The following is a 57,671-nucleotide window of genomic DNA, read 5'->3' on the forward strand; positions in this document are numbered from 1 at the left end:
GTTTGAGCATCGGTTAGCGTTACGTGGTAAGTAACGGTTAAAGAGGCGTTGTTGTTGGTAATTTGTGGTGTAGCATTGCTTAGCGTAAAACAAGCAACACCGTCGTTATTGTCATCACAAACCTGAAGGGCAACGGGTGTGTTAAAGGCTGGAGCCGATAAAATGGTAACCGTGGCCAGAGCCGTGTCGTCCACACAAGGAGCTACACCTGCAACGGTGTAAGTAAAACTGCTCGAAGCCCCTGGAGCTGGCACAAATGTACCGGCAGCAGCATTGAATGTGCCACCTGTGCCAGAGGTTCTTGTCCAAACCCCGCCTGATTGTTCGCCCAACAAAATGTCTGCCAAGTTGATGGTAGTGGTGCTGGTTTCGCAAATGGTTAGTATACCGTCTGTACCGGCATTGGGCACTTCGTTGATGTTGATGGTGGCCATACTAAAATCGTCTAAACAAGGAGCGCTACCGGCCACTGTATATTTGAATTGGCTTGTTGTAGCCCCCAAACTAGAGGTAAAAGTACCCGTTGTGGCATTGAAAGTACCACCAACCCCGCTGGTTCTGGTCCAAACCCCGCCTGTTTGCTCGCCTGTAATCAAACTGAATAAATTAACAGCAGCAGTAGCATCAACACAAATGGTGGTGTTGCCATCGGTACCTGCATTGGCCACCGCATTAACATTTACAGTAGCCAAACTGGAATCGTCTGGACACGGAGAAGTACCCGTAATGGTATAAGTAAAGGTGCTATTGGTAGCATTAGTAGGCACAAAAGTTGCCGATGCAGCCGTAAAAGTACCACCCGTACCGCTGGTTCTGCTCCAAACGCCACCCGATTGTTCGCCTGTAATCAAATCAAATAAATTGATAGCAGTGGTACTGTTTTCGCAAACCGTAGTGCTGCCATCGGTGCCGGCATTGGATGCTGGACTGATGTTTACAGTAACTTGACTTGAATCATCAACACAAGGTGAAGCGGCAGTTAATGTATAAACAAAGGTGCTATTGGTAGCATTGGTAGGAACAAAAGTACCCGATGCAGCCGTAAAAGTACCGCCCGTGCCGCTGGTTCTGGTCCAAACGCCGCCTGTTTGTTCGCCTGTAATCAAGCTGAACAAATTGATGCTGGTGGTATCTGTAATACAAACTGTGGTAGTACCATCGGTACCTGCGTTTACAGGGTTGTTTACTGTAATGGTGGCCGTTCCAGATTGGGTTTGACTTTGAGATGGACTTCCAGAATCGGCAACAGATACCAAATTGTAAGCAAAAGTTCCTGCTGAAGTTGTAGGTGCAGCCACTGTTACAGAATTGCCCGTAGTGGTGCTAACGGTTTGATTGGCACCTCCATTAATATTGTATGTAAAAGTGTAAGGAGCTACGCCATTGGCACCTGTAAAAGTAATATTAGGTGATGCGTCGTTCAAACAAGTGGCTGTTGTGCCAGCAATAGTAGCTGTTGGCAACGATAAAACAGTAACTGTAGCCGTTTGACTCACCGCTTTAGGGCAGTTATTGGCACTGGTAACACTTGTTATGTTGTAATTGAAAACCCCTAAAGTATTGGTAGGCACAGTTATGGACACGCTATTGCCAGTAGTAGTGGTTATTTGTTGGCTTGTGCCTCCATTAATATTATAGGTAAACGTATAAGGAGCTACGCCACCACTCCCCGTAAAAGTAACCGACGGACTGCTGCTGTTTAAGTTTACAGTAGCCGTACCGCTTACAACGGCATCGGAAAGGGGGTTGATGTGTAATTGAAATTGTCGGTATTCCGTACAATTTGAACCTATAAGATCGGTTACAGATACATAAATTGTTTGATTGTCTGTTCCCGGATAAGCATTCAAATTGGTAATGTGATTGGTACCCGCTTGAGCATTGGCACTACTAGTATAGAAAAATACTTCATAATCAGCCGCTGACAATCCATTGAGGATGATTGGTACAAACTGATTCAAATTAAATGTACTACTAGACTGACATATAGTTGATTGTGTTGCTGTGGGGGTGGTAAGATCTAGTTCAGAATTGTATTCTACCACACATTCATCACTTTGGATACAGGTAGGACTAAAAATTAAATTGGCTTTATAAGTACCTTCTGTTGTAACCGTTAAATTGTAGCTGGTTTCGCCAGGCAAAACAACGTTGTTTTTTTCCCATGTATAGGTAATATTGGGAATGGGTGTAGCACTTGCTTTTAACTGTAAGGTTTTATTAGGACATACAGCATTGCCCTCTGCAATTAAAAAACTATGGGTATTTGAATATATGCCCGTTCCAGAAATATCTGCAGTACCTACATTGAAACTACCGCCGCCTAAAAATACCGCTGAATCGTATTGACTGTCATTTCTGTCGGCTATTACCAATTTGATATGGTAATTATTGAAAGGTACCACCGCAGATTGTGCTGTCATTTTTACCGTTTGTCCATTAAAATTGTTTGAGGCAGTTGTTGCAGCAGTTCCACCATTGAACAAACCAAAATATTGCGAATTTGCCGACGGACAAGCGTTATTATTTGCATTATTTCTAATAGTGGTTACTGCAATAGGTGTATTGGTATTAGGAACGAGTGCTAAATTTATAGGAGCAGTTCCCGCAGTTACATCTGTAAGAAAAAAAGCAAAAGCGTCAGAAAAATCACATTGAAAAGTACCGTACTCTTCTGAAGCAAATAAAAAGTCGAAACTCATTGATGAAGAGAAAGGGACAAAATCAAACTCCAATACAGTAGCATTATTGTAACTATTTAAATCTGCATCAATTCCAAGACCGTCAATGTAATTGAATAATTGAGTATCGCCAGGCCAATTACCAGAACCGTTAGATTGTGTGCCAGAATTTGGACCCGCAGCCGAAAGCACATTGCCTGTACTTAAAATAACACCATTTGCTAATGGAAAATTAGGGTTGGTATTTTGGAAATAACCAATTCCATTTGTTGAATTAAAATTTGACCCTGTGGACCAAGTGATATTGGTTACACCTCCCGCACAACTATTTTGAGCCGTGGCACCAAATAATACATTTTGAACCAATTGTGGAACTGTATATGTTGTTGTGTTAACCGTTATTGATTGCCCGTAAAAAGATACAAAACTCATCAAAAACATGTGTAATATGATTTTTTTTAACATATTTCTATCTATTATTATTCAATTTAAATATTTTCAAATTTTTGCTTTAAAAATTAAAAATTCAAATATAAATAAAAAAACATAAATACTTTATTAAATTTGCAAAAAAATAATCCAAATGATAAAAATTACTATAAAACCAACTCAAAACCCCAACATCTTGAAGTTTGAGTTTCCTGATTTTATTACGCACCATGAACATTTTGAGTTTAAAAATATTGATGAAACCAAAAATGCTCCTTTGGCTCAAAAATTGTTTTATTTACCATTTGTAAAAACCGTTTACATTTCGGGAAATTTTGTAGCGATAGAAAAATTTAGTATTGTAGAATGGCCCGATGTGCAGGAAGCTGTGGCTCTTGAAATTGAAACCTTTGTAAACGAGGGTGGCGTTGTTGTGTTGCCCACTACTCATGCTACCAAAAAAACACCGATTACGGTATATGGCGAGACAACTCCAAATCCTTCTTCACTCAAATTTGTGGTGAATAAAATATTGGTTAAAAACGCTGTAGAATACAAGAATATCGACGAAACATTGTCATCTCCATTGGCACGAGCCCTTTTTGAATTTTCGTATGTGAAAGAAGTTTTTATTGACGAAAATTATATTTCTGTAACTAAATTTGAAATGGCCGACTGGAACACCGTGTCATTAGAATTGAGAACTTTTATTAAAAATTTTATTGAAAACGGCGGCATAGTGGTTGATGAATCATTATTAATAAATAATCCAAAACAAGAAAAACAACAACTACAGGATTTTGACAAATTAGACGTAACCTCTCAACAAATTATCAATATTTTAGAAGAATATGTAAAACCCGCCGTGGCGGCAGATGGTGGAAATATATTGTTTGACTCTTATAATGAAGCCGAGAAAAGAGTCAAAGTTGTTTTGCAAGGTGCTTGTAATGGCTGTCCTTCATCTACCTTTACCTTGAAAAATGGGATTGAAAACATGCTCAAAGACATGCTCAATGAACCCAATATTATTGTAGAAGCAGTTTAGATTTTTTTCTTTTTTTTTTTAAAGCATGACTATTTTGATGGCCATCAAATAAGATTGAATTGTTGGTATGAGGTCGAATGTACATAATACCTTAATAAATATTAAATAAAAAAATCAAGATACATTAAATTAATTTTGTTATTAGCAAAAAAATAATTATTAAATGAAAGCATATATTTTTCCTGGTCAAGGAGCACAATTTACGGGTATGGGCAAAGATTTGTACGAATCTTCTAGTATTGCCAAAGAAATGTTTGAAAAAGCCAATACTATATTAGGTTTTAGAATTACCGACATCATGTTTGAAGGATCGGCTGAAGATTTAAAACAGACAAAGGTTACACAACCTGCTGTTTTTTTACATTCTGTAATTTTGGCTAAAACAATGGGAACTCAATTTTGTCCAGAAATGGTAGCGGGTCATTCGTTGGGAGAGTTTTCGGCCTTGGTTGCTAATGGGGTATTATCATTTGAAGATGGCTTGCAATTGGTTTTTAAGCGTGCGATGGCCATGCAAAAAGCCTGCGAAATGGAGCCATCGACAATGGCTGCCGTATTGAATTTGGACGACAAAATAGTTGAGGAAATTTGTGCCACTATAGACGGGGTTGTTGTAGCTGCAAACTATAACTGCCCAGGACAATTGGTAATTTCGGGAGCCTATTCGGCAGTAGAAAAAGCATGTGTTGCTATGAAAGAAGCGGGTGCCAAACGGGCTTTGATTTTGCCAGTTGGTGGTGCCTTTCATTCGCCATTGATGGAGCCAGCCCGAGAAGAGCTTGCGGCAGCAATAGAAGCTACCCATTTTTCTGAACCTATTTGTCCAGTGTATCAAAATGTTACAGCAAATGCCGTAGCGGATGCTGCGTCTATCAAAAAAAACTTAATCATTCAACTTACAGCACCTGTCAAATGGACGCAATCTGTACAGCAAATGATTGCAGACGGTGCAACTTCTTTTACAGAAGTTGGTCCTGGAAAAGTATTGGTTGGCTTGGTCAATAAAATTAACAAAGACGTTCAAACAATTTCGGCATAAAAAAAATTAAAAAAATAAAACATGTCAAGCTTGCAACATTTGTGGGCTTGACATGTTTGATAGTATTACCCAAAAATGAGTTTAGAACACCAAATCATATTATCATTAGGAAGTAATCAAGGCCATCGATTGGAGCATTTAATAGGCGCTGTACAATCGATTCATGCCCAAATTGCTACTGTGATAAAAGTATCAAAGGTATATGAATCGCCTGCTTGGGGTTTTGACAGCGATCCGTTTTTTAATATTGCCATTTTATTGCATACAGACAAAGACTGTATGACTATTGCAAAACAATTGTGGCATTTGGAACAAAGTATGGGCAGAAAACCTAAAACAAAGTCCGAATATGAGGCCCGCATTATTGATATTGATTTGATTAGTTTTGACCAAGACATTATCGAAAACGACCACCTGCAAATTCCACATAAGGAAATGCACCGTAGGCAATTTGTGTTATGTCCGATGATGGATTTGGAAATAGTTTGGGAACATCCTATTTTAAAAAAAAATATCCTAACCTTGCTTGCCCATTGTTCAGACAAAAGTTCTTGTATTCCAGTAGCAACCATGGAAGCTCCTTTGTCAAAATTTCAATTTCAAAATAACAATCATATTGTCATTGAAGGCAACATTGGTGCTGGAAAAACTACGCTAACCAATAAAATTGCTGCCGACTTTAATGGAAAAACAGTTTTAGAGCAGTTTTCGGACAATCCGTTTTTGCCTCTTTTTTATCAAGACGCTTCACGATATGCTTTTCCGTTGGAAATGTCATTTTTGGCAGAAAGATACCAACAACTGGCAGATGATTTGAAACAATATGATTTGTTTAAAGACTTTTTAATTGCGGATTATCATATATTCAAATCGTTGATTTTTGCAAAAGTAACCCTTAGTGATGCAGAATTTCGATTGTATAAAACTTTATTTGACATCATTTATAAGGAAATTCCAAAACCCGATTTGTATATTTATTTATATCAAAAAACTCCGAAATTGATACAAAACATACAAAAAAGAGCCAGATTGTATGAACAAAGCATATCTGAAACGTATTTGATGCAAATTAATAATGGGTATTTGGACTATATCAAATCAGACAAACAGCTTAGGGTTTTGATTATAGATGTTTCGGAATTGGATTTTGTAGAAAATCACAAAGACTATTTATATATTTTGGAGCAAATCGATGATTTTTGTAAAAAAAAGAAATAAAAAACATCTATTAAAAAAAATAATATTTTATATTAAACTAAATATTTATATAAATACCAATAAAAATGATCCATTTTCTTCCTATTGTTTTACCTTTTTTGCCTTTTGCTTTTCAATTGATTGTTGGGAGTATTGCGATGAAAAGCAGTTTTAAATTCAAGTTTAGCCATGTTTGTATTGTAAGTTTACTATTTCAAATAATATTTTCAGTAGTATCGTTTATTATATTTAATTATCGATTTAATCAAAGCATCGATGGCAATTCGCCAGGCTGCGGCATGTGGATTATTGGTGTTATGAGCATGTTATTAATAGCTGGAATGGCAACAGTAATAACTATCTTGATACAGTATTTGATACAAAGATTTAAAAAAAGAAATTAAAAGATGTAGGTTTTTAAATTTTTCCTTTTTTTTTAAATTAAACAACATACTTCACTTGTTTGCTATTGCTCGGGTAGTATCTTTGGACTATTTTATAAAAATATTTGGTATTATAAATACATTGGGTAAGATGGGGATCAAATTGTTGTAAATTGGTGTGCTTTCAAATGACATTTTTTGAAAACAAAATTCACTTGTTTTAGATTAATTATTTTTTTTAACTAATTTTGCTAAAAAAATAATTAATAACCCATACGTACTATGCACATTGCCATCGCTGGAAATATTGGAGCTGGAAAAACCTCTTTAACCAAATTATTATCTAAACATTTTAAGTGGACTGCTCATTATGAAGAAGTGGTGGACAATCCATATTTGGACGATTTTTACCATCAAATGGAGAGATGGTCGTTTAATTTGCAAATATTTTTCTTAAATAGTCGTTTTCGTCAAATATTAGATATTCGAGAAAGTGGTAAAAAAACCATTCAGGATCGTACTATTTATGAGGATGCTCATATTTTTGCTCCCAATTTGCATGCCATGGGATTGATGACCAATAGGGATTTTCAAAATTACTCATCGTTGTTTGAATTGATGGAATCATTAGTGCAACCCCCAGATTTATTGATTTATTTGCGGAGTTCTATTCCAAATTTAGTAGGACAAATCCATAAAAGAGGAAGAGAATATGAAAATAGTATTTCTATTGATTATTTGAGCAGGCTCAACGAGCGATATGAAGCATGGGTTCAAACGTATCATAAAGGTAAGTTACTTATTATTGATGTAGATGAAATAGATTTTGTAAATAACCCAGAGGATTTGGGTACTATTATTAGCAAAATTGATGCTGAAATTAATGGGCTTTTCTAATATTGCACTTGTGTAAACAAATAATTTCGCTGTATTTTTTGCTATTTTATAATTATTATGCTAATGTATTATAAAATAGTCATGATAGTGTTGCCAAAAAAAATATAGCTTACAAAAAATACTACTTTGTTTGATTATTAGTACAATATTGCACCAAACGTCCTATGGGTACCGATGCCCCTAGCCCTGATGGTAGCGACATCCTTTTGTGGCGGGGTTCGCCACAAAAGATATAGCGAACAGCAGGAATAGCTCCTGATAATAAATTATTTTTTTAGTATATTTTGAATTTCATGTTGCAGTAAAGGTTGCATTACTTGGTATCCTTTTAGATTGGGGTGCACACCATCTGGAGAAAGTGTTTTTTGTAGTCCTTTTTGATTATCTACCATATATTTATAGTAATCTACAAAGCTAATTTTATTTTTTTCGGCATAATTTTTCAACATTTTATTGAGGTCTATAACTTGGTTTGCAGGGTTTTTATTGGGGTTCCAATAGAAGTCGTTTGCGGGCAATACGGCACATAAAATGACTTTGATGTGATTTGCTTTGGCAATTTCGATCATTGATTGGATGTTGTTTGTAATTGTTTCGAGCGTTGTTTCGCCAGTATTGCCCGCTATATCGTTGATACCCGCTAGAATGACCACGATTTTTGGTTTTAGAGCCACAACATCTTGCCGAAAACGAAGGAGCATTTGTGGAGTGGTTTGACCGCTAATGCCTCTGTTGATGTAGTTATTGGACGAAAAAAAATCGGGTTGTTGGGCAAGCCAAAATTCGGTGATAGAATCTCCCATAAACACGGCTTTTATGGGTTTAGCTTCTTGAATGATACGGATGTTGTCTGATTGGTATTTGGATAAATTGGCCCAATCTTGAGCATAAATATTTGATTTCATTGTATTTATGAAAAATATTAAAAGTATGAAGGATATGTTTTTTGGCATCATTTTGGTTTCTTTTGAAAGGTTCAAGCGGTTTGTAAAAGGCTATGGTGGTGGCGTTTTTTGATACAAATATACTTTTTTTGACATGACAATCCAACCCTTTTGATATATTTACACTCTATAAAGAAAAAAAAGCACCATGGCGGTATCTGAAACATTACTATTGAATTGCAAGAAAAAACAAAGGGCTGCCCAGCGGCAATTGTATGACTACATGTCGCCCAAGTTGTATGCTACATGCAAACGGTATTTGAAAAAAGAGGAAGAAGTAGAAGAAGCATTGGGCGATGCTTTTTATCAGATATTTACAAAATTGGACCAACTTAAAGAATGGGGTGCTTTTGAAGCTTGGGCCCGTCGGATAACGGTAAATTGTTGTTTGGCGAGCATCAAAAAAAACACCAATTTCAATATGTATTTAGAAGATGCACAAGCCAATTGGCAACCCAAAGCAGACGAACAGACACCGCTAGAAGAAGCAGATTTGCTGGCATTGGTTCAAAAAATTCCAGATGGATGTAGGACTATTTTTAATTTATTTGTTATAGAAGGATTTGGACACAAAGAAATTGCGGCCATGCTTCAAATATCTGAAGGCACTTCCAAGTCGCAATTGAATGTAGCCAAAACCAAGTTGAAAGATTTAGTAAATACTTTTTATTACCAAAAAGCAAAATAAAACATGGACAATTCCAATCAATTATTTGATCAAATTAAAAAAGCTGTTGAAAAAAACGAAGCACAAACATTTTCTAATGCTGAAAAAGTGTGGCAAAATGTAGCCTCAAAATTAGACCAAGAGCAATTACAAACAGATAAAAAAATGTGGCAAAAATGGGCCGTTGCAGCATCGTTTTTGTTGCTTATAACTATTGGATATCAATCGTTTATAGTAGATAATACAACCACTATAAGTCCTACAAACGATGTGGTGTTGAAAGACAGTTTGCCATTTGAAACCCAAGATACGACACAAGAACCCTCTTTTTTGAAAACGGAAGAAGCGGTGGTTTTGCAAATGCCAAAAAGAAATCCTTTGATTCAAGCAGATGCTGTGCCAGAAGTTGACATGCAACCTGACGAAACCACTCTTGCCATGGCTGCTCCTGATGCAGAAATTGCGGAAGAAAGTAACATATTGAGCAAATCAACGAATCAAAAACTGAAAGTGAACCCTATGTTTTTGAATGGTATTGAAGCTAAAGTTGTAGATGGTGCTGTAAGCGCACAAGACAAAAAAACGCCCCCTTTGGTGGTTATGGACGGCTATCTTCAAAGTGATAGCTTGGAAACAGCAGCAGCAGTAAAGGCTTTTGCCGCATCAAAATCGATAGATTTAGAGGATATTACCATTTTGAATAACCCATTATATATTATAGACGGACATTATTATGACGAAGAATCCCTTTTTGGTACACATCCTACAAGCCCTTATTATCCGTTGAAAAAGCAATTGATAGAAAGTATTTTGATCTTGCAAGATGAAAAAGCAATGGCTAATTATGGCGAAATGGGCAAAAATGGTGTGGTAATTATCAAAACCAAATATGGCAAACCAGTGCATCATTAAATTTATTATTTTTATTATTTTTACCAAAACCTTTTTAGCACAAATAGTAGCTGAAAAGGTTTTTTTTATGGACTTTATTTTATGAAGTTTGATTCATATTTCTTTGCTGTGTGGTGTCTTTGCGAGTTTCATTTCTAGCAAAGTAAACACTTCAACCATTTGGAATGAATTACGTACAGTCATGTAAATGTTTGTATAAAATATAGTCAAAACCCTTATGCAAAACTTAACTTGTGAAAACGGATTAAAAAAACTAGGAAACTTATTTGGTTTTTAAAGTTTCCTTTTGTAATTTTGCCAGCGTAAAATCATATTTTTTTCGATAAAGGTATTAAAATGAAAGACAAAATCATAAAAAATGCAACGGAAATGTTTTTGAAATTAGGTTTCAAAAGTGTAACTATGGATGATATTGCCTCACAAATGTGTATTTCAAAAAAAAACGATTTACAAATATTTTTGTAACAAGGAGTTGCTGATAGAAGAAACAACAAGTACCGTACATACGGAAATCCATCAGAAAATTGCAGACATTGTGGCCCAAAACCACAATGCCATTTCAGAGAATTTTGAAATACTGAAAATGTTTAAAGAAATGTTTCAATCCACAGACAGTTCGCCAGCGTATCAATTAAAAAAGCATTATCCAGACATTTATGAAAACGTAATAAATAAAGAAAAAGATGAATGTAAAACATTGTTTAGAAAAAACATCGAAAAAGGAATTCAAGAAGACTTGTATAGAGCTGAAATTCCAATAGATGCAGCCGTTTTTTTTTATTATTCCTTAATATTTGTGATTAATGAAAATATAAGTTCAGAAAAAGAAGCCAAAAAATTAGAATTGTCAGCACTGGAATACCACATTCGAGCCATTGCAAGTGCCAAAGGAATAGAAGAATTAGAAAAACATATAACCCAGAAATAGAAACAGTATATCCAATGAAAAAAATAATATTCATTACAACAATAAGCTTGTCGTTATGGGGCAATGCACAAGAAACGAGCGCCAATAAGTACCGATTTTCCTTGTCGGAGGCGGTAAATTTTGGTGTGGAACACAATTATTCGATATTGAATGCAAATAAAGATATTGCGGCAGCAAAAGAAAAAAAAGCGTGAAACAACAACTATTGGTTTGCCACAAATAAATGCAGCAATTGGTTATCAAAACAATATTGTTTTGCAAAAATCGTTGATTCCTGCCGAAATTTTTGGAGGACAACCAGGCGAGTTTGCAGAAGTAGCTTTTGGAACCAAACAAAATATGGCTGCTAGTGCAACTTTAAGCCAGTTGTTGTTTAATGGTTCTTATTTGGTAGGACTAGAATCGGCAAAAGTATATTTAAAAATTTCAGAAAATGCAAAAATCAAAACCAATAACGAAATCAAGGAGCTCATTATTGCTTCATATTGCAATGTGTTATTGGCAGAAGAAACGATAGTAATCATCGAAAAAAATAAAATTTCGTTAGAAAAGTTGCTTTTTCAAACAACCGAAACCTATAAAAATGGCCTGATAGAAGAAGAGAATGTAGAGCAGCTTCAAATCACGTTATCATCTGTAAATAACGCTTTAGAAAACATCAAAAGGCAAAAACATATAGCCTTAAATATGCTCAAATTAGTAATGGGCATGTCTATGAATGACGAATTAGCACTTACAGAAAAATTAGAAAAATTAGCCGTTAGTAGTGTCAATTTAGACATTATTAAATCCAATTTTGAGGTAACTAATCATATAGATTACAAGATTCAAGACAATGTAATTAATAGTAACAAATTGTTGGTTAAATTAGAAAAAAGCAAAGCATTGCCTACATTGGCCGCTGCCTACAACATTGGATACAATGCTTTTGGTAATCAATTTAAGTTTTTCTCGGCAGAACAACGCTGGCTAAACTATTCTAATGTTGGGGTTAGTTTGAATATTCCCATATTTAGCAGTTTTGCTAGAAGTTCCAGAACACAACAAGCCAAAATTGCATTGGAACAAGCTCAAACCAAGATGATTCAAACCGAGCAAACCTTAAAACTTCAATTTGAAAAAGCCAAAAGCGACTACGAATACAGTTTGCAACAATTGGTGTTTTCAAAAAACAGTTTGTCATTGTCTGAACGAATTGAACAAAAACAAGAGGTCAAGTTTAAAGAAGGACTTTCGTCGAGTTTTATATTGAACGAAGCCCAAAGACAATTGTATAGCAACCAACAAAATTATTTGCAAGCCTTATTAGATGTCATTGTGAAAAAAGCATCATTAGAAAAAATGTTAAACTAAACTAATCAAAATAAAATAATCAAGTATGAAAAAAATAGTATTACTTACAACCGTTGGATTGGTAATGTTGTCTTGTAACCCATCTGGGAAACCAACAACAGACGACTTATTGAAAACTAAAGATGTAACAGCCATAAAAGCCAAACGAGCTGAAATTCAGGCAGAGTTGAGCAAAATAGACGAGGTTTTAACTAAAATAGAAACCAAAAAAGAGATTGCATTAGTAGCGGTGGCCGCCGTTAGCGATACTGTTTTTCAGCATTATTTAGAAATACAAGGCAATGTAAATACCAAGGAAAACATTCTGATTCAACCCGAAATACCAGGAACTCTTGCAAGTTTAAATGTGAAAGCCGGACAACATGTGGCCAAAGGTCAGGTTTTGGCTCGTGTGGACGACGGAGGAATGAGTCAGCAAGTGGCCAGTTTACAAACACAATATGATTTGGCCAAAACAACTTATGAAAGACAAAAGAATCTTTGGGACCAAAAAATCGGATCTGAAATCCAATATTTACAAGCCAAAACACAAATGATTAGCTTACAAAAATCGGTTGCTCAAGCCAAAGCTGGGTTAAGCAAAACACTTATCAAAGCCCCTTTTTCTGGAACTATCGACGAAGTGTTTGTAGAAAGAGGTCAGGTAGTGGCAGCAAGCATGCAAGGTTTGATGCGAATTGTTAATTTGTCTAACATGTATCTATCCACTTCAGTACCAGAAAGTTATATAGGTAAAATCAAAGTTGGGACAACCGTTGATGTTTTTTTAACATCGCTCAACAAAACTTACAAAGGAAAAGTGCGACAAATTGGCAATTTTATCAATCCAAATAACCGTAGTTTTGGAATAGAGGTAAGTGTGCCAAACACCGATAACTTATTGAGACCCAATCAGGTGGCTAAACTCAAAATTATTGATTATGTAAACCCAAAAGCTATTGTAGTGCCAACAAACATTATTCAAGAAGATGCTCAAAAAAACAAATTTGTATATGTAGTGGCCAATAGCAAAGGTAAAACAGGATTGGCCAAAAAAGTAATGGTACAAACGGGACAATCCTCAGACAATGTAACAGAAATTATAAACGGACTTTCTACCGAAGATTTATTGGTTACAGAAGGTGCCAACACCATTTCTGAAGGGATGCAATTAAATTTTTAGCACTCTGAATTAGAGTAATTGTGTAAAAAAATTTACGGTATAGAATATTTTATTTATTATTAACATCATTTCCTATTGACCCCTAGTAGGAAGTTCCCCTTTTTGGGGTTAGGGGGCTACTATGTCACATCAAAATAAAGAATTCGGCATTTCAAGTTGGGCTGTGGACAATCGAGTAACGGTCTATATTCTTACATTTATAATAGTTGTTGCGGGTTTGATGGCTTATGTCAATATGCCACGGGAAGATTTTCCTGAAATCATCGAAAATAAAATATACATTTCGTCTGTTTTTCCTGGAAATTCTGCCGAAGATGTCGAAAAATTAGTAATCAAACCATTAGAAAAACAAGTCAAAAATATTAGCGGCGTTGCAAAAGTAACATCGAGTTCATTTCAAGATTATGGAATGATTATAGCCGAATTTTCGGACGATGTTTCTATAGAACAAGCCAAGCAAAAAGTAAAGGACAAAGTGGACAATGCCAAAGCCAGCACCGACTGGCCCAATATGGACAACGGCAGCAAGGTAGAGCCTAATGTTTTTGAGCTTAATATTTCTGAAGAAGTACCTATTTTGAACATCAATTTACAAGGAAATTATACGACGCAACAGTTGAAAAAATATGGCGAATTATTGCAAGACGACATCGAAGAGATTTCCGAAGTAAAAAAAGTGGATATCCTTGGCGTAGATGACAAAGAAGTAGAAATAGCTATCGATTTGTTTAAAATGACCGCCGCTCAAGTAACTTTTGACGAAATTCAAAATGCAGTCAAATACGAAAACATGACCCTTTCTGGCGGTAATTTAGCATCGCAAGGTTCTCGAAACAATATTAGAATTATTGGCGAAATCAAAGATCCAAAAGAACTAGAAAATATTGTTGTAAAATCTTTTGGAGGAAGTGTTTATTTAAAAGACATTGCCCAAGTATCGTTCAAAGAAAAAGAAAAAACTACTTATGCTCGAGAAAAAGGTACCGAAGTTGTGATGCTCAACGTCAAAAAACGATCTGGACAAAACATGATTTCTGCCATCGATCAAGTTAAAGAAAAAATCAAAATAGCTCAAGAAAGTTATTTACCCAAAAATTTAAAAATCGAACTCACAAACGACCAATCCTCCAGAGTCGAACACCAAGTAGATGAATTGTCAAACCACATTATATTTGGTATTGTGCTGGTTATGCTTGTTTTAATGTTTACCATGGGATTGCGAAATTCCTTGTTTGTAGGAGCTGCCATTCCTTTGTCTATGATGATTGCCTTTGCCTTTCTTTCAATGTTTGGACTCACGCTCAACACCATGGTGCTTTTCGGATTGGTTATGGGGCTGGGTATGCTTGTAGATGACGGTATCGTAGTAGTGGACAACGTATATGCCAACATGCAAAAAGGCATGACCAAAATTCAGGCCTCCAAAATTGGTATTGGCGAAATTGCTTGGCCGGTTATCTCATCTACAGCAACCACTTTAATGGCCTTTTTGCCTTTTGCACTTTGGCCAGGCACTATGGGAAAATTCATGAGATATTTCCCTATTACATTAACCATTACCCTAACAGCTTCTTTATTTGTAGCCATGGTCATCAATGCCGCCATGACGGGAGGTTCGATGGCTTTAGAAGACAAAAACATTTCTCGCAAGAAACTTAAACAATATTCTATTCTTTTTTTAATAGTCGGATTGTTATTTGCAATTCCAGGTTATACCACATCAAGTAATGTTTTAAAAGGACTTGGACATTTGTTTTTATTTACCATCATTTTCATGTGGGTGTACCACCTCAAAGTGTTTCAATGGACACAAGATTTTCAACATAGTTTTTTTCCAAGAATGGAAGAAAAATACAAAATCTTTTTAGCCAAAATTCTAACTGGTCAAAAAGCCTGGTTGGCCTTAATTGGCATTATTGGTATGTTAGTATTTTCGTTTGTTTTACTAGGGATTTTTCCAAGAAAAATATTATTTTTTCCAGAAAACATACCAAACCAAGTCATTACATACATCGAATTTCCTCAAGGTACAGATATTGAAAAAACCAATAAAGCTACTTATTTTGTCGAAAAACAAGTCATTCAAATACTGTCAAAATACGTAGATCCTAGCACCAACAAAAACTTTTTGGCAGAATCTATCGTATCGCAAGTAGGGGTAGGGGCAGGAAACCCAAATGTAGATGCAGGATCTGCGTCTGAAACACCTTTCAAAGGTAAGGTAACGGTTAATTTTTCTGAATTCAAATTCAGACAAGGTATCGATACCAATACCATTTTAGAAGAAATTCGAGACAAAGTAAAAGGTATAGCAGGGGCAACGGTTACCGTAGAAAAAGATGCCAATGGCCCGCCAGCAGGGTACCCTATTAGCGTGCAACTTACAGGATTAGACTATGACGACATGCTACAAGAAGCCGATAAAATGATTGCCTTTTTAGAGTCGAGAAACATTCCAGGTATCGAAAAATTAAGTGTCGATGTCAATAAAGAAAGTCCCGAACTTGAAGTAAAAGTAGATAGAATAAATGCTGGAAGTATGGGCGTTTCCACGGGGCAGTTAGGATTTAATTTACGTCGATCGGTATATGGACAAGAAATCTCTACCTACAAAGAAGGTGACGATGACTACAACATCGTGATGAGAATGCAAGCCGATCAACGCAAAAACGAAAATGTGCTCTTCAATGAATCTCTGACTTTCAGAAACATGAACAACGGACAAATCATGCAAGTACCCATTTCGGCTATTTCACAAACCCAAAAAACAACTACATACAATCAAATAAAGCGTAAAAATTACAAACGCATCATGACCATTTACTCCAACGTGCTAACTGGGTACAATGGAGACGAAATAACCAAGCAAATCAAAGCCGAACTTCAAAACTACAAAATGCCAAAGAGTATCACCTATTCTTTCTCAGGAGTGCAAGAAGAACAAGGCAAAAATCAAAGCTTCCTAATGTACGCGTTGTTTTTAGCATTAGCGGGTATAACCATCATTATTGTATTACAATTTAATTCGGTGTCCAAAACCGTAGTCATTATGTTTACCGTTTTACTAAGTTTTAGCGGCGTGTTTTATGGCTATGTAATTGCCAATATGGACTTTGTAATCCTCATGACCATGATGGGCATCATATCTTTAGCAGGAGTAGTCGTAAAAAATGGAATTGTATTAATGGACTTTTTCGTCCTTTTGTTAGACAAAAAAGTAGCTGAACAAAAACTAGAAAGCCACGACGATTTGACCCTCGATGAAATAAAAGAAGTCATCATCGAATCTGGAAAGTCCCGTTTGCGACCAGTTTTGCTCACCGCACTAACCGCCATTTTAGGGCTAATACCCCTAGCAATTGGTTTAAATTTCGACTTTTTCACACTCATTTCCGAGCTAAACCCTCACTTTTTTATGGGGGGCGACAACGTCATGTTTTGGGGGCCACTTGCCTGGACTATTATCTTCGGACTTACCTACGCCACCGTACTTACCCTCATCATGGTACCCGTAATGTTCTACCTCGTCAAACGAACCAAGTACAAACTCCGAGACCGAAAAAAGGCCAAAATATAACCCAACTTTTTCAAAAAAATCCGCTTTCAACAAAGCGGATTTTTTTATTGTGTTTCAATCAGCAACACGACACACTTTTTAGTGCATTACCTTTTTTTCAGCCCTTAAAGGACTTTCAATTCACAACAAATCTCAAGGGATACAAAAACCCAGCCCTCTTGTCCTGCAAGGTCTTTTTTTTTAGACCTTGTAGGTCTTACATATTACAACAAATCTCAAAGATAAAAAAGCCAAACACTTGTCCTGCAAGGTCTTTTTTTCAGCCCTTCTAGGACTTTCAATTCATAACAAATTACAAAGGAATCAAAAACCCAACCCTCTTGTCCTGCAAGGTCTTTTTTTTTGGACCTTGTAGGTCTTACATATTACAACAAATCTCAAAGAAAAAAAAGCCAAATATATGTCCTGTAAAGTCTTTTTTTTTAGCCCTTGTAGGACTTACATTTTGCAAAAAATCTTAAATGATTTAAAAAAATTACTAAAATATGTACTACATTTTTTTTATTTATCTCTATTGTAATATTTAAAACAAGAATAGGAGTCAATTTTTCATTTAATTATCATATTTAATTATTCATATTCGCAATTTGAAATCATAAACGACTGTGATGGATTCCTAAATTTAAGAAATAATCCATAATAAGAAACAATTATTCAGACATATTAGATAATGATTTTGTTGTTTATCATTTTTAACTATAAGAAAATGGATTTAAAATTGAAAATAAATAATGGAAAATACTTGAATGGTTCTGATTATAAAAACAAATTCAAGTGAATGTCAGACTTTGAAGCCATTCCTATAACGTCAAACGGTAATCAAAAAGTAATTTTAAAAAATACTCACTTTCAAATTCAAATTTGTGAGCTATATTTTATAAATATATTTGGTATAAATTAAATTTCAATTAAAAATGATAATAAAATGTTGTAAAAAAAAAATAACAATTTGAAAGTATATACTTTAAAAAATTGTATTGTAAAAAAATATGAATCTATTTGAATTAAAGTAAATTAATATAAAAATAAAATTATGAAAAATGGCTTTAGCTAACGGTTTTGAACCCAATGTAAGTTATTCAAAACCTCATTTTGAAAAAAAAGATGTTTTATATAGTTTCGTCAAATGGTGATGGTGGCAAAAAAAATCTAAATTATGAAAAACAGTCGTCGTTTTTTTTAAATTTGTAAAACCAAAAGATACATTTGTTTGTTGAATCTAGCAATTTAAACTTAGTGCTTTTAAATAATAACTTACAAAAATGAAATGCGTTTATTGTTAAATAATTAAAATTTTATGAAAAAATACACAAACGACCTAAAAACTATGGTTGAGGTTGTAATTTTTGCATTATTATGGTTTATAGGCACAACATTGGATAGCCCAATTGTTACCATTATTAGTTTTTTATTTTTTATTTGTTATATCAACTTTATGAGCAGTATTGTTACAGAAAGGGGAGGGTGTATTATGTCCTTTATCCTACTAAAAATGATTGCTATTCAAAAATAACTTTATTGATATTAGGAAGCATACTTTTGGTATCATCTATTGTTATTGTTGTAACAAAAAATAGCCATCAATATGCAATAATTAGTTTTGTATTTGGCTTGCTTTTATTTTTGAATGGTCTATTTGATTTACCAAAAGGGAAGCTGATAATCTGCGACAGCACATTGATAATATCTGGGATAAATGAAAAAATAAACCTTCAAAACCTTAAAGAAATTAACATTTTCAAGGATAGAATCCTTCTTTCTGATGACAATGACAGTGTCAAACGGGTAGATAATGTAGCCTTAGATTTTGTATCGTCAAAGGTAATGGAAAAGTATATTTTAGAAAATACTCAGAATTTTGATTTAAAGGTTATTAACAATCTTCTGTAGTAGCATTTTGATTATTTAAAGTAAAGTCGTTTATTTATGGGATGATTTGTTGTCTAAAAATTACTACTTTGACCAAGATTTGATACAAGTGAGTCTGTTTTTCGTTTATTGAAAATGTTATTGCAATGATAATTTATAAAAAAAACACAGTGATTACTGTGTTTTTTAATATCGATTTTTTAAAATAATTACTTTTATATTTATAAAAAATATAATTTTATCAAAATGGTATGTAATAATGATAAAAGTTAAGTAAGGTAAATATGGTACAACTGTTTTATATCAACTTCCTTTTTTGGCTTTGATCATGGCTTCGAGCATGTCCCACATTTCAGCAGGAATTTGTTCCAAAATATTAAACTGACCTGCTCCTTGTAGCCATTCGCCTCCATCAATAACTACAACTTCGCCATTAATATAAGCTGAAAAATCAGATACCAAGTAAGCTGCAAGGTTGGCTAACTCTTGATGGTCGCCCACCCTACGGAGAGGAACTTTTTTCGACATGTCAAATTTTTCTGCCAAATCACCTGGAAGCAATCTGTCCCAAGCCCCTTTTGTTGGAAATGGGCCTGGTGCTATGGCATTGGATCGAATACCATATTTGGCCCACTCTACGGCCAAACTTTTTGTCATGGCTAATACACCTGCTTTTGCGGTAGCACTCGGCACTACATAGCCCGATCCAGTAAAAGCATAGGTAGTAACGATATTTAGGATGCTCACATTGGTTTGTTTGGCTTGTATCCAATGTTTGCCAAAAGCAAGCGTACAATTTTTGGAGCCTTTCAACACGATGTCTATAATGGTATCAAAGGCATTGGCCGAAAGCCTTTCGGTAGGCGATATAAAATTTCCTGCAGCATTATTTAAAAGCACATCTACTTTGCCAAAGGTTTTTAGTACTTCTTGCAACATGTTTTCTACTTGGTCATAGTGGCGTACGTCGCAAGCAATAGCCAAACATTTGCCAGCAGTTTTACTTTCAAGTTCTTGAGCTGTTTTTTGAAGTTTTTCAATATCTCTGGAAGTAATGGCTACAGCAGCACCAAGTTCTAAAAAATATTGTGTCATGGCTTTGCCAAGTCCGCTGCCTCCACCCGTAACTACTATAACTTTGCCTGATAACGCATCGTCTCTAAGCATTTTTGCTGAATAATTAATCATCTTATTGGATTTAGTATTTCAACAAAATTAGGTCTTTTTTTTTAAATATTATTAAATTAAGGCATTATTTCTTCAGCATCTGAAATCACAAAGTGTTTTTTAAAATAAGCATCAAAACAATCTAGGTTTGCAAAATTTTTGGGTGTGTTTATAAATGAGGTGTTTTTACCCCTTTTCAAAACAAAATCTTCCAAATGGTTATTGGTGTTGTTATCGCCTTCGCTTTCAAATACAATATCACTTACTTCAACGGTATAGCTGCCGTTTTGGGTTGTTACTTTAAAATTAAAATCAAAATATTGTTCCATATAAAAACTACTGCCTTTGCAAGTACAATTTACTTTGTTTGATTTGCCTGCATTTTCGTTTTTACGAATAAAATACCGAGGATTGTTTTTGGCAATGGCCGTTAGCACTTGCTGTTCTGCTGTTTTAAAGGTTGTTTTCCAAGTTAATCGGCCTTCGTTTACAGTAAAATGTTTGTTTTGAGCCTGACTATTTTCAATGACAAATAGTGAAATTACAAGTATAAAGTATTTCATTTTCAATTATTTAGCGGATTGCGTTAGTTGTTTTGCAATGGCAGTTGTAGCCTCGTCAAGTAGTTGGAATACCTTTTCAAAACCGTGCATTCCATCATAATAAGGGTCTGGCACTTCGTGGTTTTGATTGGGGTAAATGGCATTCAAAATCAACGAAACCTTTTGTTGATAGGTTTTGTTTGTAGTAAGGCTTAAAATGTTTGTCAAATTGGTTTTGTCCATTACAAAAATATGGTCAAATGTTTCAAAATCGGCCTCTTGAAATTGTCTTGCGCTTTGTTGGCTAATGTCTATGTTGTATTTTGCTGCCACTTCTATAGATCGTTTGTCGGGTTTTTGTCCTGTATGCCAATGTCCAGTACCAGCCGAATCTACTTCAAATACTTCGGATGGTAACTTGGATTTTAATAGGCCTTCTGCCAATGGCGACCGGCAAATATTGCCTAAACAGATCATCAATACGTTGGTTTTCATAGTGTTAATTATGCTATTTTAATACATAATGGATAAAATAGGTATTGGAACATTTTTATAAAGACAATTTTTTATTGATTTCATCTACATATTTTTTAAACTCTTTGTCTGTAGAGAGCAAGTTGTCCACCGTTTTGCAAGCATGTAACACTGTTGCGTGATCCCTATCGCCAATTTGTGAACCAATATTGGCTAACGATGACTTGGTATATTTTTTTGCAAAAAACATGGCCAATTGTCTTGCTTGTACAACATGACGTTTTCTGGTTTTGGATTGTAATGTAGGTAAATCGATTTGGAAATATTCTGTAATGGTTTTTTGAATAAAATCAATTGAAATTTCTTTTTTTACATTTTTAACAAATTTTTCAACCACATTTTTAGCCAAATCTAAATTGACTTCTTTCTTGTTGAGTGTAGATTGTGCTATCAATTGAATTAATGCACCTTCTAGTTCTCTTACGTTTACTTTGATGTTTTTTGCTAAAAATTCAATAATATCTTTTGGAATTTCTACGCCATCTCGGTATAATAAATAGTTTAAAATGGCTACTCTGGTTTCAAAATCGGGTTGGTGAATTTCTGCAGACAAACCCCATTTGAATCGAGAGAGCAATCGTTGTTCAATGTCTTGTAAATCAACGGGTGCTTTGTCTGATGTTAAAATGACTTGCTTGTGGTTTTGATGCAAATAATTAAAAATATGGAAAAACACATCTTGTGTACCAGATTTTCCCGAAAAATACTGTACATCGTCAATAATCAATACATCTATCAATTGGTAAAAATGTATAAAATCATTACGATTATTTTTACGAACTGCATCAATATATTGTTGCGTAAAAATTTCGGCTGAAATGTACAATACGGTTTTTTCTGGAAATTTTTCTTTGATTTCAACCCCAATTGCATGAGCCAAATGCGTTTTTCCTAAACCATTTCCGCCAAAAAACAACAACGGATTGAATGAAGTACCGCCAGGTTTATTGGCAACTGCCAATCCTGCGGAGCGAGCCAAGCGGTTGGATTCTCCTTCCATAAAATTATCAAAAGTATAATTGATATTGAGTTGCGACTCTATTTTAAGGTTTCTAATACCTGGAATTACAAATGGGTTTTTAAGTTCGGGATTCAAACTTTTTGTTGGGGTGTCCACTTCTTGAGCCTTGAGGGCTGCCCTGTTCATACTTGGCAATTGTTCCGTAAATGGTTTTTTGTTTCCCAAAGTTTGCTCCATCTTGATTTTATAGAGTAACTTTGCGTTTTTTCCGAGTTCTTTGGTAAGGGCAACTTTTAACAATTCAACATAATGTCCTTCTAGCCATTCGTAAAAAAATTTACTTGGCACTTGAATGTACAATGCGTTGTCAGTTAATTCTACTGCGTTAATTGGTTCAAACCAAGTTTTAAATGCTTGATCTGGAATGTTGTCTTTTATAAATACCAGACAATTTTCCCATACCGATTGAGCAGTTTTGTTCATAATAGATAGATTGAATTATTATTTTATTTTTTTTAAAATCGTTAATAAATAGGCTAATTTTTTGGTTATTTTTGGGGTAACAAATATGTGAACAATTTTCTGTTTAAAAAAATAAATAGGGATTGTTTTTTTAAAAAAAATGTTGTAAAGAATCATTAAAATTAATGTTGAATTTAAAAATAAATTTATGCCAGTACACGAAGTACAAGTTAGAGTTAGATACTCCGAAACCGACCAAATGGGGGTTGTTTATCACGGTAATTATATACCATATTTTGAAATTGGAAGAGTAGAATGGCTTAGAAATCAGGGAGTTTCGTATAAAAGTCTAGAAGAAAGCGGTATTGCATTGCCAATTGTATCCATGACACTCAATTATAAAAAACCTGCCCGATATGACGACTTGCTAACCATCAAAACCAAGTTCAAAAGTCAGTCGTCTGTTAAGATAGAATTTGATTGTGAAATTTGGAGCGAAGCCCATGAGTTATTAACAACGGCACAGTTTATTTTGGTATTTGTCGATCTAAAAACTGGTCGTCCAACGACTCCTCCCGATGCTATTGCTCTTATTTTAGCCCAATATAACAACCTTTAATTCGGGTCTGTTGAACGAATGTCTATTTCAAACAGTTGATTAAAAATGTCGAATATTGCTTCGGCATTTTTTTTTCGGGTAGCTATTTCTATCTCACAACTCATGTCCATTTTTTGAGCTATTACATCTAAGTTTTTTTCTTTGATTATCCGCATTACCCGATTCATGTTTTTGTAATCAAACGAAATGATATAATGAATATTTATGGTTTTTTCAACTATTTCAGCCGCTTCAAGGCTCATTTGTGCCGCTGTTTTATATGCAGCCATAAGCCCCCCAACGCCTAATTTTATTCCGCCAAAAATACGTACTATCACTATCAATATATTGGTTAATTGGTGCGATTGTATTTGTCCATATATAGGCAAACCCGCACTATTACTAGGCTCGCCATCATCATGAGCCCTAAAATAGGGCACTGCTGTTCCTATTTGAAAAGCATAACAAAAATGAACCGCATGAGGGTGTTTTTTTCGCAATGGTGCAATGTGTTTTTTTACATCGTCTTCATTTTGTATGGGAAAAGCATAGCCGTAAAACTTACTGTTTTTTTCCTTAAACAATACCTCTTGCGATGGATTTGTAATTGTTTTATAGGTATCTGAAGTCATTATTGTAATTTTTTTTCAAATAATGATACCACATCTTCTTGCCCTACTTGCAAGTTCCAAACGCTAATACCCAACTGGGCTGCTGCATCGGTATTGGCTTTTTTGTCATCTATAAATAACGTTTTTTTGGGATTCAAACCATTGTCCTGTAATACATGTTGGTATATTTCCAAATCGGGTTTTCTCATTTTAAGATCAAAAGAAAAATATATTTTTTTAAAACATTGGTAAAATTCTTTTACAAATGTTGCGGGTGTTTGGCTTTCAAAATAGGCAATATGTATGGCATCGGTATTGGATAATAAGTACAAATCATAGTTTTGACTTAATTTTTTTAAAAAATCCAATCGATAAGTTGGGAAATCGCCCAAAATGGTATTCCATGCTGCTTTAATATCGGATAAACTTGCATTTGGAATGTGTTTTTGAAATGTTTCTAAAAATGTTAGCTCGTCTATAGTGCCTTTTTCAAAAGCATCGTTGGCCGATGCTATGATGATTTCATAATTTTGTAAACCTAATTTTTCAAAGGCAAGTTGGGTTTGTCTTCTATTCAAATTGATGAGTACATCGCCAAAATCAAAAATGATTGCTGTCATGATTATAACCTATTAAAAGTTCGTCTTCTAAAATATATTGTTTTTCAAAATGAATAGTGTTCAAATAAGGTGCTTTTGTGCCTTTGCCAAAAATTGTAGTCCCTTTAAAAATTCGGGCTTCGTCCCACAAATTGGCTTCAATAAAGGTGTTCAACGTTTGTAATCCGCCTTCTATAATTACGGATTGGATGTTTTTTTGATATAAAAATTGGGCCAACTGCGGGGCAATTGATTGACTAAAATCCAAGTCGTTTGCTGTAATTACTATTGTTGGTGCGGCTCCATCCATAATGTTTGAAGTAGCTGGAATACGCTGTTTTTGGTCTAATGCAATTCTAATAGGTTGATTTCCAGTCCAGTTTCGTGCCGTAAGTTGCGGATTGTCTATCAACACTGTTTGAGTTCCCACTAATATACTTTGCTCCTCGGTTCGCCATTTATGCACCCATTGTCGGGACATTTCATTGGTTATCCACACGGGTTGCCCCAACTCTTGGTGTGCGGGTGCTAAAAAACCGTCTCGACTCTCGGCCCATTTCAATATAATGTATGGTCGATGCCGTTTGTGAAACAAAAAAAAACGTTTGTTGAGGGTATTGCAAGCTTTTTCTAATACACCAACTGTTACATTTCTACCTGCTTCAACCAATTTTTTTATGCCATTGCCCGACACTTTTGCAAATGGATCTACGGTGCCAATAACAATATTAGGAATGTTTTTTGCAATAATCAAATCAGCACAAGGAGGTGTTTTTCCAAAATGACTACAAGGCTCCAAACTAACATAAATAGTAGCTTTTGATAATAATTCAGTGTTTTTTACAGATTGGATAGCCATCACTTCTGCATGTGCTTCGCCCGCTTTTTGATGCCAACCTTCGCCAATTATCCGATCTTCAAAAACAATGACACTACCAACCAATGGATTAGGATATGTTGTACCTAAACCCCTTTGGGCTAGTTGAACGCACCTATTCATATATTTTTCGTGTGTTTTCATTCGTATAAAATGTATTGTTTTGCAACCATCAATAAGTAATCGTTTTTTAATAAAATGGTGTTTGCTTGTGCAAACTTGTTGCTGATGGCGTTTTCTTTTGGCAAAATTAGTTATTTTTGTCAAAAAATGGAAGCTAATTTTAAGAATTAAAAAACATGATACAGCTTAGAGCTATTTTGCCAAAAGACAATCCAGAAGTTAAAGCCATTGTTCAACAGGTACTCATGGAAATGGGAGCACCCAAAGTGGGAACTGCTTATGCCGACCCCTTTTTAGGATCGATGTATGAAAACTACAACAAACCCCGCCATGCTTATTTTGTGATAGAAAGCAACAGTCAAATTATTGGTTGTGCGGGTGTTGGCCAGCTAGAAGGGGCTATTGAAACAGTATGTGAATTGCAAAAAATGTACTTTTTGCCACAAGCCAGAGGCAAAGGTTTGGGTACTCAAATGATGCAACTTTGTTTGGAAAAAGCAAAAGCTTTTGGATACGAAAAATGTTATTTGGAAACCATGCCCTATATGCAAGATGCTCAAAAATTGTATTTAAAATCGGGATTTACCTATTTGGACCAACCGATGGGCTGCACGGGACACACCTCTTGCCCCGTTTGGATGATCAAAGCGTTATAATTTTTTTGAACAATATGAAAATAAAGGAATATCAATCGTTTTTTCATGAGTCGTTAAAAGGGCTATATGATGCAATGGAAATAGCGCATTTTTTTTACTTGATTTTAGAACAAAAACGACAGCTCCGCAGGGTCGATTTGGCACTAGAACCACATTTGACTTTTTCTGCTATTGAAATCAAGGAGTGGCATATCATTTTGGACCAACTCTTACAACAAAAACCCATTCAATATATTTTGGGAACTACTTCCTTTTATGGCATGGATTTTTTGGTTAATGAAAATGTTTTGATTCCAAGGCCAGAAACGGAAGAATTGGTAGATTTAATTTTGAAAAAAAACCCATCAAAAAAACCCATCAAAATATTAGATGTTGGTACAGGATCGGGGTGTATTGCTATTGCACTTGCAAAGAATGGAATTCATTATCAGGTTACAGCCCTTGATGTTTCAGAAAAAGCTTTGGCTATAGCACAACAAAATGCGACTTCAAATGGGGTGTCCATTCAGTTTTGGCATCAAAATATTTTAGATTGTGATGATTTGGGGCAAAATTTTGACATCATTGTATCAAATCCCCCTTATGTAAGACAACTTGAAAAAGCCGAAATGCACCAAAATGTTTTAGGATACGAACCCGCTTTAGCCTTATTTGTTTCAGACGAAAAACCATTAGTATTTTATGAAAAAATAACACAACTGGCACAAAAAAATCTTACGCCTGAAGGCCAGTTGTTTTTTGAAATTAACCAATATTTAGGGCCTGAAATGGTGGTTTTATTGGAACAACATCATTTTCAGAACGTAACGCTCTTAAAAGATATTTATGAAAATGACAGAATCATTTATGGCACTAAATAATATGTAACTATGTATATACCAGAAATTTACAAAAACGAAAATCAACAAGAAATTGCCCAGTTTATAGCCGACAACGGATTTGCAATTTTAATTAATCAAACCAATGGCAAACCATGGGCAACGCACGTTCCGCTTTTGCAAACCGAAAATGAACAAGGGGAACCGGTATTGGTAGGGCACTTGTCTAAAGGGAACCCTCAAGCCAAACAATTTAAAGAGGATGAATTGGTTTTGGCTGTTTTTTCAGGGCCTCACTGTTATATTTCCTCTTCGTGGTACGACCACGAAAATGTGCCAACATGGAATTATGAAGCCGTGCATGTATATGGAAAAGTTAGGGTTTTGGACGATAAAAAAGGATTGGAAATTCTGAAAAAACTAGTTGATAAATATGAAAAAAACAGCGAAAATCCTGTACGAGTTGAAAATTTATCTCCAAGAACCATGATGGAAGCTCGGGGCATAACCAGTTTTGAAATAGCCATTACGGCAATAGAAGCAGTTCATAAAATGTCGCAAAACCGGGATGCAGCAAATAAAAAACGAATTATTCAAGAATTAGAAAAAACCAACGATCCACAAGCCCATTTGGTGGCACAAAAAATAAAGCAATGCCCTTTTTAATTTTTTAAAAAAAACAGCTTAAATGAAGCCTAATAATAAGGAATTTTGTATTTTTGCCCTGCTTTTTCAAAAGTTTATAAAACTATTATGGATGTAATTTTTTTCTTGTTTATAGCGGTTATTGTAATTCAGTTTTCATATTATGTTATCGTATTTGGAAAATTTGTATTTGCCAAAAAAACAACACTTTCGCCCAAAAAAGTTGCCGTTTCGGTGCTTGTATGTGCCAAAAATGAAGCTGAAAATGTCAAAAAATTCATTCCTTTATTAATCAATCAGGATTACCCTGATTACGAAATTGTATTGATAGACGATGATTCAAATGACGATACCCTCGATATTTTTGAAGGTTTTGAAAAGGAAAATCCTAAAATTAAACTCGTAAAAGTTGCCAATGTAGAAGCCTTTTGGGGCAACAAAAAATATGCCCTAACCCTAGGCATCAAAGCAGCCAAGAATGATTATTTGTTATTTACAGATGCCGATTGCTACCCAAAAACAACCCATTGGATTACTGAAATGACAGCACATTTTGAGCCTGAAAAAACTATAGTTTTAGGCTATGGAGGTTATGAAACAATGGAAGGATCGTTTTTAAATAAAATCATCCGATTGGAAACTGTATTAACAGCCACCCAATATTTTTCGTGGGCCAAATGGGGCAAACCCTATATGGGAGTGGGGCGGAATATGGCCTACCATCGGTCGGAATTTTTCAATCAAAATGGGTTTATTAATCATATCAAATTGCGTTCGGGCGATGATGATTTGTTTATAAACGAAGCAGCTACTGCCAACAACACTGCAATATGTTGTACAGAAGGCAGTTTTACATATTCAAAACCCAAAACCACCTTTGCATCGTGGATTTTTCAAAAACGAAGACATTTGACCACCGCTTCCTATTACAAACCGTTTGACAAATTGCAGTTGGGCTTATTTTATTGCTCGCAATTGCTGTTTTTTATTTTGTCGATCATTTTGTTAGCTGTATCATTTCAATGGCAAATAGTATTAGGATTGATCGCTTTTAGGTATTTATCAGCTTGGTTATCAATAGGTTATGCTACAAAAAAACTCAAAGAAAAAGAAATAATATTATGGTTTCCCATACTTGAAGTGGTATTGATAGTAGCACAATTGCATATTTTTTTATCAAATTTAATTTCAAAACCCATCCGTTGGAAATAAAAACCCACATCGAAAAAGCTCAAAATGGCGATCAAGTAAGTTTTACTTTTTTGCTAGATCATTATTGGAACGAAGTATATGGTTTTATGCTAAAACGTACAGAAAATGAAACCGATGCCGAAGACATAGCCATTGAAACATTTTCAAAAGCATTTGATAAAATAGCGACATATAATTCAGAATATCAATTTAATACATGGTTAATTGCCATTGCAAAAAATGTGCATATTGATATGCTTCGCAAAAAAAAATCAGCCCATTTTATCGAAATTTCAGAACACGAAAACCAACAAGCTTACAATGTGGCCGACACCACACCCTCTGCCGAAGATGAATTGATTATGGAACAAAATTTATCGAGATTGTTACGGTTTATTAAAGAATTGAAACCTCATTATCAGGAGGTGATTCAATTACGGTATTTTCAAGAAATGAGTTATCAAGAAATTGCAGATCAACTCAATGAACCCCTTAATAATGTGAAAATCAAAATTTTGAGAGCAAAAAAATTATTATTGGAAGTAATTGAAAATAAAAAATAGATTTTTAATGTCGAAATAACAAAAATGTTAATAGAAGTGTCATGATACCTTGAATGATTTTGTCATTACAGGTTTCATACAAAGGGGCATTACAACATCAACTACTGATTTTATAACTAAAAAAAAATGCTATGAATTGGGAACAATTACTTTCTTTAAAACGCTTTGGCGATACTACCAAACGCTTGAGGATAGAACAAGACGATACACGAAATGGATTTGAAGTGGACTATGACCGCATCATTTTTTCGGCTGCCTTTAGAAGTTTGCAAGACAAAACACAAGTAATACCACTATCTAAAACAGATTTTGTTCATACACGACTTACACATAGTTTAGAAGTATCTGTTGTTGGAAGGTCGATTGGTCGATTGGTAGGTAAAAAAATTATTGAAAAACATCCTTATTTACAAAAAGTTTATGGCTATCAACCAGACGATTTTGGAGCCATAGTTGCTGCTGCCTCATTAGCACATGATATTGGAAATCCTCCATTTGGACATTCGGGAGAAAAAGCCATAGGCGAATATTTTTCTATTGGCAATGGGCAACAATTTAAAAAACAGTTGGATGACAAACAATGGCAAGATTTGATTGATTTTGAAGGAAATGCCAACGGTTTTTCGGTGCTTACGGCTAGTAGGCCTGGAATTTCGGGTAGTTTACGACTTACGTATGCCGTTTTGGGGGCTTTTATGAAATATCCAAAAGAGAGTTTACCCAAAAAACCTACACCACATATTGCCGACAAAAAATATGGTTTTTTTCAAAATGATAAAGCATTTTTTAAAGAAATAGCTCAGGAGTTAGGCCTTATGGCTAATAAAACAGGTCGAGATATTGGATTTGAGCGGCATCCGTTGGCTTATTTGGTAGAAGCTGCAGACGATATTTGCTATACCATTATTGACTTTGAAGACGGTATCAATTTAGGTGTTATATCTGAAGATTATGCTTTAGAATATTTAATTAAATTAGTTAAAAACACAATTGATGTGCCAAAATACAATACATTATCTACAAAAGAAGATCGAATTAGCTATTTGAGAGCATTGGCCATTGGCAATTTAATTTCAGATGCTGTTCGGGTGTTTATAGACCATGAAGCGGCTATTTTAGAAGGTAAATTTCCGTTTTCGCTTATGGACAAAAGCCTTTATAAAGCCCAAATGAATGATATCATTCAATTGAGTGTCAAAAATATTTATCAAAGTAGAGAAGTTGTAGAAAAAGAAATTGTAGGTTATAAAATTATTCAAACACTTTTAGATAAGTTTATAGTAGCATTTAATAATCAATACGAAGGAAAAAGCTCTAGTTATGACGAACTTGTATTTCAACTTTTACCAGAAAAATACCATTTAGAAAAACATTCTCTATATGAAAGATTATTACATATTTGTCATTTTATATCTCTTTTGACAGATGGAAATGCTTTGAAAATATTTGAAAAAATAAATGGAAAAATGTAAATAGTAGTTATTGTTTGTTTAAAATAATTCTTATTTTTGAAATTATTTTAAGTCTATAACCATGAAATTTCTTGATTTTCCGTTAGCTAGAATTACATTGTTTTTTGTATTTGGAGTTTTTTGTTCACAATTTTTTCAACTTTCTCTGCCTTCTATTGGAGTTTTGTTGCTTTGTTGTTTTGTTTTATTGTGCATAACATTTTATTTATCAAATAAAGATGTGTTTCAGAAAATGTATTTTGGCCTTAGTGTTGTGTGGATGGCATTTTGGATAGGATTTGGCACGGTTATGTTGCATAACGAAAATAATTACAAAAGACATTTTACACACAATGTTATTTCTGCAGAAAAAGACCATTTTTTAGAATTTAAAATTGCCGAAAAAATAAAATCCTCAACAAATTACAACCGATATGTTGGTCAGATGCAGCAAATAAATGGTCAATCGTGTTTTGGAAAATTCATTGTCAATATCAGTAAAGACAGCGTTTCGGATATAGAATTTCAAGTAGGTACGACAATCAAAGTGCATGCAGCCATTTCGAATGTTCAAAAAACAAAAAATCCCAGCACGTTTGATTATGCTCAATATTTGAAAAACAAACAAATTTATGGTCAAATATTTATTTCGTTACCTATAATACAATACCAGTCAAAACCTACAAAAAGTATAACTTACTATGCTCAATCTATCCGAGATCATATTGAAAAAAACCTATACACCAATGGGTTGAGAGGTAATGATTTGGCTGTTGTAATGGCATTAATATTAGGACAGCAACAAGACATTTCGCAAGAGTTGGTTCAGGATTATCAAGCGGCAGGTGCCGTACATATCTTGTCGGTTTCGGGTTTACACGTAGGGCTTATCATGTGGTTTATCACGTTTATTTTGAGTCCCATCTCAAACACACCCAAAGGCCGATTTACAAAACTAATTATCTTGCTTTTGATGCTGTGGGCTTATGGTTTTTTAGCTGGTTTTGCCCCCTCCATTTTGCGGTCGGTGGTAATGTTTTCATTTGTTGCCGTAGGAAAATATTTGGGCAGATGCGTTAATTTTTATCATACATTATTGGTGTCTATGTTACTCATTTTATTGTATGACCCATTTTTTTTGTTTGATATTGGCTTTCAATTAAGTTATATTTCGTTGTTTTTTATTGTATGGATGCAACCCTTGTGGGATTCTGTTTGGGAACCTCAAAATCCATACCTCAAAAAATATTTCTGGGACGTTTTTACTGTTTCTACCTCGGCTCAGTTGGGCACTTTTCCATTAAGTTTGTATTATTTTCATCAATTTCCAGCGCTTTTTTTGGTTACAAACTTGTTGGTTTTGCCATTAATTGCTATTTGTATGGCTATTGGTGTCCCTGTTTTGATAATGGCCGCATGTAATTTTGTGTCGCATTTTTGGCTCATGATTTTGAAATTTTTCATAGCATTACTCAACCAAATCATCAGTTGGGTTGCCTCATTTGAAACGTTTGTGTTTTCTAATATCCCTTTGCATAAATGGGTGATGCTTTCCTTGTATTTGATGCTTGTAACTTGGATAATTTGTTTCAAAAAAAGGCACTTCAAAACTATAAGAGCAGGGTTGATCAGTATTTTAATTTTTCAATTGACTTTGTTTTATACCAAATACCATTTGACTTCAAATGCAGAAATGGTTGTATTTGATACCTGGAAACAAAGTATAGTTGTATGCAAGTACCAGCACGATTTGAAGTGTTATATGTCTGATACTATTAATAAAAAAAGCTTTAATCTTGTACAAAATTATGCAATGGATCATTATTGTAATATACAAAACAAAAATACACTTCCTGATGTGTTAAGTTTTAATAACAAAAAAATATTTATACTACAAAATGATAAGTATTATCCTGAAATAGCACCAGATATTTTGTTGTTAGTACATTCGCCCAAAGTCAATTTAGAAAGATACTTGTTGTATTGTAAGCCCAAAATGGTGGTTGCAGATGGGTCTAACTATAAGTCGGCAATTCAATTATGGAAGCAAACCTGCCAAAAAGCCAAAATCCCTTTTCATGCCACTGCCGAAAAGGGATATTTTAAACTTTAGTTTGAAATCAGCTTTATTTTTTCTTATTTTTCTTTGCTTGTTTTTGGTCTTTTTTGGTGGCTTTTTGAACTTTTTTAGTGTTATTTTTCAAAATCTCTTCAGCTCCTTTCAACCATTCTGAAGGGCCGCCTGCTACGTAACCTGTTTTGCCAATTTGTTCAAAATTAATTTTCCCTTCTTTCAAAGAGGCATTGGCAAAACAAATGGTAGGATAACCTTGTATGCCAAAAACTTGTTGCAGTTGTTGGTTTTGAGCTTTTATTTGATCTGCTTGTGGTGTTCGTTTTGGGTAATCCAATTCTACCAAAACTACATTTTCTTTTGCCCAAATGGCAAATTCAGGGGTTTTCAAAACCTCTTTTTGCAATCGGATGCACCACCCACACCAGTCGCTACCGGTAAAAAACATCAACATAGGTTTGTTGGTTTTATTGGACACTTCAATGGCTTTATCGATACTGGTTTCCCAAAATAATTCTTGAGACTGTCCGATAATTGTTGTTAAAAATAAGATTAAGGATAAAATTTGTTTCTTCATGTTTGTTTTTATTTGAGTTCAAGTTCCTATGCAAAGTTCAAAAGTACAAAAAAAAATGTTTTTAAAACAATTCATGTCGTTTTTTATTTGTTGAATAAACATTGCCAAAAATAGGGATATAAGCAACAAATAGACCTTTTCAATTATTGGTTTGAATACTATAATGAACAAAAATAGTGAATATGCAAAATGGATAGATTAAAATAGAAAAAATACAAGAAAAATTTGGTTTTGAAATTAAAATTGACATCAAAGTACCGTTGTCTCAAAACAAAGTACCATTGTCTCAAAACATTTTTTAACAGCAAGTAACTGTAATAGTTTTGGTGAAAATTTATAACGGGAAGCCGAAAACGAACAGAGTAGGCAACATTAAAAAAATATTTTATTATGAAAATAATTAAATTAAAACAAATTTTCTTAGGCTTGGTACTTCTGCTAAGTTTAGGGATGTGGGGTCAAAAAAATGCTAGTAAAGATTCCATTATTTTAAAATCGGCATCAGAATTCAAAAATGCCATTAAAAAAATTAAAGCGCCTGATTACCCTAATGGGAATTGTTTTTCAGTAACCATCAGCAGAAGTGGCGGTCGATTACCAAATGGTGGTTATTGGGTGAGTATGTTTAGAAAAGAAATTAAACTTACTATACAAAATGGTTGGAATTTAAGACCAACTAACTGGCCTTCAAACATTAGGGTAATTAGTTCAACAAGTGTTGGGAACATCCATACTTATGTGTTAGAATCAACTGTTACTGGAACGTTTAATTTACCAATAATGTTACAAAACGGTTCAGATTATCCTTGTTATGGGAATATTGAAATTTACTTGCAAGCCGAAGCACAATTACTAAAGAAAACAATGGATACAAGCCCGAGAACTCCATAACAAATATAATAACAATTAGTTAAAACATATAAAATAACATTAAAAAATATAATTTATTATGAAAATAATTAAAATAAAACAAATTTTACTAGGCTTGTTCATGTTATTGAGTCTTGGGATGTGGGGGCAAAATGTTTCGGTTAATGAAGCAGAAAAAGTAGCTTCCAATTTTTTAAAATTAATAAATCCAAAATCAACATTTGTAATTTCAAACGCCGAGGAAATTAAAGATGATGAAGGTAGTTTGATGTACTTTTTTAAGGTTAATGATGGATTTGTTATTGTTGCAAATGATAAAAAAGCATTTCCAATTTTGGCATATAATGATAATAAAAATTTTGCAACACTTGCAAGTACAAACAATGAATTTCAATTTTGGCTATCTGAATTAAAAAAACAGATTAGAGTTTTAAAACAAGGCATTTCTGCACCAACATTAAACAAGCCAGCTGAAATATGGAATGATTTATTATTAAATTCAACTAAAATCAAGTTGATTTCAAACATAAAAGGCTGTCCTTTATCTTTAAATACAGAAACATATAATCAAAAGCAACCTTACAATTCGTTATGTCCACAAAGCGCTCAAGGGGTAAGGGCTGTAACAGGTTGTGTTGCTACAGCAATGTCTGAAATTATGGATTATTATAATTATCCAGCAAAAGGCAATGGACAAGTTACTTGGAATGATACTTCAACAGATGTTGTGGGTAATTTAACATTTAATTTATCTGATCAAAATTATAATTGGAATAATATGTCAGATATGGATAAAGCAAAGATAAGTTATCATGCTGGCTTGGCAGTCAATATGAATTATGGGACAATCTCCTCGGGTGCTACTCTTGGGAATTTAAGAAATGCTTTAGTTAATAATTTTAGATTTAGCAGCGCAACTATAGTTCCTCGTAGTACAAATGGGATTTCAAATTGGTATAGTATTTTAAAAGCTGAAATATGTAACAATAGACCTGTAATATATACGGGTGTAGGCAATGTTGGTGGACATGCTTGGGTTGCTGATGGTGTAGTTAGTTTTACAATTAGATTTTGGACTTTTAATACTACAATAGACACGCCTTTTGCGTATATGAATTGGGGATGGGGAGGCGCTTTTAATGGTTATTATTATTTAGACAATATTGTAGCTAATAATGTGTATAACTTCAATACAAATCAATCTATTGTAAAAATAGTAAAGTAATTTTAAAAATCACTAATTTTAATAGTTGCTTATTATTAAATATATATAATAATATTTTTATTAATATTTGTTTATTAATATAAATTTTATTCAACAAGTGTGTAGATTTTGTAATTTTTTATCACAATTCAATCATTATTTAAAAATTTTAAGAAAAAAAGAATATCGGGAAGCCGAAAACGAACAGAGTAGGCAACATTAAAAAAATTTTATTATGAAAACAATTAAAATAAAACAAATTTTCCTGAGCATGTTCATGTTATTGAGCCTTGGGACGTGGGGGCAGAATCAATGGTTTTTTGGAAGTGGCGCAGGTTTAGATTTTACAAACGCAAGTTCTTCAAATCCACCTGTATTTTTAAGTGGTAATTTGATGCAAGCTATGGAAGGTTGTGCAATGGGTTTTGATATAAACAAAAAAATTGTGATATACACAGACGGTAGAGATGTTTGGTGGATTAATAATGGAGTACATACTTTGATAACAAATTCTACTAATCAATTGAAAAGCTCAACTTCATCAACAAATGCGGCTACGATTGTTCCTATTAATTGTAATACGTATGTTATTTTTACAGTCAATATGAGGGATCAAAACGACACATTAATTGCAAAAAACAGTTTGTATTATAGCATCGTTACTTTAAATGGGAATTTGATGCCTACAATTTCAAATCCACAATATTTATATGGTGATGCTAGTACTAATATCATATTTTCAGAGAAATTAGCTGTTTATAAAATGTCAAATAAAAATGAATATTGGATCGTTGTGCATAACTTTTCGGATAAATCTAACGTAGATGCAAAAACTTTTATTTCATTTAAAGTAGATTCAAATATTATAAATACTAGACCTACTGCTATTTTGAGTAATGTCGGACAACATCATCGAACTGATTTTTTTGATGGAGTCGGTCAAATGAAAATCTCTCAAAAAGGAAATTTTATTGCTTATGCAAATAAGAATTATGTAGAAATTTTCAAATTTAATGTACAAAATGGAAAAGTTGAGGCACGAAGTGAACCTAGTATGGTGTTTAGAGCTGGTAATAATTATGGAGTTGAATTTTCAAAGGATGAAAGTTTACTCTACTATTCCAATTTAGATTCTCAAGCTAATGGAGGTATTTATAAAGTCCCATTAAACAATGTCTCAGGACAAACAAGGCTCAATGTAAATTCAACAGGTTCAGTATATAATTATGGTGCCCTTCAATTTGGACCTGACGATGCTTTATATTGTGGGAAAGGTGCAGCAGGTAATGAAAAAAACGAATATATTTTACGAATTGTTAATCCGGCCGATGCAAATCCTTCATACAATCTTATTAAAGTGATTAATGGAACACCTTCTTCAACCAACAGGGTATTGATTGGTCTGCCAACAATAATTGTCAATCAAGACGTTTGTAATGGTTCAGACACGACTACTCCAGTTGGTGCAGACTGTAACTGTTGGAAGCCTATTGGAACAAAATACAATGGTTTGGATTTAGATAAACTAGGTGTGATCACCCCTTTCTTAATAGATAAAAACAATTCTGTGTCGATAGCAGACAAGCAAGTTTTAGATGTCGCTTTAAATCATGTATATCCAGAATATGTTAGAGATAGCAATAATAACCTAAATATCAGATTTGTTTTTGCCATGAGACCTGATTTAAAATCTTATTTAGAAAGTTATCTACGTTATTTAAATGGTACTTTTAAATGTGTCAATATGATAAGGGTGCCTTATTCTATTAACGATGTTACAGGGGTTACAGGATTGCCGAACGGAACAGAAATTACACCACCTTATAATTTGGAAATGTATATCGATAATAATGGAATTATATCTTACAACAATGTTGCTGCCTGGAATTCATATACCTTTACGTCTTACAAACTTAACAATGTTACCGTAAGTTCGCTGCCTCAAATTGGCAAGGAATACAAAACAGGCATTACTATTGTTGCTCTATCTAGAGGAGGTACAAACGATTTTGAAGATACCAAAAAATGTGGATTCAACTGGGAGTGTTCAACTGTTCAGGCCTTTTATTCTTGGGTGCCAAGCTCCAAAAAAATGAGTATCAGTACAATAGAAAATTCTAATTCGTCTTTTTATGAAGTTTTAGATAAAAACAATAAAGTACTAAAAACTTTTGCTCCAAAAAAATAAATTTGATTTGTTAAATAACTAGTTCACTGTATATTAAACGAAAAAGCGGCCCTATTTTGGAGCCGCTTTTTATATTTACACATCATATTTTTTTAAATTCATTTTAATAAGGAATTATAAAATATTTAAAAAAGTTGGAATAGGTTAGTTTATTGTTTTTTTTTATTTATTTGACTCAATAGTTTATTAATTAATTTATCTTTTTCTTCTAAAACTTTATCTTTTTCTTCTAAAACTTTATCTTTTTCTTCTAAAACTTTATCTTTTTCTTCTAAAACTTTATCTTTTTCTTCTAAAATTTTATCTTTTTCTTCTAAAATTTTTTCTTTGTCTTTTATTCTTTGAAGCAACTCTCTTTCTTTATCTTCAAACATTGCATTGACAGTTCGCCAAGCTTCTTGTTCTATTTCAATTCTTTTTCGATCTTCAGGATTTATGCCTGTATAATGTAAAATATCGGTCATTATTTTCACGTCTTCCGAGACTGTTGGGTGTTGAAATTGCTTGGTTATTTTATTATCATCCAAAAAATTGTTTTGTTCAAAAACACTTAGCAATTGATCTAATTTGGTTTGATAGCGGTTTGTAATTCGATTTACTTGGACTATAAAACTATCGTGAGTTAATTTTTCTACAAAATCTGATTTTTTATCAATAATTTTACTATTAACTAAATCTTTGTAATTTCGTTCTACTTTGATACAAGCAGTTTGTATTTCAGGCAAATTAAAGCCCAATATATAAATAGTAGTTATAGGTAAAGCATTGTTTTCGTGATTAACTTTATCTTCTTTTTTATATTGTTCGCCTAAATATCGTCTAAATCGCATCAAATCAATTTGGTTTTTTGCCTTTTGAATTTCAATCAACACTTTTTTATATTCGCCAGTTGCTGTTTTTATAGTGGCAATAAAATCCAACCGATACACCCATATATTGTATCTTTTTTGAATCCGCTCTGCTATTATTTCGTTTGCTTTGGGGTCGTTTTCTTCAAATTCTCCCTTATAGGTGTATTCTTGTGGTTTAACTTCTACTTTTGTTATCTGTTCATCAAGTAAAGTTCCAATGAAAAACTTTGCTACTCGCTCATTTTCCATCATTCGTTTAAAAACGGTGTCGTAAATTGGATTGGCAATTATCATATTTTATCATTTGAGTAGCAAAAATAATAAAATTATTATCAAAAAATGCTCTAAAATTAGAATTTTAAAAAAATGAAATAAAAAAAAGCTTCTAAATCAACAGAAATAGAAGCTTTTTAAAGTACCCGGAGCCGGAGTCGAACCGGCACGGTTTCCCACAGGTGTTTGAGACCAGCGCGTCTACCAATTCCGCCATCCGGGCTTAGCAGACAAACATAACAAAAGTTATGCTAAACGCAATAAAAGAAATATTTAAAATAAAATATTTTTTCCTTTAACACGGTGCAAATGTATAAAATAAAATATATAAAACAAGAAAAAAAATGAATTTTTTTTAGTCTGTACTCAAAATTTATTGCTAAATTTGCACCGCATTAAAACACATCAACACTAACTCACTACAAAACAACACATTAATGTTACATCAAGAACCAGAAGCAAAAATATTTGCTTGCTCGCAAAGTGTACATCTAGCCGAACAAATTGCCCAACATTATGGAGCAACATTGGGCAAAGTTACATTTTCGGTTTATAGCGATGGCGAATTTCAGCCATCTTACGAAGAATCCATAAGAGGTTTGAGGGTTTTTATCGTATGTTCAACTTTTCCAAATGCCGATAATTTGATGGAATTGTTATTGATGATAGATGCCGCAAAAAGAGCCTCAGCCCGACATATAACTGCGGTTATTCCTTATTTTGGTTGGGCCAGACAAGACCGTAAAGACAAACCTCGGGTACCCATTGGTGCAAAACTAACAGCTAAATTGTTAGAAGCAGCAGGAGCAACTAGAATCATGACCATGGATTTACATGCCGATCAGATTCAAGGTTTTTTTGAAAAACCTGTGGATCATTTGTATGCTTCAACTATCTTTTTGCCTTATGTAGAAAGTTTAAATTTGAGCGATCTTACTATTGCTTCGCCAGATATGGGAGGTTCTAAAAGAGCTTACGCTTATTCTAAATTTTTGAAATCAGATGTGGTGATTTGTTACAAACAACGTAAAATTGCCAATGTAATTGACTCGATGGAATTGATAGGAGAGGTAAAGGGCAAAAATGTAATTTTGGTGGACGACATGATTGATACAGGTGGCACACTAGCAAAGGCAGCCGACCTGATGATTGCAAAAGGGGCATTGAGCGTTAGGGCTATATGTACACATGCTATCTTATCGGGTGATGCTTATGAAAAAATAGAAAACTCGCAATTGAGTGAATTGATTGTTACAGATTCTATTCCGCTAAAAAAAGCGTCAAATAAAATTAAAGTGGTGAGTTGTGCACCATTATTTGCAGAGGTTATGCAAATGGTTCAAAACAACAACTCAATTAGCAACAAATTTTTGATGTAAAATCAAGAATATTATTTCGAGATATTGAAATAAAAAACAAGTAATTATTAACTATTTATATATTTTACAATGAAATCGATTACAATTAAAGGATCAGAAAGAGAAAGCGTGGGCAAAGTTGCTACAAAAGCCTTACGTAATGCTGGAGCGGTTCCTTGCGTGTTATACGGAGGAAATCAAGCAGTTCATTTCTCGGCAGAAGAAAAAGCTTTTAAAAACTTGGTTTATACTCCAAACGCACACACTGTTGTGATTGAATTGGAAGGTAAATCGTACAATGCTATTCTTCAAGATATTCAAGTGCATCCTGTATCAGACAAAATTTTACACATTGACTTTTTTCAATTGTTTGACGACAAAGAAATTACAATGGAAGTACCAGTAAAAATTGTAGGTACATCAAAAGGTGTTTTGGCTGGAGGTGTTTTGCGTTTAAACACTCGTAAACTGAAAGTGAAGGCATTGCCAGCACATCTTCCTGATTTTGTTGAAGCAGATATTACGCCACTTGAAATGGGTAATAAATTGTATGTTACAAAATTGGCAACAAACAATTATAAATTGATGCACCCAGATAATACGGTTGTATGTCAGGTAAGAATTTCTCGTGCGGCAATGAAAGCAGCTCAAGAAGCAGCAAAAGCAGCAAAAGCTCCTGCAAAAGGAAAGAAAAAATAATAGCAATATCCCATTTTTTCAAAAGTCAAAGGGCAACAAATTTTTTGTTGCCCTTTTGTTTTGGTATTATAATTTTCGAATGATTTGGGCAGGATTTCCTGCTGCTAAAACTCCGTCGGGAATATTTTTTGTAACGACGCTTCCAGCTCCAATGGTGCAACCGTTGCCAATGGTAACTCCTGGTACTATGGTGGTGTTGCCTCCAATCCAGCAATCGTTGCCAATGGTTACAGGCTTTGAAAATTCTACTGTAAGTCTTTCTATGGGGTCGAGTGGGTGTGTGGCGGTATAGATTTGCACATTGGGTCCAAAGAAAACATTGTGGCCAATGGTAACTTTCATGGTGTCTAGCACAACACAATTGACGTTGAAATATACGTTTTCGCCCGTGTGGATGTTGTAGCCATAATCGCAATGAAAGGGTGGTTCTATATACAGTTTTTTGTGTGCGTTGGGCAATAAGCTGTTTAGGATGTTTCGGGCACTGCCGTTCATGATGTATTCGGTTACGTTTAGGCGGTGTAGGAGTTTTTTTGCTCGTAATCTTTCGTTTACGAGTGTGGTATCATTGGCTAAATAGTTTTCGCCATCTAGCATTTTTTGTTTTTCGGTTTTCATTTTTTGGTTTTTTTATTGTTGTTCAAAAATAGTTGTTTTTTTGAATTGTTTTGGTTTTTTAGAAAAAAGTTGCTTTTGAAAACGGGATTGCGTTAGGGATTGTAGTGGAAATCCTTTTTTGTTTTTTCTTTAAAAACAAAAAAGATTGTAACGAAAAGGTACTATCTTAAAATCCAAATTTTTTTTCCATAATTTTCATAAAAAATTGACTTTTTTTTATTTTCATTTAATTCGTTTTTAATATTGTTTTTTTGATGGATGGTGCAAAAATGAATGTCATTAATTGAATCATTTCAGGTCATACTTTCTATTTTTTTGTACTTTTGCCATGCAAAAATGAAATTCATTTTACTGCTCCTTTAATTTATTAATTGGGCAGTTTTTTTTATAAGAGTTTAAAAAAGAATTAGACATTTCTTGTTGTTGGTTTGTTATTTTTTGTATAATTGCCAATCTGCATTCCTTTGTTTTCTTCTTTATTTGAATATAAATTAAACCACTTCCACTCTGACCAATTTGTGTCTAAAAATAGTGTGAATTTTATTAAATCTTCGAACCTGTATTTTAGACATTTTGCTGTTCCATCAGCGTTGTTACGCAACTTCACAATGGCTATGTATTTTTTCTTTTTTTTTATCTTTTGTTTCATTATCTTCTTTTTTTTCATAATTTTGCACCTCTGAGAAACCGCTTTTTAAGCTGTTATCTTGTATAGCCTCGGAATTCATTTCGGGGCTATCTTTTTTATAATCAGGATTATAGGGTTCATTTTTCTTCCAAATATGATATATTAAAACCAATAGTTTTTTTTGAACTGCTACATAGCTTTTCATCTTTATGCCATGTTTTGCAAATGTCCTTTCATATAAACTCACCAATGGTTTTTCTTTATATTTTATAGCTACAAATGCTGGCATAAACAAAGCCCTACGAATACGACTATTTCCTTTTTTAGAAATTTTTGTCTTTCCAACACTCATCCCAGATTCTCTTTCAACAACATCAAATCCAGCATACGACACTAATTGCTTGTAATTTTTGAACAATTCAAAGCCATTTGTCTCAGCTATAATGGTTGATACACTAAGCAATGCAATCCCTTTTATTTTGCAAATGTTGTCCACTTTTTGTTTTAGAACCTGGTCTGAATTAATCAAATTTTTCATTAATTTTTCAAGCTCTTTAAGCTGTTCGTTGAACAATTCAATGATTGCCTTTTGTTGGTTTATCATCATTTCACTCATATACATGCTGTTTTCTAAAGCATGGAGTTGATTGTTAATGACTGTTTTTTGATCTTGTAAATTTTGATACTGTCTTGTGTATTGTCGCAATTCATAATACAACTTACCCATGGGTTGCCAAAGTTCCAAACATTGTTCTGCTCCCATTTTTGACAATCCTTTGGCATCAATGCTGTCGTTTTTTGATTTTAATCCTAAAGAAATTAAATAATGCTTTGCCTTATTTGGCAAAATAATGGAAACGGCATACTTTTTTTCTGAAAAATAAAGGGCACAATTTTCGTGATAAACACCTGTAGCCTCCATGCACATAACCAAGGGAACTTCTTGCAACTTTTTCTTTTTGACAATCCATTCGTCCATGCTCTGAAATCCTTTCAAAGTATTTGGAAATGAAGTACTTGCTACTACAGTTACCTTTTGATTACAATCAATTACAGACATGCAAATATCAATTTTTTTACTTGCAACATCCAATCCTACTGAATACTTAATGCTCATAATTATTTCTTTTTAGGATAACAAAATATTACATTTACCTTTGCTCATTTTTTATACAACATCTAAACTAAATAGTATAGTGCTTAAGTACTAATTGTGGTTATTTTGTAATAAAAACAAAGTTGATTTTCCTTTTACGTCAATATCATTAAAATGTATCTAGCCGGACCACAATTATGCAACTTTGTTTTGTTATCTATTATCAATTTTTAATTTTCAAAAATACATTTTTTTCGTAAATTATTATCGGATGCAAAGATATGAGCCCGACCCCTTGTGGGTAACGCCCTTATGTTTTTTATTTTATTACTTTATATTAATAGAATTGAGAATAGTATTATATTTTGTTGTAAAAAAAATCGACTTTGGTATTAAGTGGTTTTTGAAATGGTTCCAAATACTTATGTGGCATAATTTTTTTTCCAAATAAATCCGTCTAAAATGTAATGAGTAAGTTGAGGTACTGTAAGCAAAGGCACTGTTATGAAGTGTAAGGCATTGGCGTTGAATGAGATGGAAAGGTGTTCTTGCCAAACGAGTATGTCCCACAAAAACTCTTCGGAAAAGGCTAAAAAGAGTAGGAAGGTGATGAACCAAATGAATTTGCTTTGCAAAAGGGCAGGATTGTTTTTTGGGGACAAGGTTTTTGAAGCGATTTCGTTGATGTAAATTAAGGATATATAGGGTATTCCGTGGGATATGACGTTTAGAACGGTAAAAATAAAGTCGTTGTTGAAATGTACAATGGCCAAATACCACGAAAGAATGGTGCTATAAATAAGGATATTTTTTGGGAGATTGAAATGGTTTTTTGTGATATAATTGTAAATAATATACAAGGTATAGTAAGTAATAATGATGTAATAACTTATTTTTAATATTTGAGCAAGTACTGGGTTTTGGTAATGAATAAATTCGTTTGCAACAAACCAGTTGAAATTTCGGTTGTTGGACATCATCCAAAAAGACATTGGGTATAGTGTTGCGACATAGATTATTATTTTGTCTGATACAACAGCCAATGGGGTTTTGATTTCGTGTCGAGCATAGAGTCTCATAAAACCATATTGTTGTTTAACAAAGTGAAAAACAGCAATATAAGCCATTATAGACCAAAAATATCGACTTGCAAAAACAAATAAAAGGACACTAATTAATAGACTAAACAAGGGTGTTAGGGTAAGTAATTTTTTGTTTTTTTTGAAATTATTTGAATGACAATAGGTTTTGAAAAGGGTGGCATACACGTGGGCAACATCTATACCGATGATGATAACAATCCAGGTTAGCATATTGTAATGATTGCCCCATTTGATACATTGATTTTGAAATAACAGTGTTAAGATACTGACAACTATTGGTGGCAATAATATAAAGAGGCTGTCTGTTTTAGGGTTTTTTATCCAATGCTGTGTCATGAATGATGCGGTTTACGATATTGATGCCTTGATGAAAAGCTTCTTCGAATATAGAAATACCCGAAAGGTCTGAATGTGCAAAATAGATGGTTTTTTGAATAGGTTGAGCTGCTTTTTGAATGTTTTTTCCTAAAATAAACCCAGGAATGGGACTTATCATTCCGTGGCCAATGAGGTGTATGTCAATACTTTTGGTAATGGCTTCGATGTGTGTGTGGGCAATTTTAAGATCGTCAAAAACCATTTGAGTCCAATATTCTTTGCTGTTTTGGTATAATTTTTTACGTGAATTTTTGGTATTTGAGTCGGAAAAACTGTAATAGTATGTAATTACTTTATATTTTTCGGTTTGATTGAGGTTTTGGTGTTGGTCGTACACATAACCTAACCCATTTGCACCATGAATGACGTTGTCCCAAGCGAGTGGAAAACCCGTTGTGTCTAAATCGTTGTCTATTACCAATGTGGCTAGGAGCCATGGGGCATAAACAAAATTTTGTGCTAAGCTTTTTCTGTCGTCTATAAGGTATTGGTTTACAAACTGTGGTGTAGCCATAATAATTTTGTCGGCTATGATGGTTTTTGAAATGTTTTTTGCATCATCATACACTTTTGCAATACCTTGTCCGTTTTGGATGCTAACGTGGTACACTACATGTTGTTTTAGGCTTTTTTGAGTGGTATATTTTTGTAATAATTGGGCGAGTTTGGCATTGCCCTCTGGCCATGTTAATACAGCATCGTATTTTTGATTGTATTGGTCTGTTTTTCGTGCTGCAAAATAATGAATACCAGCCCATGCAGACACAGACTCGATGCCTAATCCAAAATCGTCTCTACAACAATAATCTATGTAAACTAATAATGTATTGGCATTTAAATTTTGACTGAGTAGCCAATTTTTCATTGTTAAACGATCCAAATAATCATATTTTGTATCGCTACTTTTATCGGATATCGGAATGTAAAAATGGTATTTTTGATCATGCCCTTTTGCGTCACGAAAGGTTTTCATTAGATCAAAAAATCGATCAAATGCTGCTTTTTCATAAACTGTTAAACCAAATTTTGGTATCAAATCTTCTTGCCACTCATTTTTAAAAAACAATCGTTCTTGTGGTGCTAAACAAAGTTGTGTTTCGTCAAAAATGGGTATATTTTCTGCATCAAAACCTGTAATAATTTGTTCTTCATGAAGAAAATCAATAAGTTTTTTGTCGTCTAAATTGGGCAATGGCAAATAATGTGCCCCAAGCGGATATTTGGAATAGTCATTTTGTCCAGAGGCAGCGTTGCCTCCTAAATGTTTTTCTAGTTCAATAATCAAAAAATCATTTTCGCCTTTTTGAGTTAAATGTCTAGCGGCACTTAGCCCCGTGATGCCACCACCCACTATGAGGTATTTTGTTTTGATTGTAGCTGTTGGATTTGGAAAATTTTGTGTCCACAATCGATGCCCCAATAGGTGATTGGTTTTTGTTAAGTTTAGCAAAAGTTGTACAACCTTGTTTTTGCAAGCGTTCCAAAAAGGAACTAGCAATAATGTGGTACCGATGCTTTTTATAAAATGTCTTCTCGAATTATTGTATTTTTCCCCACTCTTCATCAAAATACCGTACTAAAATTTGATTGTCTAACTTGTTGATCATAATGTCTTTTGCCAGCATATCGTTTGTAAATGTATTCCATTTTTCAAACTCAAAGTCATAAAACCGAAGACCATTGAGGCGTCTTTTTGGAAAGTAAAAATTACTTTTAAATCCATGAATGCCAATGCTATAACCCCATTCGCCAAACGATGGCACATACGCATGGTAAGCCTCTATTTGATGAAATATTTTTGACATAGTTTTGTTGATACACCAAAATGATTTTGGTGCAAAATAGGGCGAAGTGGTTTGTACTACAATGACAGCTTCTTTTTGTAATATTTTTTCTAGCGATTGATAAAAATTCAATGTATATAATTTGCCTAAACTATAATTTGATGGATCGGGAAAATCGATGATGACAACATCAAATGTTTGCTTGCAATTTTTAATAAACAAAAAGGCATCTTGGTTGCGTACCGTAATTTTGTTGTTGTTTAACGAATTATGATTGAATTGGGTTAATATACTATTGGTTTTAAACATATTAGTCATACCTTGATCCAAATCGACTAAAGTAATTTTTTGTACTTCTTTGTATTTCAAAACTTCTCTTGCAGCTAGCCCGTCGCCACCGCCTAAAATTAACACATTATGAACAGATTGTGCTATCGACATTGCAGGATGCACTAAGGCTTCGTGGTAACGGTATTCGTCTAAGGAACTAAATTGCAGGTTGTTGTTCAAATACAACCTATAATCGTTTTTATCATGTGTCAATACAATTCTTTGATAAGATGTTGTGTGGCTATAAATGATGTTTTCGCCATACAATTTGCTTTCTGAAAATGATAAAATATAATCCGAAAAAATGAAAACGAAAAGCAAAATGGCAAATGTTGTAAGGGCTTTAAATTTTAATAGCACACTTTTTTGAAGCTCTTTTGTTAAAACAAAACACAATACAATGGCTATGCTTACATTTACCATACCAAAAAACAAAGAGGTACCCACAATGCCCAACTTGGGCACAAGCCATATTGGGAATAATATAGATGCTAATAATGCTCCAATGTAATCAAACGTAAAAACATTGGAAACCAAGTCTTTAAAAGCCACTTTGTTTTGTAAAATATTCATCAACAATGGTATTTCTAGTCCAACTAAAATACCTGTAATGGTAATTAATACATATAAAATAAGTTGAAATGACAGTACACTCTCAAAAAATAAAAATAATATAACGGAACTTAAACCACCAATAAAGCCCAGCAAAATTTCTATTTCTATAAAAGTTTGCAATAAATTATTTTTGAAAAATTTAGCAAAATAAGAACCCAATCCCATAGAAAACAAATAAACGCCAATGATAAACGAAAATTGTTTTACAGAATCGCCCAGCAGGTAACTGGCCAAAGCACCAGCAACCAATTCGTATATTAAGCCGCAAGTAGCAATTGTAAATACCGCAAAAAGCAGTAAATATTCAAATACTTTGGGTTTTTTATCCATGTATTGCCGCACTAATGATCATCGAAATTCCTATTATAAATGCTCCAACAATGATGGCTAATGCCGTGTTTTTATTTTGTGAAATTTCTTTCCAAGTGTTTTCGGGTGTTATTTTTTCTATAATAAAATAGGTGCATAATAAGATGAGTATCCCAACTATCGAAAAGACAATGGAATTCAAAACGAGTTTAATGGTAATAGTGTCCATATTGATTTATATTTATATTATTTATGATAAAAATGATTTCTAGCTCCATGGCTTCTATTGGTAGCATCATTGTATTTTTCGGTTTTTTCACAATCGCATATTCGCTTTCCTGTAATGGTATTATATAGATAAAAACCATATACAAGAAGTCCTAATGCAATTGGTATTTTGTTTTTTTTTATAAACTGTATCATTTTTTATACCTTTATTCGTTGTCATTATAGGGTGAATAATCGCTGTTGCTCCATCTATTTATTTCGTAAAAACTTGAAAATAAAAAGAGTATTAACAGTAAAATCAACATCACAATAACGGTTATTTTTATATTATAATACGAATGTTTGTTCAAAATGGTTTGAACCATTATTTGCTCTGTTTTTATATCGGCACTGTCTTTTAAAGGTGTCATTACTAAATGGTATTTTCCTTTTGGTATTGCACAAAGCGTAAATTTTTCTGTTTGACTACCTTCACTCCAACTTTCGCCATCTGTATAACCACTATAATATTCCATATCTTTATTAGCATATACCTCTTCGTTTGTAAGCTCATTAATCAATCCCACCGAAATATTGGCCCAGTTATTATCAATGTCGCTACTTACTTCAAAAGTCAATTCAGATCCGTTTTCTTTGATCTCAAATGACTGACTTGAAACAGCATTGTCTTTTGTTTTTGTAAAATTCAAAACCGTATTTGTAATAGGTACCTCATTTTTAGATTGGTTCCAATACAAGTGCGTTAATAGCATCATGATGGTTATAAAACAAAAAACCAATACCGTTGATTTGAAATGAATCAAAAAGGGTTGTACCATGCCAATCCCACTTTTACTTGGCAGTTCCATTGTTCCAAATGCTTTTTTGATAGCCGATTGGCTAATGTGTTTACCAAAATAAACGGTTTGTTCATTAGGTAATTTTTCGACAGACAACATGAAAGGCGGATTTATATATTCTATCAATTGAAATTCTTTTGAAATGTCAAAGTCAAATATCCCTTGTGCTGCTACTACATTTGGTCGTGATTTTTCAAATATTTGGTATTTACTATTTTGATATGTTATATGTACAGGATTTCGAACTACTTTTATAGGATAGTCTATTTCTTCCAACAATATCCAATGTCCATCACATTCGGATAAATAAATAATACTTCCGTCCACGCTTCGCAACACATATTCTGTCCAATAAAAGTTGCCAGCTGTTTTTTTAACAATTGAACCATTTACATAAAATTTTTTATCAAAAAAATTACCTTCCTGAGCTAATTTCAATGTCAAACGATCTTTCAAATTTTGATATTGAATTGTTGTCTCCCAATTGCCATTTCTATTTTTGTATCCCATTTGACAATTTGGACAAACAAACGAAACAGCCTCATAAATTTGGTATTGAGGGGTAGATGTTTGGCACGATTTACAATGTATTGGTATCATAGCTATCGGTTTATTTCAATATCTTTTATAATGGTTGCTTCAAAATATTCGGTATATTTTTGAGCTATCGATTGTACTAAATGGCTGTTGTCCTTTTGATAATTGCACAGATAAATATCCAATGTAAGTTGGTTAAATTCTGGCCATGTGTGCATACAAATATGCGATTCTTTCAAACAAACAGCAATTGTAAAACTCTCATTTTCAAAATGATGCAATACTATTCCCACTTGATGCAAATTGTTTTCTAACAAAATGGCATCTGTAAATAATTGAAATGCCGCACTATTGATAAGCTTTTCAGTATTTTTTACATGTAACGTGAGCAATTTGTGCAATCCTGGCGAATAGTCTATGGTGTTCATTCAAAAATAAATAAATTTCTTTTTTTGTACGTCATTTAATAAAATTTTGTTACAAAAATATATTTTATTTTTTAAAAATGTATATTTATTAAAAAAAAATTCGATTATTATTATTTATGAAATACTATTTGACTATCAAATTTTGATTTACTTTTTCAACCTTCTAATATTCACATACTGTTAACATAAGTTTATTAAAAAATATTTGGGATAGCATCTACTAAACTACAAAAAAATAGTATAATAATCAAACGGTGTTTTTTATTAATTGTTTCAATAGTATTTTATTTAAATTAAATAATTTTAATTAAGTTAAGTTGTGTAATATTTATAATTTTATATGTTAAAGTTATGTTTAAAATAATGAATAATTGGTACAGATTAAATGTTGTTTTTTATATAATAATAGCGGCAAGTGGTTTTAATTGTACGTTTAATAACAATGAATATATTATATATCGATAGGGACTCTTTTTGCGTTGAAATGTTTTTTTAAACTTTATTATTTTTTAAATTTGTGCAATTAAGTTTTAAAAAATCACGTCAAATGAAGCTAAGAAATAAAGCATTTTATTCGGTTGTTTTTACTATTTTTGGAATATTTATCTTATATGCTCAAGTAGGAATTGGAACAACAAGCATAGACAGTTCAGCAATTCTTGAGGTAAAATCTTCAAGTAAAGGTATTTTAATACCCAAAGTTGCTTTAGCTGGACTCTTGGATTCAACTACAATTGCATCGCCAGCAACGGGATTATTGGTTTACAATACCAATACATCTGGAACGGCACCCAACAACGTTTTTCCGGGTTATTATTATTATGATGGAGCCAAGTGGGTCGCTATATCACTTGGTGCAGGTACCAAAGTTAATATTCAAACAGCCGCCTATACTTTATCAATAAACGATACCAAAGGTGTACTTATAATAAACAGTGCTACTGCGGTAAATGTTACTGTTCCAACGGGTTTGCCTTCTGGTTTTTTTTGTCAAATTATACAAAAGGGAACTGGACAGGTAACCGTTGTAGGAGCTTCGGGCCTAACGCTCAATTCAGCTAATGGTTTCAAAACTAGGGTTCAAAATAGTGCCATTGGAGTTGTTTTGGAGTCAGCATCTCTTGGTTATATTTCGGGCGATAGCACTTTTTAACTGATTACAAACACATTGTAAATTCACTTGTTTTTTTTAATTTGCTTATTTTGTTGTAATTGTTTTAAAATAATATAATTCAGTAATTTATATGGTATAAAAAAATAGACATGTAGTAGATACGAATTGAAAATAACGACATGTAAGTTAGAGTTAAGAATAAATTAAATTATAATAGCCTATTTAACTTTTTAATTAATAAATTTTACGTTTATGAAGATAAAATTTTTTAGCATTTTTGTACTGATAAGTCAGCTCTGTTTAGGACAATTAAATGCTGAATTTATTGCCATGAAACCTCTTTATGTACGTCCTGTTACGTTCAATTATACCGGAAGCATGCAAACCTGGACAGTCCCTTCAGAAGTATTTAGTATTCTGATAGAAGCCGTTGGGGCCCAAGGAGGTAATAATGGCGGTTATATTGGTGGCAAAGGAGGTAAAGTCAATGCGATACTCAAAGTAACTCCCGGAGATGTTTTGTATATTGTTGTAGGTGGGCAATCTACCACTATGAATGCCGCTTATGGTTTTGGAGGGTCGGGTGGTGCATTAGTAAATTTTGCAGCCAGATTTGGTAGAGCTGGTGGAGGTTTGACGGGCATATTTTCAAATGCAACAGTTTCACAAGCCAATGCGCTCATCGTTGCCGCTGGTGGTGGTGGAGCAACAACTTATCCTACCACAGGTGGTAGTGCAGGCCCTTCGACATATAGTGCGGGCGGTGGTTTAACTGGTTTTGATGGTTACAGTGGGCATAATTATTCTTATGGAACAACATGGGGTAGGGCCGCTACTCAAACTGCAGGGGGAGCACGTGGAATACCTTCGGATACCAATTATATATTGCCTACAGCAGGTGCAGCACTACAAGGTGGCACTGGCGGATCTAGCAATGCTGCAACAAGTTCTGGATGGACAGCTGGCGGCGGCGGCGGCGGCGGCTATTATGGCGGGGGTGGTGGCTCTGCGGGCGGAAACGCTCAAGGTAGTGGCGGCGGCGGCTCTTCGTATGCTATTACATCGGCTATTAATGTATTGCATACGGCAAATTTTAGAAGTGGCCATGGCTATTTGAAAATTAATTATTGAAGCTCCAACAAATACATTTTATACAATTTGTTGCGTTTTTTTTGTTTGATGAGACTAAAGGGTAATCCACTAACAATTAGAATAAAATCTATTTCAATACACATTTTTGGGCGTTACCCAAGGGTCGGACTATTCGTTTCAAACAACGTTCATTAAACTCCAAAAGAAATATAATACCAAATATATTTATAAAATAGTCCAAAGATGCGTAGTTATTTTTTAGAGAAAATTTTCAAAAAAAATCGTTGCATAGCTGGGCTACGGAACTTTTTTTTGGATAATTTTAACAAAAATGAGCCAATAGATTGGACTATTTTAGATGTATATTTGGTATAACACACCCCTTTTGGGAGCTGGGGGGCTTCTAAATGGAATTTAACTGCTATCCCTAACGCATCATATACTTTCTTATATGTTGTAGTGCAAAAAAGTTAAACATTTGTATCATTTGAATTTGATTTGAAAACCAAAAGTTGTAATTGCTAGTTAAATCCTGTGCTATATTTTATTAAAAAATATGATATTTGTAATAACCTGAGTAAACATACATAAAAGCACCTAGCAATAAACCACTCTTTTTATTGAATATTTTTTTTAAAAAAATATATCAAATCAATACAATTTTGTTATACATCATCTGTTTTCATAAAAAATGAAAACAATAATTTTTTTATACCAATTTTTATATCATATTTGTTGTGTGAATTTTATATCTGATTGATCACTTCAAAATACGACCTCTATGAAAGAAACGACCCTCAAAGAAATAGCCACACGTCTTGGAATTTCCATTACAACCGTTTCCAAAGCCTTAAAAAATTATACCGATGTAAGCCCAAAAACCAAAAAAGCGGTTTTGGACCTTGCAAAAGAGTTACATTATTCTCCAAATAGTTTTGCGGTAAATTTACGTACAAAAGAATCTAAAACAATAGGTTTAATTATCCCCGAAGTGGTACATCACTTTTTTTCTAATGTCATCAATGGCATCATTGGCGAGGCCGAAAAACATGGGTATTTAGTCATTATTTTACAATCCAATGAATCTTTAGAGTTAGAAAAAAAACAAGTAGCACTACTTATAAATAAAAGAGTTGATGGTATCATAATGTCGTTGTCCAACGATACCAACAACGACGAACACATCAAAGACATCCTGAACAGAAAAATCCCTTTTGTGCAATTTGACAAAATATCCAAGCTGATTCCAAGCTCCAAAGTAATTATCGACGACCAAAAGGCTGCCATGGAAGCCGTACAACATTTGATAGACAAAGGATGTAAAATAATAGCCCATATTAGAGGGCCTTTAAATCCACAAAACGCTATCGACAGATTTATTGGCTACAAAAAAGCACTCGAAAAAAATGGAATTCCTTTCGACCCTAGTTTGGTTTATACCTGTAGCGACGTGTCTTTTGAAGAAGGAGTAGCCTTTGCACAAGAAATCATCAAGCAAAAACAGCCAATCGATGGGCTTTTTGCAGTTACCGATTTGGTAGCCATTGGTGCCATATCTGTTTTTAACGAAAACAACATCAACATCCCCGACCAAATTGCCATTATAGGATTTAGCAATTGGTTCATGTCAAAAGTAATAGCTCCAAAGCTGAGCACCGTAGATCAACCCAGTTCAGAAATGGGTATTGCCAGTTTCAATATATTGCTAGAAGCCATGCAAGCCCACAAAAACGGAATAATCTATACACCCAAAACAGTAATCTTACCCACCCACATCATCGAAAGAAAATCTACTTTAAAAGAAGTTTTGTAAGTGTTAAGGTTTAAGTATGAAGTATTAAGTTAGAAATTAGAAGTTAGAAAAAAGAAGTTAGAAAAAAGAAGTTAGAGGTTAGAAAAAAGAAATTAGAGGTTAGAAAAAAGAAATTAGAGGTTAGAAAAAAGAAGTTAGAGGTTAGAAAAAAGAAGTTAGAGGTTAGAAAAAAGAAATTAGAGGTTAGAAAAAAGAAGTTAGAGGTTAGAAAAAAGAAGTTAGAGGTTAGAAAAAAGAAATTAGAGGTTAGAAAAAAGAAGTTAGAGGTTAGAAATTAGAGGATAAAGGTTGAAACCTGAAACCTAAAACCCGAAACTTGAAACCTGAAGCCCGAAACCTAAAATGCCCGAAACTAATCCCCATCTACAACCAACAACGAATTTTCGGCTCCTGCAAAATCATTCCAACGCATGCCATCGGCCTCTGGCTCATTCAAATAAACCCCATCAACCAAATATTTGAATTCATAACTTTGGTTTTTATTTACTTCAAAAACACCTTTAAAAGTGCCGTTTTTCAACTTGTTCAAAGTGCCTTCTGTTGCATTCCAACCGTTAAAATCACCTACCACACTTGCCTCCGTAGCTGTTTTGGCTTCTACAGAAAAAGTAATTTTACAAATAGCTTTAGTTTTTACATATTGTTTCTTGATAGCCATACAAATTATTTTTTATTAATTAGGCTACAAAGTAACGCTTAAATCTTTAATAATCAACCATTAAGGAGTAGTTTTAAGACTTTTACAATAAAATGCAGATTTTTTTTCTTTTTCTATAAAAAAATGAAACCAAACAAACCGTTCTCAAAAAAAGAAATCGTTTTCAAAAAATAATTTCGCAATCACAAAATAGCCAAAAATTCCTAAAATAACAATTTTTTTGAATAATTTTGTCATCAAAAACACTACAAATGATTATAATTATAGCAGCCATGGCACAAAATAGGGCACTTGGCAAAAACAACACCTTGCTTTGGCATTTGCCAAACGACTTTAAACGATTCAAAGCCCAAACAACAGGACATTATATTGTAATGGGACGCAAAACGTTTGAAAGTTTTCCAAAACCATTGCCCAATCGGACCCATGTGATTGTGTCCAAAACCAAAAATTTTGATAGCGAACATTGTATTACGGTTCAAAATTTGGAAGAAGCTCTTGCAATATGTCCCAAAAATCAAGACCTATATATAATAGGTGGCGGCGAAATATACAAACAAACCATGCCAATGGCCGATGTTTTAGACATTACATTAGTAGAAGCAACATTTGAAGCCGATACATTTTTTCCAGAAATCAACCCAAAGGAGTGGCAACTTGCTTCAAAAGAGTCCCACCCCATAGACGATAAGCATCCTTATGAGTACCATTTTCTAACGTACATCCGCAAGTAAATGTACAAAATAAGATAAATGGACACCTTATTATATAGCAACAATAGATTTAAAGCAATAAAAACAAAAAAACAGTACAGCTAAAAAAATCATTTTAGCACTACAAAAGAATAAAAAATACACAATATGTTTTTTTATTCAAAAAAAAATGAAGTTCAAACAATTTTAAGGCATAAAAATAAAGAGATCACAAAAAATCGAAAACGTTTTCGGTGGCTCGAAAACGATATAGTTTCAAAAAATCATAAAATTATCATAAAATTGCATTACATTTGAAACTGAAATAAAAACAAACAATTAATTATTAACCAAATTATTTTATTACGTATGAAAAATAATCTACTTAAAGGATTATTAGTGTTTCTAACGATGGTATTTACTGGTTTTGCTCAAGCGCAGAGCGTATCGGGTAAAATATCAGACAGTAGTGGTCCACTACCTGGAGCATCTGTAACAGTTAAAGGAACAACTAATAGCGTGCAGTCTGACTTAGATGGGAATTATGCCATTAAAAATGTTGGAAACAATGCCGTTTTAGTGTTTAGTTACATTGGCTTAAAAAGCCAAGAAATTAATGTAGCTGGTAAAACAGTTATAAACGTGGTCTTAAAAGACGACAAAAGCGAATTGAAAGAAGTAGTAGTAATCGGTTACGGTTCTGTAAAAAAGAAAGACGCAACAGGTGCTGTAGATCAAATCAGTTCAAAAAAGTTTGACAATGTTTCGGCACCTTCTCCCGCAGAAATTTTAAGAGGAAAAGTTGCTGGAGTTCAAGTAACTTCTTCAAATGGAGAGCCAGGAGCTGCAGCTTCTATTAGAATTAGAGGTAATGGATCTTTAAGATCAGGTAATGAACCTTTAATTGTTATTGATGGTGTGCCTTTGGCGGGTGGTGATGTTTCTTCAGGTGGAGCTGATATGGGATTAGGTGGGTCTTCTGCTAAAAACCCTTTAAGTTTTATCAATCAAAATGATATCGAAAGTATGTCTATTTTGAAAGATGCTTCTTCTACAGCAATATATGGTGCAAGAGGAGCTAATGGCGTAATTGTAATTACAACCAAAAAAGGTAAAACTAAAGAACCACAATTAACTTTTTCAACTTCAGTATCAACTTCTAAATTATCAACAGATTTTGATGTATTAAGTACACAAAGATTCGCTGAATTAGCACCAACAGGAAGTAATAAAGGAGGTTCATACAATTGGAAAGATGCAATTATGAGAAGCGGTTTTTCTTTTAATAATGATGTATCTTATTCTAGTGGAACAGATAAATCTAGTACGAGAATATCTTTAGGGTCATCTCAAACTGAAGGTATTGTTAAAAATACTGGAATGAATAAATATACTGCAACTTTATTTAATTCGAATAGTTTCTTTAATGGGAATTTTACAGTTGAAACTAGAATAAATTATGCAAATATTCAAGATGAAAGAACATTGTTTTCTAATAACACAGGATATATTGGAAATTTAATGGGAGCGGCATTATATTGGAATCCAACAAGATCGTTGTATAACCCAAATGGTACTTATTATGTTGAATCAGAAGAGTATTTAAATCCACTTCAATTATTAGATAATTATAGTAATAAAACTGATTTAGATAAGTTAATAGGAAATATTACTTCTACTGTAAAATTATCTAAAGATTTGAAATATGTATTTACTTTTGGTATTGAAACATCAAAAGGTATTACAAAAGCACAATTATTACCAACAATTGCAATAAAAGATGTTGCAGTTGCTAATAATCCTCAAGATGGTTTAGTTTATAGAGGACAAGCAAATTTGAATACAGATGTAAGGGTAAATAAAACATTTGAGCATAATTTTACATACAATAAAGATTTTTCTGATAATTTTAAATTAAATGCAATCTTAGGTTACTCTTATTATGATTATTCGTCTAACGGTAATGCAACTAGAGGTAAAGGTTATAACATCAATCAAACTAATTTAGTTGATAACATTGAAGGTGGTATTACTTCTGAATTTGTTTCAGAATCTTATAGAGGTCGTGTTGAAATGCAATCATTCTTTGCAAGAACTTCATTGTCTTTATATAAAAAAATGAATGTAGATTTGACCGTAAGAAGAGACGGTTCTTCAAAACCAGGTTTGAATAATAAGTATGGAAATTTCGGTTCAATTGGTTTAGCATATAAATTAATCGAAAATAAAGAAGGTTCTTTAAATGATTTAAAAATAAGAGGTAATTTTGGTACAACAGGAAACGCAGAGTTTCCAAGAAACTCCTCAACTTCTTTTGGACAATATTATAATACTATTTTCGTTTTGGCTAATAACCCAAATCAAGATTTGAAATGGGAAACAACTAGATCAAGTGGTGTAGGTATAGATTTTACAGTTTTGAAAAGTAGAT

General features: G+C 33.5%; 55 protein-coding genes and 1 tRNA gene (2 of these 56 cut by a window edge). 33 read left to right on the forward strand and 23 right to left on the reverse strand.

Annotated features, from left to right (window positions below; genetic code table 11):
- Positions 1-3,146: the 5' portion of a choice-of-anchor L domain-containing protein gene (locus FBFL15_RS02455; protein ID WP_014083086.1), read on the reverse strand. 3,421 nt of this gene lie to the left of the window's left edge; 3,146 of the gene's 6,567 nt are visible here — the first part of the coding sequence; its start codon is at positions 3,144-3,146; its stop codon lies beyond the left edge, outside the window.
- A 118-nt stretch (positions 3,147-3,264) separates the two neighbouring features.
- Between FBFL15_RS02455 and FBFL15_RS02460 the strand changes: the two genes are divergently transcribed.
- The 5 genes from FBFL15_RS02460 to FBFL15_RS02485 all read left to right on the forward strand — a co-directional run bounded on the left by FBFL15_RS02460 (position 3,265) and on the right by FBFL15_RS02485 (position 7,674).
- Positions 3,265-4,158: a NifU family protein gene (locus FBFL15_RS02460; RefSeq protein WP_014083087.1), complete on the forward strand. Its 894-nt coding sequence runs from the start codon at positions 3,265-3,267 to the stop codon at positions 4,156-4,158.
- 163 nt (positions 4,159-4,321) lie between these two features.
- Positions 4,322-5,197, forward strand: a complete 876-nt coding sequence (gene fabD / locus FBFL15_RS02465) for an ACP S-malonyltransferase (protein ID WP_014083088.1) — start codon at positions 4,322-4,324, stop codon at positions 5,195-5,197.
- Between the two features lie 75 nt (positions 5,198-5,272).
- Entirely contained in the window at positions 5,273-6,415 is a 1,143-nt protein-coding gene (gene folK / locus FBFL15_RS02470) for a 2-amino-4-hydroxy-6-hydroxymethyldihydropteridine diphosphokinase (RefSeq protein ID WP_014083089.1), read from the forward strand.
- Between the two features lie 65 nt (positions 6,416-6,480).
- The gene (locus FBFL15_RS02480; RefSeq protein WP_014083090.1) at positions 6,481-6,798 is read left to right on the forward strand and encodes a hypothetical protein; all 318 of its coding nucleotides are present in this window, start codon (positions 6,481-6,483) and stop codon (positions 6,796-6,798) included.
- Positions 6,799-7,059: 261 nt separating this feature from the next.
- Entirely contained in the window at positions 7,060-7,674 is a 615-nt protein-coding gene (locus FBFL15_RS02485; protein ID WP_014083091.1) for a deoxynucleoside kinase, read from the forward strand.
- A gap of 266 nt (positions 7,675-7,940) precedes the next feature.
- Here the strand turns inward: FBFL15_RS02485 and FBFL15_RS02490 are convergent, their stop codons facing one another.
- A complete protein-coding gene (locus tag FBFL15_RS02490) occupies positions 7,941-8,579 on the reverse strand; it encodes an SGNH/GDSL hydrolase family protein (protein WP_148267886.1) in 639 nt (212 codons plus the stop codon).
- 187 nt (positions 8,580-8,766) lie between these two features.
- Between FBFL15_RS02490 and FBFL15_RS02495 the strand changes: the two genes are divergently transcribed.
- The 10 genes from FBFL15_RS02495 (at position 8,767) to FBFL15_RS02530 (ending at position 19,107) form a co-directional block, all read left to right on the forward strand.
- The gene (locus FBFL15_RS02495) at positions 8,767-9,306 is read left to right on the forward strand and encodes an RNA polymerase sigma factor (RefSeq protein WP_014083093.1); all 540 of its coding nucleotides are present in this window, start codon (positions 8,767-8,769) and stop codon (positions 9,304-9,306) included.
- 3 nt (positions 9,307-9,309) lie between these two features.
- Positions 9,310-10,197 carry an anti ECF-type sigma factor gene (locus tag FBFL15_RS02500; protein ID WP_014083094.1) on the forward strand — a complete coding sequence of 296 codons (888 nt, stop codon included), beginning with the start codon at positions 9,310-9,312 and terminating at the stop codon, positions 10,195-10,197.
- A 336-nt stretch (positions 10,198-10,533) separates the two neighbouring features.
- Positions 10,534-10,662, forward strand: a complete 129-nt coding sequence (locus FBFL15_RS17125) for a hypothetical protein (protein ID WP_338030123.1) — start codon at positions 10,534-10,536, stop codon at positions 10,660-10,662.
- A 7-nt stretch (positions 10,663-10,669) separates the two neighbouring features.
- Entirely contained in the window at positions 10,670-11,125 is a 456-nt protein-coding gene (locus tag FBFL15_RS02505; protein ID WP_338030124.1) for a TetR/AcrR family transcriptional regulator, read from the forward strand.
- A gap of 14 nt (positions 11,126-11,139) precedes the next feature.
- Positions 11,140-11,319 (forward strand): hypothetical protein, encoded by a 180-nt coding sequence (locus FBFL15_RS16745; protein ID WP_231847484.1) that lies wholly within the window; start codon positions 11,140-11,142, stop codon positions 11,317-11,319.
- Positions 11,320-11,335: 16 nt separating this feature from the next.
- The gene (locus tag FBFL15_RS02510; protein WP_231847485.1) at positions 11,336-12,478 is read left to right on the forward strand and encodes a TolC family protein; all 1,143 of its coding nucleotides are present in this window, start codon (positions 11,336-11,338) and stop codon (positions 12,476-12,478) included.
- Between the two features lie 25 nt (positions 12,479-12,503).
- A complete protein-coding gene (locus FBFL15_RS02515) occupies positions 12,504-13,640 on the forward strand; it encodes an efflux RND transporter periplasmic adaptor subunit (RefSeq protein ID WP_014083095.1) in 1,137 nt (378 codons plus the stop codon).
- A gap of 121 nt (positions 13,641-13,761) precedes the next feature.
- Positions 13,762-17,217 carry an efflux RND transporter permease subunit gene (locus FBFL15_RS02520; protein ID WP_014083096.1) on the forward strand — a complete coding sequence of 1,152 codons (3,456 nt, stop codon included), beginning with the start codon at positions 13,762-13,764 and terminating at the stop codon, positions 17,215-17,217.
- 1,297 nt (positions 17,218-18,514) lie between these two features.
- Positions 18,515-18,730 (forward strand): hypothetical protein, encoded by a 216-nt coding sequence (locus FBFL15_RS02525; RefSeq protein ID WP_044032084.1) that lies wholly within the window; start codon positions 18,515-18,517, stop codon positions 18,728-18,730.
- 5 nt (positions 18,731-18,735) lie between these two features.
- Positions 18,736-19,107: a hypothetical protein gene (locus FBFL15_RS02530; protein ID WP_148267887.1), complete on the forward strand. Its 372-nt coding sequence runs from the start codon at positions 18,736-18,738 to the stop codon at positions 19,105-19,107.
- 282 nt (positions 19,108-19,389) lie between these two features.
- Here FBFL15_RS02530 and FBFL15_RS02535 read toward each other — a convergent pair whose 3' ends face one another.
- The 4 genes from FBFL15_RS02535 to dnaA are packed head-to-tail and all read right to left on the reverse strand — an operon-like array spanning position 19,390 to position 22,773.
- Positions 19,390-20,271, reverse strand: a complete 882-nt coding sequence (locus FBFL15_RS02535; protein ID WP_044032405.1) for an SDR family oxidoreductase — start codon at positions 20,269-20,271, stop codon at positions 19,390-19,392.
- 59 nt (positions 20,272-20,330) lie between these two features.
- Entirely contained in the window at positions 20,331-20,816 is a 486-nt protein-coding gene (locus FBFL15_RS02540; protein ID WP_014083099.1) for a hypothetical protein, read from the reverse strand.
- A 6-nt stretch (positions 20,817-20,822) separates the two neighbouring features.
- Positions 20,823-21,290 carry a low molecular weight protein-tyrosine-phosphatase gene (locus FBFL15_RS02545; RefSeq protein WP_014083100.1) on the reverse strand — a complete coding sequence of 156 codons (468 nt, stop codon included), beginning with the start codon at positions 21,288-21,290 and terminating at the stop codon, positions 20,823-20,825.
- 55 nt (positions 21,291-21,345) lie between these two features.
- A complete protein-coding gene (dnaA, locus tag FBFL15_RS02550; RefSeq protein WP_014083101.1) occupies positions 21,346-22,773 on the reverse strand; it encodes a chromosomal replication initiator protein DnaA in 1,428 nt (475 codons plus the stop codon).
- A gap of 187 nt (positions 22,774-22,960) precedes the next feature.
- Here dnaA and FBFL15_RS02555 point away from each other — a divergent pair, with 187 nt between their 5' ends.
- Positions 22,961-23,371: an acyl-CoA thioesterase gene (locus tag FBFL15_RS02555; RefSeq protein ID WP_014083102.1), complete on the forward strand. Its 411-nt coding sequence runs from the start codon at positions 22,961-22,963 to the stop codon at positions 23,369-23,371.
- Here FBFL15_RS02555 and FBFL15_RS02560 read toward each other — a convergent pair.
- The 3 genes from FBFL15_RS02560 to ribD are packed head-to-tail and all read right to left on the reverse strand — an operon-like array spanning position 23,368 to position 25,581.
- Positions 23,368-23,982, reverse strand: coding sequence for an IMPACT family protein (locus tag FBFL15_RS02560; RefSeq protein WP_014083103.1), 615 nt, complete (start codon positions 23,980-23,982; stop codon positions 23,368-23,370). The genes FBFL15_RS02555 and FBFL15_RS02560 overlap by 4 nt on opposite strands.
- Positions 23,982-24,581, reverse strand: coding sequence for an HAD family hydrolase (locus FBFL15_RS02565; RefSeq protein ID WP_014083104.1), 600 nt, complete (start codon positions 24,579-24,581; stop codon positions 23,982-23,984). The genes FBFL15_RS02560 and FBFL15_RS02565 overlap by 1 nt, the downstream gene beginning before the upstream one ends.
- Positions 24,562-25,581 carry a bifunctional diaminohydroxyphosphoribosylaminopyrimidine deaminase/5-amino-6-(5-phosphoribosylamino)uracil reductase RibD gene (gene ribD / locus FBFL15_RS02570; protein WP_014083105.1) on the reverse strand — a complete coding sequence of 340 codons (1,020 nt, stop codon included), beginning with the start codon at positions 25,579-25,581 and terminating at the stop codon, positions 24,562-24,564. Before ribD ends, FBFL15_RS02565 begins: the two co-directional genes overlap by 20 nt.
- Before the next feature lie 155 nt (positions 25,582-25,736).
- Here ribD and FBFL15_RS02575 point away from each other — a divergent pair, with 155 nt between their 5' ends.
- The 7 genes from FBFL15_RS02575 to FBFL15_RS02605 all read left to right on the forward strand — a co-directional run bounded on the left by FBFL15_RS02575 (position 25,737) and on the right by FBFL15_RS02605 (position 32,997).
- Positions 25,737-26,216, forward strand: a complete 480-nt coding sequence (locus FBFL15_RS02575) for a GNAT family N-acetyltransferase (RefSeq protein ID WP_014083106.1) — start codon at positions 25,737-25,739, stop codon at positions 26,214-26,216.
- 14 nt (positions 26,217-26,230) lie between these two features.
- A complete protein-coding gene (gene prmC, locus FBFL15_RS02580) occupies positions 26,231-27,076 on the forward strand; it encodes a peptide chain release factor N(5)-glutamine methyltransferase (RefSeq protein ID WP_014083107.1) in 846 nt (281 codons plus the stop codon).
- Positions 27,077-27,085: 9 nt separating this feature from the next.
- Positions 27,086-27,700, forward strand: a complete 615-nt coding sequence (locus FBFL15_RS02585) for an FMN-binding negative transcriptional regulator (protein ID WP_014083108.1) — start codon at positions 27,086-27,088, stop codon at positions 27,698-27,700.
- Positions 27,701-27,787: 87 nt separating this feature from the next.
- Positions 27,788-28,891 carry a glycosyltransferase gene (locus tag FBFL15_RS02590; protein ID WP_014083109.1) on the forward strand — a complete coding sequence of 368 codons (1,104 nt, stop codon included), beginning with the start codon at positions 27,788-27,790 and terminating at the stop codon, positions 28,889-28,891.
- Positions 28,882-29,433, forward strand: a complete 552-nt coding sequence (locus FBFL15_RS02595) for an RNA polymerase sigma factor (protein WP_014083110.1) — start codon at positions 28,882-28,884, stop codon at positions 29,431-29,433. Before FBFL15_RS02590 ends, FBFL15_RS02595 begins: the two co-directional genes overlap by 10 nt.
- Positions 29,434-29,564: 131 nt before the next feature.
- Positions 29,565-30,905, forward strand: a complete 1,341-nt coding sequence (gene dgt, locus FBFL15_RS02600; protein WP_014083111.1) for a dGTP triphosphohydrolase — start codon at positions 29,565-29,567, stop codon at positions 30,903-30,905.
- Positions 30,906-30,966: 61 nt separating this feature from the next.
- A complete protein-coding gene (locus FBFL15_RS02605; RefSeq protein WP_014083112.1) occupies positions 30,967-32,997 on the forward strand; it encodes a ComEC/Rec2 family competence protein in 2,031 nt (676 codons plus the stop codon).
- A 13-nt stretch (positions 32,998-33,010) separates the two neighbouring features.
- Here FBFL15_RS02605 and FBFL15_RS02610 read toward each other — a convergent pair whose 3' ends face one another.
- Positions 33,011-33,535 carry a thioredoxin family protein gene (locus FBFL15_RS02610; RefSeq protein WP_014083113.1) on the reverse strand — a complete coding sequence of 175 codons (525 nt, stop codon included), beginning with the start codon at positions 33,533-33,535 and terminating at the stop codon, positions 33,011-33,013.
- Positions 33,536-33,925: 390 nt separating this feature from the next.
- Between FBFL15_RS02610 and FBFL15_RS02615 the strand changes: the two genes are divergently transcribed.
- The 3 genes from FBFL15_RS02615 to FBFL15_RS02625 all read left to right on the forward strand — a co-directional run bounded on the left by FBFL15_RS02615 (position 33,926) and on the right by FBFL15_RS02625 (position 37,797).
- Positions 33,926-34,426 (forward strand): hypothetical protein, encoded by a 501-nt coding sequence (locus FBFL15_RS02615; protein ID WP_014083114.1) that lies wholly within the window; start codon positions 33,926-33,928, stop codon positions 34,424-34,426.
- A gap of 58 nt (positions 34,427-34,484) precedes the next feature.
- Entirely contained in the window at positions 34,485-35,630 is a 1,146-nt protein-coding gene (locus FBFL15_RS02620; protein ID WP_014083115.1) for a C10 family peptidase, read from the forward strand.
- A 214-nt stretch (positions 35,631-35,844) separates the two neighbouring features.
- Entirely contained in the window at positions 35,845-37,797 is a 1,953-nt protein-coding gene (locus tag FBFL15_RS02625) for a hypothetical protein (protein ID WP_014083116.1), read from the forward strand.
- 149 nt (positions 37,798-37,946) lie between these two features.
- On the opposite strand, the gene FBFL15_RS02630 is transcribed toward FBFL15_RS02625, so the two are convergent.
- Positions 37,947-38,942 carry a hypothetical protein gene (locus tag FBFL15_RS02630; protein ID WP_014083117.1) on the reverse strand — a complete coding sequence of 332 codons (996 nt, stop codon included), beginning with the start codon at positions 38,940-38,942 and terminating at the stop codon, positions 37,947-37,949.
- 122 nt (positions 38,943-39,064) lie between these two features.
- Positions 39,065-39,144, reverse strand: a tRNA-Leu gene (locus tag FBFL15_RS02635).
- Positions 39,145-39,358: 214 nt separating this feature from the next.
- Here FBFL15_RS02635 and FBFL15_RS02640 point away from each other — a divergent pair.
- A complete protein-coding gene (locus FBFL15_RS02640) occupies positions 39,359-40,300 on the forward strand; it encodes a ribose-phosphate pyrophosphokinase (protein ID WP_014083118.1) in 942 nt (313 codons plus the stop codon).
- 69 nt (positions 40,301-40,369) lie between these two features.
- Positions 40,370-40,978 carry a 50S ribosomal protein L25/general stress protein Ctc gene (locus FBFL15_RS02645; RefSeq protein WP_014083119.1) on the forward strand — a complete coding sequence of 203 codons (609 nt, stop codon included), beginning with the start codon at positions 40,370-40,372 and terminating at the stop codon, positions 40,976-40,978.
- Positions 40,979-41,044: 66 nt separating this feature from the next.
- Here FBFL15_RS02645 and FBFL15_RS02650 read toward each other — a convergent pair whose 3' ends face one another.
- The 10 genes from FBFL15_RS02650 to FBFL15_RS02695 form a co-directional block, all read right to left on the reverse strand.
- Positions 41,045-41,596: a sugar O-acetyltransferase gene (locus tag FBFL15_RS02650; protein ID WP_014083120.1), complete on the reverse strand. Its 552-nt coding sequence runs from the start codon at positions 41,594-41,596 to the stop codon at positions 41,045-41,047.
- A 406-nt stretch (positions 41,597-42,002) separates the two neighbouring features.
- Positions 42,003-42,245 (reverse strand): hypothetical protein, encoded by a 243-nt coding sequence (locus FBFL15_RS16580; RefSeq protein ID WP_044032097.1) that lies wholly within the window; start codon positions 42,243-42,245, stop codon positions 42,003-42,005.
- Complete coding sequence (locus tag FBFL15_RS02660) at positions 42,190-43,341, reverse strand: IS110 family RNA-guided transposase (RefSeq protein WP_014083121.1); 1,152 nt, start codon at positions 43,339-43,341, stop codon at positions 42,190-42,192. Before FBFL15_RS02660 ends, FBFL15_RS16580 begins: the two co-directional genes overlap by 56 nt.
- Positions 43,342-43,742: 401 nt before the next feature.
- Positions 43,743-44,759, reverse strand: coding sequence for a hypothetical protein (locus FBFL15_RS02670; protein ID WP_014083122.1), 1,017 nt, complete (start codon positions 44,757-44,759; stop codon positions 43,743-43,745).
- A complete protein-coding gene (locus FBFL15_RS02675) occupies positions 44,731-46,365 on the reverse strand; it encodes a flavin monoamine oxidase family protein (RefSeq protein WP_014083123.1) in 1,635 nt (544 codons plus the stop codon). Before FBFL15_RS02675 ends, FBFL15_RS02670 begins: the two co-directional genes overlap by 29 nt.
- Positions 46,340-47,860, reverse strand: a complete 1,521-nt coding sequence (locus tag FBFL15_RS02680; protein WP_014083124.1) for a polyamine aminopropyltransferase — start codon at positions 47,858-47,860, stop codon at positions 46,340-46,342. Before FBFL15_RS02680 ends, FBFL15_RS02675 begins: the two co-directional genes overlap by 26 nt.
- Entirely contained in the window at positions 47,853-48,068 is a 216-nt protein-coding gene (locus tag FBFL15_RS02685) for a DUF350 domain-containing protein (protein ID WP_014083125.1), read from the reverse strand. Before FBFL15_RS02685 ends, FBFL15_RS02680 begins: the two co-directional genes overlap by 8 nt.
- A 17-nt stretch (positions 48,069-48,085) precedes the next feature.
- Positions 48,086-48,262: a hypothetical protein gene (locus FBFL15_RS16605; RefSeq protein ID WP_014083126.1), complete on the reverse strand. Its 177-nt coding sequence runs from the start codon at positions 48,260-48,262 to the stop codon at positions 48,086-48,088.
- An 11-nt stretch (positions 48,263-48,273) separates the two neighbouring features.
- Entirely contained in the window at positions 48,274-49,506 is a 1,233-nt protein-coding gene (locus FBFL15_RS02690) for a DUF4178 domain-containing protein (RefSeq protein WP_014083127.1), read from the reverse strand.
- A 2-nt stretch (positions 49,507-49,508) separates the two neighbouring features.
- Positions 49,509-49,871: an S-adenosylmethionine decarboxylase family protein gene (locus FBFL15_RS02695; RefSeq protein ID WP_014083128.1), complete on the reverse strand. Its 363-nt coding sequence runs from the start codon at positions 49,869-49,871 to the stop codon at positions 49,509-49,511.
- A gap of 547 nt (positions 49,872-50,418) precedes the next feature.
- On the opposite strand from FBFL15_RS02695, the gene FBFL15_RS02700 reads away from it, so the two are divergent.
- The 3 genes from FBFL15_RS02700 (at position 50,419) to FBFL15_RS02710 (ending at position 53,890) form a co-directional block, all read left to right on the forward strand.
- A complete protein-coding gene (locus FBFL15_RS02700) occupies positions 50,419-51,024 on the forward strand; it encodes a hypothetical protein (RefSeq protein WP_014083129.1) in 606 nt (201 codons plus the stop codon).
- Positions 51,025-51,237: 213 nt separating this feature from the next.
- Positions 51,238-52,116: a glycine-rich protein gene (locus FBFL15_RS02705; RefSeq protein ID WP_014083130.1), complete on the forward strand. Its 879-nt coding sequence runs from the start codon at positions 51,238-51,240 to the stop codon at positions 52,114-52,116.
- Positions 52,117-52,858: 742 nt separating this feature from the next.
- Positions 52,859-53,890, forward strand: a complete 1,032-nt coding sequence (locus FBFL15_RS02710) for a LacI family DNA-binding transcriptional regulator (RefSeq protein WP_014083131.1) — start codon at positions 52,859-52,861, stop codon at positions 53,888-53,890.
- A gap of 352 nt (positions 53,891-54,242) precedes the next feature.
- Here the strand turns inward: FBFL15_RS02710 and FBFL15_RS02715 are convergent, their stop codons facing one another.
- On the reverse strand, positions 54,243-54,548 hold the full coding sequence (locus FBFL15_RS02715; RefSeq protein WP_014083132.1) for an isoamylase early set domain-containing protein: 306 nt from the start codon (positions 54,546-54,548) through the stop codon (positions 54,243-54,245).
- A gap of 251 nt (positions 54,549-54,799) precedes the next feature.
- Here FBFL15_RS02715 and FBFL15_RS02720 point away from each other — a divergent pair, with 251 nt between their 5' ends.
- Complete coding sequence (locus FBFL15_RS02720) at positions 54,800-55,282, forward strand: dihydrofolate reductase (protein ID WP_014083133.1); 483 nt, start codon at positions 54,800-54,802, stop codon at positions 55,280-55,282.
- A gap of 357 nt (positions 55,283-55,639) precedes the next feature.
- On the forward strand, positions 55,640-57,671 hold the 5' portion of the coding sequence (locus tag FBFL15_RS02725; RefSeq protein ID WP_231847486.1) for a SusC/RagA family TonB-linked outer membrane protein. Its footprint extends 911 nt past the window's final position; 2,032 of the gene's 2,943 nt are visible here — the first part of the coding sequence; it begins with the start codon at positions 55,640-55,642; its stop codon lies beyond the right edge, outside the window.

The sequence above is a fragment of the Flavobacterium branchiophilum FL-15 genome (assembly GCF_000253275.1).
GTDB lineage: Bacteria > Bacteroidota > Bacteroidia > Flavobacteriales > Flavobacteriaceae > Flavobacterium > Flavobacterium branchiophilum.

Bases quoted from the DNA above. Each gene is read 5' to 3' on its own strand.
- dgt (WP_014083111.1), top strand. From the start codon at position 29,565: ATGAATTGGGAACAATTACTTTCTTTAAAACGCTTTGGCGATACTACC.
- FBFL15_RS02605 (WP_014083112.1), top strand. From the start codon at position 30,967: ATGAAATTTCTTGATTTTCCGTTAGCTAGAATTACATTGTTTTTTGTA.
- FBFL15_RS02700 (WP_014083129.1), top strand. From the start codon at position 50,419: ATGAAGCTAAGAAATAAAGCATTTTATTCGGTTGTTTTTACTATTTTT.
- FBFL15_RS02615 (WP_014083114.1), top strand. From the start codon at position 33,926: ATGAAAATAATTAAATTAAAACAAATTTTCTTAGGCTTGGTACTTCTG.
- FBFL15_RS02705 (WP_014083130.1), top strand. From the start codon at position 51,238: ATGAAGATAAAATTTTTTAGCATTTTTGTACTGATAAGTCAGCTCTGT.
- FBFL15_RS02480 (WP_014083090.1), top strand. From the start codon at position 6,481: ATGATCCATTTTCTTCCTATTGTTTTACCTTTTTTGCCTTTTGCTTTT.
- FBFL15_RS16745 (WP_231847484.1), top strand. From the start codon at position 11,140: ATGAAAAAAATAATATTCATTACAACAATAAGCTTGTCGTTATGGGGC.
- folK (WP_014083089.1), top strand. From the start codon at position 5,273: ATGAGTTTAGAACACCAAATCATATTATCATTAGGAAGTAATCAAGGC.
- FBFL15_RS17125 (WP_338030123.1), top strand. From the start codon at position 10,534: ATGAAAGACAAAATCATAAAAAATGCAACGGAAATGTTTTTGAAATTA.
- FBFL15_RS02495 (WP_014083093.1), top strand. From the start codon at position 8,767: ATGGCGGTATCTGAAACATTACTATTGAATTGCAAGAAAAAACAAAGG.
- FBFL15_RS02560 (WP_014083103.1), bottom strand. From the start codon at position 23,982: ATGACTTCAGATACCTATAAAACAATTACAAATCCATCGCAAGAGGTA.
- FBFL15_RS02675 (WP_014083123.1), bottom strand. From the start codon at position 46,365: ATGAAGAGTGGGGAAAAATACAATAATTCGAGAAGACATTTTATAAAA.
- FBFL15_RS02555 (WP_014083102.1), top strand. From the start codon at position 22,961: ATGCCAGTACACGAAGTACAAGTTAGAGTTAGATACTCCGAAACCGAC.
- FBFL15_RS02545 (WP_014083100.1), bottom strand. From the start codon at position 21,290: ATGAAAACCAACGTATTGATGATCTGTTTAGGCAATATTTGCCGGTCG.
- prmC (WP_014083107.1), top strand. From the start codon at position 26,231: ATGAAAATAAAGGAATATCAATCGTTTTTTCATGAGTCGTTAAAAGGG.
- FBFL15_RS02620 (WP_014083115.1), top strand. From the start codon at position 34,485: ATGAAAATAATTAAAATAAAACAAATTTTACTAGGCTTGTTCATGTTA.
- FBFL15_RS02490 (WP_148267886.1), bottom strand. From the start codon at position 8,579: ATGAAATCAAATATTTATGCTCAAGATTGGGCCAATTTATCCAAATAC.
- FBFL15_RS02630 (WP_014083117.1), bottom strand. From the start codon at position 38,942: ATGATAATTGCCAATCCAATTTACGACACCGTTTTTAAACGAATGATG.
- FBFL15_RS02650 (WP_014083120.1), bottom strand. From the start codon at position 41,596: ATGAAAACCGAAAAACAAAAAATGCTAGATGGCGAAAACTATTTAGCC.
- FBFL15_RS02710 (WP_014083131.1), top strand. From the start codon at position 52,859: ATGAAAGAAACGACCCTCAAAGAAATAGCCACACGTCTTGGAATTTCC.
- FBFL15_RS02575 (WP_014083106.1), top strand. From the start codon at position 25,737: ATGATACAGCTTAGAGCTATTTTGCCAAAAGACAATCCAGAAGTTAAA.
- FBFL15_RS02515 (WP_014083095.1), top strand. From the start codon at position 12,504: ATGAAAAAAATAGTATTACTTACAACCGTTGGATTGGTAATGTTGTCT.
- dnaA (WP_014083101.1), bottom strand. From the start codon at position 22,773: ATGAACAAAACTGCTCAATCGGTATGGGAAAATTGTCTGGTATTTATA.
- FBFL15_RS02565 (WP_014083104.1), bottom strand. From the start codon at position 24,581: ATGACAGCAATCATTTTTGATTTTGGCGATGTACTCATCAATTTGAAT.
- FBFL15_RS02660 (WP_014083121.1), bottom strand. From the start codon at position 43,341: ATGAGCATTAAGTATTCAGTAGGATTGGATGTTGCAAGTAAAAAAATT.
- fabD (WP_014083088.1), top strand. From the start codon at position 4,322: ATGAAAGCATATATTTTTCCTGGTCAAGGAGCACAATTTACGGGTATG.
- FBFL15_RS02520 (WP_014083096.1), top strand. From the start codon at position 13,762: ATGTCACATCAAAATAAAGAATTCGGCATTTCAAGTTGGGCTGTGGAC.
- FBFL15_RS16580 (WP_044032097.1), bottom strand. From the start codon at position 42,245: ATGAAACAAAAGATAAAAAAAAAGAAAAAATACATAGCCATTGTGAAG.
- FBFL15_RS02640 (WP_014083118.1), top strand. From the start codon at position 39,359: ATGTTACATCAAGAACCAGAAGCAAAAATATTTGCTTGCTCGCAAAGT.
- FBFL15_RS02610 (WP_014083113.1), bottom strand. From the start codon at position 33,535: ATGAAGAAACAAATTTTATCCTTAATCTTATTTTTAACAACAATTATC.
- FBFL15_RS02460 (WP_014083087.1), top strand. From the start codon at position 3,265: ATGATAAAAATTACTATAAAACCAACTCAAAACCCCAACATCTTGAAG.
- FBFL15_RS02685 (WP_014083125.1), bottom strand. From the start codon at position 48,068: ATGGACACTATTACCATTAAACTCGTTTTGAATTCCATTGTCTTTTCG.
- FBFL15_RS02525 (WP_044032084.1), top strand. From the start codon at position 18,515: ATGAAAAAATACACAAACGACCTAAAAACTATGGTTGAGGTTGTAATT.
- FBFL15_RS02500 (WP_014083094.1), top strand. From the start codon at position 9,310: ATGGACAATTCCAATCAATTATTTGATCAAATTAAAAAAGCTGTTGAA.
- FBFL15_RS02720 (WP_014083133.1), top strand. From the start codon at position 54,800: ATGATTATAATTATAGCAGCCATGGCACAAAATAGGGCACTTGGCAAA.
- FBFL15_RS02690 (WP_014083127.1), bottom strand. From the start codon at position 49,506: ATGATACCAATACATTGTAAATCGTGCCAAACATCTACCCCTCAATAC.
- FBFL15_RS02485 (WP_014083091.1), top strand. From the start codon at position 7,060: ATGCACATTGCCATCGCTGGAAATATTGGAGCTGGAAAAACCTCTTTA.
- FBFL15_RS02590 (WP_014083109.1), top strand. From the start codon at position 27,788: ATGGATGTAATTTTTTTCTTGTTTATAGCGGTTATTGTAATTCAGTTT.
- FBFL15_RS02625 (WP_014083116.1), top strand. From the start codon at position 35,845: ATGAAAACAATTAAAATAAAACAAATTTTCCTGAGCATGTTCATGTTA.
- FBFL15_RS02695 (WP_014083128.1), bottom strand. From the start codon at position 49,871: ATGAACACCATAGACTATTCGCCAGGATTGCACAAATTGCTCACGTTA.
- FBFL15_RS02680 (WP_014083124.1), bottom strand. From the start codon at position 47,860: ATGGATAAAAAACCCAAAGTATTTGAATATTTACTGCTTTTTGCGGTA.
- FBFL15_RS02670 (WP_014083122.1), bottom strand. From the start codon at position 44,759: ATGACACAGCATTGGATAAAAAACCCTAAAACAGACAGCCTCTTTATA.
- FBFL15_RS02585 (WP_014083108.1), top strand. From the start codon at position 27,086: ATGTATATACCAGAAATTTACAAAAACGAAAATCAACAAGAAATTGCC.
- FBFL15_RS02645 (WP_014083119.1), top strand. From the start codon at position 40,370: ATGAAATCGATTACAATTAAAGGATCAGAAAGAGAAAGCGTGGGCAAA.
- FBFL15_RS02715 (WP_014083132.1), bottom strand. From the start codon at position 54,548: ATGGCTATCAAGAAACAATATGTAAAAACTAAAGCTATTTGTAAAATT.
- FBFL15_RS16605 (WP_014083126.1), bottom strand. From the start codon at position 48,262: ATGATACAGTTTATAAAAAAAAACAAAATACCAATTGCATTAGGACTT.
- ribD (WP_014083105.1), bottom strand. From the start codon at position 25,581: ATGAAAACACACGAAAAATATATGAATAGGTGCGTTCAACTAGCCCAA.
- FBFL15_RS02540 (WP_014083099.1), bottom strand. From the start codon at position 20,816: ATGAAATACTTTATACTTGTAATTTCACTATTTGTCATTGAAAATAGT.